This is a genomic window from Pseudoalteromonas sp. K222D (genome assembly GCF_017653575.1).
GTDB lineage: Bacteria > Pseudomonadota > Gammaproteobacteria > Enterobacterales > Alteromonadaceae > Pseudoalteromonas > Pseudoalteromonas nigrifaciens.
The window spans coordinates 113,543-164,868 of sequence record NZ_JAGGDL010000004.1 but is presented as its reverse complement, the minus strand read 5'-3'; the positions used below and the strand labels follow the sequence as shown (position 1 = coordinate 164,868).

Annotated in this window: 41 protein-coding genes (1 of these 41 cut by a window edge); 20 read left to right on the top strand and 21 right to left on the bottom strand. The window is 40.0% G+C overall.

Features of this window, described 5'->3' with window-relative positions; all coding sequences use genetic code 11:
- The first annotated feature begins 41 nt into the window (after positions 1-41).
- The gene (locus tag J5X91_RS04240; RefSeq protein WP_208834114.1) at positions 42-311 is read left to right on the top strand and encodes a type II toxin-antitoxin system RelE/ParE family toxin; all 270 of its coding nucleotides are present in this window, start codon (positions 42-44) and stop codon (positions 309-311) included.
- Between the two features lie 279 nt (positions 312-590).
- On the opposite strand, the gene rapA is transcribed toward J5X91_RS04240, so the two are convergent.
- On the bottom strand, positions 591-3,485 hold the full coding sequence (gene rapA / locus J5X91_RS04235) for an RNA polymerase-associated protein RapA (protein ID WP_011329272.1): 2,895 nt from the start codon (positions 3,483-3,485) through the stop codon (positions 591-593).
- Between the two features lie 444 nt (positions 3,486-3,929).
- Between rapA and J5X91_RS04230 the strand changes: the two genes are divergently transcribed.
- The 3 genes from J5X91_RS04230 (at position 3,930) to J5X91_RS04220 (ending at position 10,047) form a co-directional block, all read left to right on the top strand.
- Positions 3,930-5,327 carry a PhoH family protein gene (locus J5X91_RS04230; protein WP_086997728.1) on the top strand — a complete coding sequence of 466 codons (1,398 nt, stop codon included), beginning with the start codon at positions 3,930-3,932 and terminating at the stop codon, positions 5,325-5,327.
- Between the two features lie 66 nt (positions 5,328-5,393).
- Positions 5,394-9,164, top strand: a complete 3,771-nt coding sequence (locus tag J5X91_RS04225) for a PAS domain-containing hybrid sensor histidine kinase/response regulator (RefSeq protein WP_208834113.1) — start codon at positions 5,394-5,396, stop codon at positions 9,162-9,164.
- Complete coding sequence (locus J5X91_RS04220) at positions 9,148-10,047, top strand: diguanylate cyclase (RefSeq protein WP_011329268.1); 900 nt, start codon at positions 9,148-9,150, stop codon at positions 10,045-10,047. Before J5X91_RS04225 ends, J5X91_RS04220 begins: the two co-directional genes overlap by 17 nt.
- Before the next feature lie 124 nt (positions 10,048-10,171).
- Here the strand turns inward: J5X91_RS04220 and J5X91_RS04215 are convergent, their stop codons facing one another.
- Entirely contained in the window at positions 10,172-11,116 is a 945-nt protein-coding gene (locus tag J5X91_RS04215) for a D-2-hydroxyacid dehydrogenase (protein ID WP_011329267.1), read from the bottom strand.
- Positions 11,117-11,618: 502 nt separating this feature from the next.
- Between J5X91_RS04215 and J5X91_RS04210 the strand changes: the two genes are divergently transcribed.
- The 4 genes from J5X91_RS04210 to J5X91_RS04195 all read left to right on the top strand — a co-directional run bounded on the left by J5X91_RS04210 (position 11,619) and on the right by J5X91_RS04195 (position 18,426).
- Positions 11,619-12,752 carry a 1-acyl-sn-glycerol-3-phosphate acyltransferase gene (locus J5X91_RS04210; protein WP_011329266.1) on the top strand — a complete coding sequence of 378 codons (1,134 nt, stop codon included), beginning with the start codon at positions 11,619-11,621 and terminating at the stop codon, positions 12,750-12,752.
- Between the two features lie 317 nt (positions 12,753-13,069).
- Complete coding sequence (locus tag J5X91_RS04205) at positions 13,070-13,315, top strand: DUF1289 domain-containing protein (protein WP_011329265.1); 246 nt, start codon at positions 13,070-13,072, stop codon at positions 13,313-13,315.
- Positions 13,316-13,496: 181 nt separating this feature from the next.
- Positions 13,497-13,700 carry a DUF3283 family protein gene (locus J5X91_RS04200; protein WP_011329264.1) on the top strand — a complete coding sequence of 68 codons (204 nt, stop codon included), beginning with the start codon at positions 13,497-13,499 and terminating at the stop codon, positions 13,698-13,700.
- A gap of 220 nt (positions 13,701-13,920) precedes the next feature.
- Positions 13,921-18,426: an EAL domain-containing protein gene (locus tag J5X91_RS04195; protein ID WP_208834112.1), complete on the top strand. Its 4,506-nt coding sequence runs from the start codon at positions 13,921-13,923 to the stop codon at positions 18,424-18,426.
- Between the two features lie 57 nt (positions 18,427-18,483).
- On the opposite strand, the gene J5X91_RS04190 is transcribed toward J5X91_RS04195, so the two are convergent.
- Both J5X91_RS04190 and J5X91_RS04185 read right to left on the bottom strand, forming a co-directional pair.
- The gene (locus tag J5X91_RS04190) at positions 18,484-19,437 is read right to left on the bottom strand and encodes an ion transporter (protein ID WP_011329262.1); all 954 of its coding nucleotides are present in this window, start codon (positions 19,435-19,437) and stop codon (positions 18,484-18,486) included.
- A complete protein-coding gene (locus tag J5X91_RS04185) occupies positions 19,438-22,104 on the bottom strand; it encodes a bifunctional acetate--CoA ligase family protein/GNAT family N-acetyltransferase (RefSeq protein ID WP_182676531.1) in 2,667 nt (888 codons plus the stop codon).
- Between the two features lie 112 nt (positions 22,105-22,216).
- On the opposite strand from J5X91_RS04185, the gene J5X91_RS04180 reads away from it, so the two are divergent.
- Positions 22,217-22,933 carry an SIMPL domain-containing protein gene (locus J5X91_RS04180; RefSeq protein ID WP_011329260.1) on the top strand — a complete coding sequence of 239 codons (717 nt, stop codon included), beginning with the start codon at positions 22,217-22,219 and terminating at the stop codon, positions 22,931-22,933.
- Here J5X91_RS04180 and J5X91_RS04175 read toward each other — a convergent pair.
- The 8 genes from J5X91_RS04175 to J5X91_RS04140 all read right to left on the bottom strand — a co-directional run bounded on the left by J5X91_RS04175 (position 22,902) and on the right by J5X91_RS04140 (position 29,925).
- Positions 22,902-23,588, bottom strand: coding sequence for a hypothetical protein (locus J5X91_RS04175; RefSeq protein ID WP_182676529.1), 687 nt, complete (start codon positions 23,586-23,588; stop codon positions 22,902-22,904). The two genes, J5X91_RS04180 and J5X91_RS04175, sit on opposite strands and share 32 nt — an antisense overlap.
- A gap of 109 nt (positions 23,589-23,697) precedes the next feature.
- On the bottom strand, positions 23,698-25,530 hold the full coding sequence (locus J5X91_RS04170; protein WP_179806949.1) for a DUF885 domain-containing protein: 1,833 nt from the start codon (positions 25,528-25,530) through the stop codon (positions 23,698-23,700).
- A 54-nt stretch (positions 25,531-25,584) separates the two neighbouring features.
- On the bottom strand, positions 25,585-26,721 hold the full coding sequence (hemW, locus tag J5X91_RS04165; RefSeq protein ID WP_179806950.1) for a radical SAM family heme chaperone HemW: 1,137 nt from the start codon (positions 26,719-26,721) through the stop codon (positions 25,585-25,587).
- Positions 26,718-27,317 (bottom strand): XTP/dITP diphosphatase, encoded by a 600-nt coding sequence (locus J5X91_RS04160; protein WP_086993672.1) that lies wholly within the window; start codon positions 27,315-27,317, stop codon positions 26,718-26,720. Before J5X91_RS04160 ends, hemW begins: the two co-directional genes overlap by 4 nt.
- 7 nt (positions 27,318-27,324) lie before the next feature.
- Positions 27,325-27,768, bottom strand: a complete 444-nt coding sequence (locus J5X91_RS04155) for a DUF4426 domain-containing protein (protein WP_182676591.1) — start codon at positions 27,766-27,768, stop codon at positions 27,325-27,327.
- 58 nt (positions 27,769-27,826) lie between these two features.
- Positions 27,827-28,360: a YggT family protein gene (locus J5X91_RS04150; RefSeq protein ID WP_058374186.1), complete on the bottom strand. Its 534-nt coding sequence runs from the start codon at positions 28,358-28,360 to the stop codon at positions 27,827-27,829.
- A gap of 12 nt (positions 28,361-28,372) precedes the next feature.
- Positions 28,373-29,194 carry a pyrroline-5-carboxylate reductase gene (gene proC, locus J5X91_RS04145; RefSeq protein ID WP_011329253.1) on the bottom strand — a complete coding sequence of 274 codons (822 nt, stop codon included), beginning with the start codon at positions 29,192-29,194 and terminating at the stop codon, positions 28,373-28,375.
- A 17-nt stretch (positions 29,195-29,211) separates the two neighbouring features.
- On the bottom strand, positions 29,212-29,925 hold the full coding sequence (locus J5X91_RS04140) for a YggS family pyridoxal phosphate-dependent enzyme (RefSeq protein WP_208834111.1): 714 nt from the start codon (positions 29,923-29,925) through the stop codon (positions 29,212-29,214).
- A gap of 2 nt (positions 29,926-29,927) precedes the next feature.
- Here J5X91_RS04140 and J5X91_RS04135 point away from each other — a divergent pair, with 2 nt between their 5' ends.
- Positions 29,928-30,968: a type IV pilus twitching motility protein PilT gene (locus tag J5X91_RS04135; RefSeq protein ID WP_086993664.1), complete on the top strand. Its 1,041-nt coding sequence runs from the start codon at positions 29,928-29,930 to the stop codon at positions 30,966-30,968.
- A gap of 9 nt (positions 30,969-30,977) precedes the next feature.
- Positions 30,978-32,114 (top strand): PilT/PilU family type 4a pilus ATPase, encoded by a 1,137-nt coding sequence (locus J5X91_RS04130; RefSeq protein WP_011329250.1) that lies wholly within the window; start codon positions 30,978-30,980, stop codon positions 32,112-32,114.
- A 65-nt stretch (positions 32,115-32,179) separates the two neighbouring features.
- On the opposite strand, the gene ruvX is transcribed toward J5X91_RS04130, so the two are convergent.
- The 6 genes from ruvX to J5X91_RS04100 form a co-directional block, all read right to left on the bottom strand.
- Positions 32,180-32,629: a Holliday junction resolvase RuvX gene (gene ruvX, locus J5X91_RS04125; protein ID WP_011329249.1), complete on the bottom strand. Its 450-nt coding sequence runs from the start codon at positions 32,627-32,629 to the stop codon at positions 32,180-32,182.
- Between the two features lie 12 nt (positions 32,630-32,641).
- Positions 32,642-33,199, bottom strand: a complete 558-nt coding sequence (locus J5X91_RS04120; RefSeq protein ID WP_058374183.1) for a YqgE/AlgH family protein — start codon at positions 33,197-33,199, stop codon at positions 32,642-32,644.
- A gap of 140 nt (positions 33,200-33,339) precedes the next feature.
- A complete protein-coding gene (gene gshB / locus J5X91_RS04115; protein WP_011329247.1) occupies positions 33,340-34,290 on the bottom strand; it encodes a glutathione synthase in 951 nt (316 codons plus the stop codon).
- Between the two features lie 54 nt (positions 34,291-34,344).
- Positions 34,345-35,079, bottom strand: coding sequence for a 16S rRNA (uracil(1498)-N(3))-methyltransferase (rsmE, locus tag J5X91_RS04110; RefSeq protein WP_011329246.1), 735 nt, complete (start codon positions 35,077-35,079; stop codon positions 34,345-34,347).
- A 72-nt stretch (positions 35,080-35,151) separates the two neighbouring features.
- Complete coding sequence (locus J5X91_RS04105) at positions 35,152-35,631, bottom strand: hypothetical protein (protein ID WP_089368757.1); 480 nt, start codon at positions 35,629-35,631, stop codon at positions 35,152-35,154.
- A gap of 67 nt (positions 35,632-35,698) precedes the next feature.
- On the bottom strand, positions 35,699-36,592 hold the full coding sequence (locus J5X91_RS04100; RefSeq protein WP_011329244.1) for a hypothetical protein: 894 nt from the start codon (positions 36,590-36,592) through the stop codon (positions 35,699-35,701).
- Positions 36,593-36,671: 79 nt separating this feature from the next.
- Here J5X91_RS04100 and glnE point away from each other — a divergent pair, with 79 nt between their 5' ends.
- The gene (gene glnE, locus J5X91_RS04095) at positions 36,672-39,467 is read left to right on the top strand and encodes a bifunctional [glutamate--ammonia ligase]-adenylyl-L-tyrosine phosphorylase/[glutamate--ammonia-ligase] adenylyltransferase (RefSeq protein WP_208834110.1); all 2,796 of its coding nucleotides are present in this window, start codon (positions 36,672-36,674) and stop codon (positions 39,465-39,467) included.
- 67 nt (positions 39,468-39,534) lie between these two features.
- Here glnE and J5X91_RS04090 read toward each other — a convergent pair whose 3' ends face one another.
- The 3 genes from J5X91_RS04090 to tolC all read right to left on the bottom strand — a co-directional run bounded on the left by J5X91_RS04090 (position 39,535) and on the right by tolC (position 42,554).
- The gene (locus J5X91_RS04090) at positions 39,535-40,101 is read right to left on the bottom strand and encodes a toxin co-regulated pilus biosynthesis Q family protein (protein ID WP_208834109.1); all 567 of its coding nucleotides are present in this window, start codon (positions 40,099-40,101) and stop codon (positions 39,535-39,537) included.
- Between the two features lie 48 nt (positions 40,102-40,149).
- On the bottom strand, positions 40,150-41,073 hold the full coding sequence (gene lpxL / locus J5X91_RS04085) for an LpxL/LpxP family Kdo(2)-lipid IV(A) lauroyl/palmitoleoyl acyltransferase (protein WP_208834117.1): 924 nt from the start codon (positions 41,071-41,073) through the stop codon (positions 40,150-40,152).
- 125 nt (positions 41,074-41,198) lie between these two features.
- Positions 41,199-42,554: an outer membrane channel protein TolC gene (gene tolC, locus J5X91_RS04080; RefSeq protein ID WP_179806957.1), complete on the bottom strand. Its 1,356-nt coding sequence runs from the start codon at positions 42,552-42,554 to the stop codon at positions 41,199-41,201.
- 153 nt (positions 42,555-42,707) lie between these two features.
- On the opposite strand from tolC, the gene J5X91_RS04075 reads away from it, so the two are divergent.
- From J5X91_RS04075 to J5X91_RS04040, 8 genes are all read left to right on the top strand, one after another.
- Entirely contained in the window at positions 42,708-43,334 is a 627-nt protein-coding gene (locus tag J5X91_RS04075; RefSeq protein WP_011329239.1) for an NUDIX domain-containing protein, read from the top strand.
- 44 nt (positions 43,335-43,378) lie between these two features.
- On the top strand, positions 43,379-43,837 hold the full coding sequence (locus tag J5X91_RS04070; RefSeq protein WP_058374175.1) for a DUF1249 domain-containing protein: 459 nt from the start codon (positions 43,379-43,381) through the stop codon (positions 43,835-43,837).
- On the top strand, positions 43,824-44,645 hold the full coding sequence (locus J5X91_RS04065) for a metallophosphoesterase (protein ID WP_208834108.1): 822 nt from the start codon (positions 43,824-43,826) through the stop codon (positions 44,643-44,645). The genes J5X91_RS04070 and J5X91_RS04065 overlap by 14 nt, the downstream gene beginning before the upstream one ends.
- Positions 44,630-45,199, top strand: a complete 570-nt coding sequence (locus tag J5X91_RS04060; protein ID WP_011329236.1) for a YqiA/YcfP family alpha/beta fold hydrolase — start codon at positions 44,630-44,632, stop codon at positions 45,197-45,199. The genes J5X91_RS04065 and J5X91_RS04060 overlap by 16 nt, the downstream gene beginning before the upstream one ends.
- Positions 45,200-45,219: 20 nt before the next feature.
- Positions 45,220-47,109, top strand: coding sequence for a DNA topoisomerase IV subunit B (gene parE, locus J5X91_RS04055; RefSeq protein WP_011329235.1), 1,890 nt, complete (start codon positions 45,220-45,222; stop codon positions 47,107-47,109).
- Positions 47,110-47,143: 34 nt separating this feature from the next.
- Positions 47,144-48,238: a PQQ-dependent sugar dehydrogenase gene (locus J5X91_RS04050; RefSeq protein WP_011329234.1), complete on the top strand. Its 1,095-nt coding sequence runs from the start codon at positions 47,144-47,146 to the stop codon at positions 48,236-48,238.
- 10 nt (positions 48,239-48,248) lie between these two features.
- A complete protein-coding gene (gene parC, locus J5X91_RS04045) occupies positions 48,249-50,543 on the top strand; it encodes a DNA topoisomerase IV subunit A (protein ID WP_011329233.1) in 2,295 nt (764 codons plus the stop codon).
- A 175-nt stretch (positions 50,544-50,718) separates the two neighbouring features.
- Positions 50,719-51,326: the 5' portion of a 1-acylglycerol-3-phosphate O-acyltransferase gene (locus J5X91_RS04040; protein WP_011329232.1), read on the top strand. Its footprint extends 106 nt past the window's final position; only the first 608 of its 714 coding nucleotides appear in the window; it begins with the start codon at positions 50,719-50,721; its stop codon lies beyond the right edge, outside the window.

Below are 51,326 nucleotides of genomic sequence, written 5' to 3'. Positions count from 1 at the left end.
AAGAAGCAGCCTAGTCTCTAAGTCAAGGCTGTAGAAGCCCATTGATCGACACGGAGTGGCGTCGATGGGTAGTTCACCAGTATGGCTGTAAGGAGTATTCACAGCAGCAAGCAGATACTTATTTTTATGCTTTTTTTACTCTGTTTGAAAAGCTAGCTGCAAATCCTTATTCCTACCAATCAGTTGATCATATTCGTAAAGGTTATCGACGCGCCGTTTGTGGCTCAGATAGTATTTATTACAGAGTTTATGAAACTGATGTTGAAATAATGGCTGTTTTGGGTGGGCAAGATATAGAAGAGTGGTTGTGATTTACAAGTGATTTTAGAAAGAGTTGAATAGCACTTAACTAATCGTTTTATAGGGTTTTTATCAAGTTTTAAGGTGAGCTCAGTAATAAATTTTTTATTACAACAACGCATGCATTAAGTTGAAAATAAAAAGCCTGAGTTCGACACACTACCGAAATCAGGCTTTATTAGCTGCTTAGAAATGAATCCAACTTTATGGGGTCACTTCAAAATACCGCGCTTTCTTCATTCGCACATTAGCAATTTTTTACTAACGGCTGTCAGCTTATCGCCAAAGCGTTAGTGCGAAACCACAATCAAGCGTATCGCATCTAGTTTTAACTGGGTTTTTTCAATGTAGGTAGTCAAATCTGTGCGTTGCTTATCGTAGAAGGTAATTTCTTCTTGGCGAATATTAGGGTTAATTTGCTTAAGGGCAACTAATCGTTGCTGCTCTTCACTTAGTGATGTTTGCATTTTAGCCAGTGACGCAGCACGAATAACTTCAAGCTTTTCTTGTGCCATGTCTTTTGCGGTGCTGATCATTGGGTGAATAGCACTTTGCAATGCGCCGGCTAGTTTACTGGCTGTTTGGCGACCAACGGCAGAAAGCTGCTGATTAAAGCCGTCAAACGCGACGTTTTCACCTAAGTTATTACCTGCTTTATCGAGTAAAATACGAATTGGCGTAGGTGGTAAAAAGCGTCCTACTTGTAATACTTTTGGTGCCATAGCTTCGGCTACAAAAATAAGCTCAACAAAAAAGGTGCCTGGTGGTAGTTTTTTGTTTTTAAGTAAAGCAACCGATGCGCTACCAAAATCGTCGTCACAAATCATATCTAGGGTGCCTTGCACCATAGGATGATCCCAACTAATAAAGTGCACGTCTTCTTGCGAAAGCGCGGTATCGCGGTCAAATGTAACTGTCATGCCATCTTCTCTTAATGCCGGAAACGAGGCGTTTAACATATGCTCGGTTGGCTTTAAGATAATGGTATTTTCGCCTTTATCTTCTTGGCTTACGCCAAAGGTGTCAAATACGTTAATCATGTAACTAGGCAGTTCAAACTGATTGTCTAGTTTTTCAATATCAGCTACCAAAGAGTCGGCTGCGCCTTGGCCCGATGAATGCAGCTCAAGTAAACGGTCGCGTCCGCTTTCCATTTGTTTGCGCAGTACCGCATTTTTTTGTGCTACTTGCTCAAGTAATGGATCTAACTCGTCTTCGTCGCAGTTATGCGCTGCAATGTAATCAAGTAGGTCATCACGGAATTCTTTATACAACATTTGTCCCGTTGACGAGGTAGATTCGAATGCGTCTAGGCCTTCGTTGTACCAACGTAGTAATACTTCTTGGGCGGTGTTTTCAAAATATGGCACGTGAATGTTCACATCTTGAGTTTGTCCAATGCGGTCTAGTCGGCCAATACGTTGCTCTAGTAAATCTGGGTTTAGTGGTAAATCAAATAACACTAAATGATGTGAAAACTGAAAGTTACGCCCTTCAGAGCCAATTTCAGAACACAGCAGTATTTGCGCGTTGTCGTACTCGTCTGCAAAAAATGCAGCGGCGCGGTCACGCTCAATAATCGACATACCTTCGTGAAAAACTGAGGCTTTAATTGCTTCGCGTTCACGTAGTATTTGCTCAAGGCTGATAGCTGTTTCGGCTTTAGCACATATTAGCAGTACTTTTTCACGCTTAAGGGTTTTAAGAGTGTCGATTAGCCAATCTACGCGAGGATCAAATGCTCCCCAGCTGGCGCTTTCGCCTTCAAACTCTTGAAATATTTTTTCTGGGAATAGTGCGCGCTGTGCACTAAGTTCGGGATTTTGAATGCCGCTCATATTGCCCAGTACTGTCATTGCTGTTTTATATTGCTTTGGCAATGGCATAGGGTAGGCGTGTAATATACGGCTAGGGTAGCCGTCAATGCCGCTGCGGCTATTTCTAAATAAGATGCGGCCGGTGCCGTGGCGATCCAGTAACATGTTAAGTATTTCTTTACGCGCGGGTAAATCACCTTGCTGTGCTTTTGCCAGAATATCGGTAATGTCGGTTTCTTTTAATAGCTCAATTAAAGTCGCTTTAGCGCTCTCGTCTAGGCCTTGCTCTTGGAGTAATTGATTAGCAGCTTCGGCAACGTCTTTGTAATTTGCTTCTTCTTCTTTAAACACGTCGTAGTCGTAAAACCTGTCTGGATCGAGTAGCTGTAGGCGAGCAAAGTGGCTGCTATGACCAAGTTGATCTGGCGTGGCGGTAAGTAAAATAAGGCCTGGAATATCTTGGCTAAGCTCGGCCATACGTTGATACTCTGAGCTTGGCTTGCCATTATTAATACTTAAATGATGCGCTTCATCTATTACTAGTAAATCCCAGTCAGCTAAAGTTGCTTGTTCGAACCAACGTTTTTTCTTGGTTAAAAACTCTAGGCTGGTAAGTACCAGTTGTTCGGTATCAAATACATTTGGCGAGTCGGCAAACGCTTCGTCGCAACGATCTTCATCAAAAATAGAGAAACGTAAATTAAAGCGGCGCAGCATTTCTACTAACCATTGGTGCTGCAGATTTTCGGGTACTACAATAAGCACACGGCTGGCACGGCCACTAATAATTTGCTGATGTAAAATCATTCCCGCTTCAATTGTTTTACCAAGGCCTACTTCATCTGATAAAAGTACGCGTGGTGCAAAACGTTTACCCACTTCTTGGGCTATATAAAGCTGATGCGGAATAAGATTAGCACGCTGACCAATTAAGCCTTTTATAGGCGACTGTTCACGTTCAAATTTATGTAACCATGTTTGGTAGCGCAGCGTGTAACGATCAAAACGATCTACTTGGCCGGCAAATAAACGATCTTGAGGTTTGTTAAACTTAATAAAATGATCTAGAAAGGTTTCTTTTAGTTTGGCTGCTTCACCATTATCAACACGAGTACCGTGATAACAAAGTAGCTCGCCTTGCACTTCAATAGACTCAACTTCTAATTCCCACTCTTCAACGCTTTTGATCACATCGCCAGGATTAAATGACACACGGGTTACGGGTGCTTCTGCCCAAGAATAAACGCGGCTTTCGCCACTAGCAGGAAATAATATGCTGACCTGACGGCCCTCAATGGCAACAACTGTGCCTAATCCCAAATCTGACTCTGTATCACTGATCCAACGCTGACCTAAGGAAAAATTCATATATGTCTCGTCTATGAAGAAAAAGGCGGCTATGTTACCTGTTAGACAACACCACTGCAAGGCGCTATTAGCCTCACTTTTAATTAATTCGGTAAGTGTGAATTATTCCTAACAAAACGGCTAACATCTGGATCTTTTTTGGGTAAATAAGTACACAGTAAGATAATAAATAGCTCTGCAGCTATTACTTTGAGCGTTAGCAGCATTAAAAATATTTCCTTAGCAAAACCTACTTAATTAACTTTTAAAATGCACTATTTTAGTCAGTCAATTACTTTAGTTTTAAGGTTTAATTAAAACAAAATCGAGTTTGTAATAAAACGGACTTTTATGACAAATAGACTAAACTAAAATTATACCTAAGTAACTAACGAGCCATCACTACTCAAAAGCACTTAGTTAGTTTGGTATAGCATACTCATCATAAAAAGTAAGGAAAGTGCTATGGAAAATGCTTCGAACCTTAAAAGTAAAATGTATGTGCTAGATACCAATGTATTGCTTCACGAACCCCTCGCGTATTTATCGTTTCAAGAGCACCATGTAGTTATTCCGATGACAGTGTTAGAGGAGCTTGATCATATAAAAGATAGAAAACACGATGTAAGCCGTGATGCTCGCGTGGCTATTCGTGGTTTAGATGAAATATTAAAAAATGCCACACCAGAGCAAATGCTCCAAGGCGTAGCCCTTCCTAGTAATAAAAAAGCGAAAACAGCATCAAACGGCACCTTAATTATTGTAAACGATCATTTATTTGCCGACTCTATTTCTGGCCTGCCAGGCAATGAAAACGATCATCGCATTATTAACTGTGCAGTGCATTTACAAAAGCAGCACACAAATAGCAAAGTAATATTAGTCACTAAAGATATAAACATGCGCTTAAAAGCCAAAGGTGCAGGGCTTAATTATGTTGAGGATTACCGCACCGATCAGCTTATAGACGACATTAGCTTACTAACCAGCGGCTACAAAAAAATAGCCGGAGACTTTTGGCAGCATGTTGGCCAATGTAATACTGAGCAATATGGCCGTGAGACCTTGCATCATGTGGCTAAAAACTTAATCCCTGATGTATTTTATAATGAGTATTTAATTGATGAGGGGGATCAGTTTGCAGCGCGAGTTAAATCGTACGATGAGGAGCATATAACCTTAAAAGATATAGGTTATGAGCGATTAATGAACCAAGGTGCATGGGGTATTAAACCAAAAAATATTTACCAAGGTATGGCACTCGATGCTTTATTAGATACCAGCATAGAACTGGTTATTTTAACCGGCCCTGCGGGGTGTGGTAAAACTTTATTGGCGCTTGCTAGTGCACTAGAAATGGTGATCGAAAAAGGCATTTACGACAAAGTAATAGTAACGCGTAATACGCCAGAAATAGCCGAGTCAATTGGCTTTTTACCCGGCACTGAGGAAGAAAAAATGGCACCATGGCTAGCAGCCATTACCGACACCCTAGAGGTATTACATAAGGGCGACGAAAATCCAATTTCAAGCCGTAATTATATTATGGAAAAAGCCAATATTCAGTTTAAGTCGGTAAATTTTATGCGTGGTCGCAGTATTCAAAATGCAGTAGTTATTTTAGATGAAAGCCAAAACTTAACGGCGGCACAATTAAAAACCATTATTACCCGTTGCGGCGAAGGTACTAAGCTAATTTGTACCGGTAACTTGGCACAAATAGACAGTAACTACTTAACACCGGTTACTTCGGGCTTAACTTATATTGTGGAGCGCTTTAAAAACTTTGAAGGTAGCGCAACAATAAACCTCAATGGTGTGGTACGTAGTCGCCTAGCTTCATTCGCTGAAGAAAACTTATAACTTGCGCTTAACATTATGGCTCGCTAGTCTATTAGCTGATTATTGAGCCATAAAACAGGCAAACAGTTGAAGTTTTTACCCTTAAAAGATTATTACCGCTCTTTAGTTGTGGCTTTGGCCGTGCCTTTGTTTGTGGCTTTATTATTATGTTTGCACCTTTACAATATTAAGGTTGAACGTGCGATAGAAAAGCGCCATGGCGATTTTGCTAATGTATCGGCGCAAATTGAACATACTATGGCTGGGGTAAATAATTTATTTACCGCTATGTTTAATTTGTATCACCAACCTAAGCCGCATTCAGCAGATAGCACAATGCCATTGCACGTTAATCAGTATGATGACTATTACTATCGTTATTTAAGTAATTTAAATGGCGAAATAGTAGGTGCTGGCGAATTTTCTCAATCGCAAAGTGCCTTATTACGCTGGCAAAAAGTCGTCATGTTAGCCCCTTCATTTAACACCACGTTAGCGCTAATACAGTCATTAAGTGCAGTTGCTTATGTTGATGAGCAAGGTTTTGCTTACGTTGCCAGGCGAGATCGTAGCCAAAGTGCCTTTTTAACTGATATTTTAAAAGGCAAATTTAAACCACCACTTTTAACCGAGCAACTCAGCTCTAGCCAAATTATTAAAGTTGCTAATAAAGCCTACTTTGCCATTGGCCGACAACAAGATATTAACTCCCAAGATTACATAGTTCTTATTTATGACTTACAAGCTATTTCTAATTGGCTAAAAAAAGTATCGCCGCAGCAAGGCGAATATATATTTATGAATCAGTATCATGAGGTTATTGCCAGCTCACAAAAGTTGATAAACAAAGCTGTTAAGTTAAATCAATATTGGCCGGCAGTATTAATAGAGCACAATAATACTAAGGAAGTTAAAGGTAATCAGTTTTTAATGCAGCCAATTGGTAACTACCCTATACATGCTGCCTACCATGAGCCAATAGAGCAGTTATCTGCGCCGATTATTTACGAAACAGCGATAGAATTTATATTTTTAACCGTGTTTTTAAGCATTATGTTTAGCGTGTTTTTTTGGTTGAGCCAGCGTATTTTTATCAAGCCGATGACCTTTTTAATGCGTTATCTAGAGCATAACGACACTGTAACTGGCGAGCAGTTAAACTATAAAATTCCTTTAAATTGGCAGCCATGGTTTTTAAAGGTAAAAGCTATATTTGCTAAAAATACTCAGCTGGTCGAATCCCTACAGAACGTTAATAAAGATTTAGATAAAAAATTGCAGCTACAGTCTGAAAAACTAACCAGCAGCTACGAAGCCAAAGAGCGTCATTTAGCTTTACTTAATACTGTACTTAATAACGTTCCTGACTTTATTTATTTTAAAAGTATTGATGGCTTATTTTTAGGTTGTAATAAAGCTTTTGAAACATTTATTGGTAAAAAGCAAGCTGAGCTAGTTGGTAAATTAATAGAAAATGAGAGCAGCGATAGTAAAAAAATTAGTAAGCTAGAGCAACAAGTACTACACAATCGCACGCAAATTCAACAACGTATTGATAGCGCAGAACGCTCTTACTTATTAACCATAGCGCCATTTTATAATGAACAGCAACAACTGTTAGGCGTTATGGGGATTGGCCGCGACATAACCGAGCAACAGCAAACCCTACATGCATTAAAAGAATCAGAAACTAAATTTAGAAGTGCGATAGAGTTTGCGGCTAATGGAGTGGTGTTACTTTCGCTTGATCATACTATTTTACAAGCGAATAAAGCGGCTAGAGAGCTATCTTCTGAACAAAGTTTATTGGCGGGAGCGCCTTTAAATCGGGTGTTTAGTAACCCCCAATGGCAAGAAATTAAAGCCACGTTAGCGCAATTACTAAATAATAAAAAACGGGTATACCATTTAACTTTAGCGCACGGCGAACTGGCAGATTGGTTACAGCTGAGCGTGTCGTTAGTGTGGAATGAAAATGCCGAGCCGCTGTATTACGTTATTCATATTCAAGATATAAGTATATTAACCAAAGCAAAACATGATGCAGAGCGCGCCACATTGGCAAAAAGTCGATTTATTGCTAATTTAAGTCATGAGATCCGCACACCGCTAAATGCGGTATTTGGTTTACTTGATATGCTTATTGAGCAAGGACTTACGCCAAAACAATTAGAACAAACCGCGCAAGCTAAGCACGCAGCACACAGCTTGTTGTTAATGCTTAACAGAATGCTGGATTTTGCACGGGTAGAAAGTGTGGCAGCGCAGTTAAAACTCGCGCCATTTAGCGTTATTGAGTTGGTTGATATTTGTGAAAGTTTAACGGCACCTTTATGTGAAAACAAAGGGATTGAATTAATTATTGATATTGATCCCTTAATTGCCCCCAACCTTATATGCGACAGCATTCGCTTACAGCAAGTATTAGGTAACTTATTAACTAATGCTGTTAAATTTACTAAAGTCGGTAGTATTACCCTTAAAATGGATTTATTACCGAGCGATACCTCAGAGCAACAACATATTTGCTTTAAGGTAATAGATACCGGAGTTGGCATAGATAAAGCCGATCAAAGGCGCTTATTCGATGCCTTTACCCAAGGGGATGAGTCATCTACGCGAACTCATCATGGCGTGGGCTTAGGGCTGGCTATTGTAAAGTCGGCAGTGCTGTTAATGGGTGGCGAAATAGCGCTAAATAGTGAAAAAGGCGAAGGGTGTGAGTTTTACTTTAGTGTTTTATTAGATGTTGTACCTGCTTGTAAGCAGCTACCTGATAATACATTAGTTATTTTATCAGCGCATAGTCACGAATTAACTCAGGTTATAAATGCATTTCCTACGCTAACTTATACTAATTTAGAGCAATTATTAAAATCTCCTCGGGAGCATTTAAAAGCCAAGCAATTAATTATAGGTGCAGCAGATTTACCTGCTTTATTAGCGGTAGCTGTAATTAAAGATATTTTATTTGCAAAAGCAATTACGCTTATTGTTGTAAGTAATCAACCAAGGTTAAATTTGCCGATCAGCATGGGTTTAACTGTACAGCATATTAAAACGTCAGCGCTTGCACAGCGATTGTTTAATTTAAATTTAGAGTCAGCTTTAAAAATAACGAATACAACGAAATTAAACCCAAGTGTGTCGGGTCTTTTAGTGTTAGCGATTGACGATAATCAATTAAACTTAGAAATAATTAGCAGCGTGTTACGCCAAGCAAAAATTAATGTGGTTACAGCCACTAGTGCCATTGATGGTATGGCATTATTACCGAATTTAATGCCAGACTTAATTTTAATGGATGTGCAAATGCCTCATTTAGATGGTTGCCAAGCAACAACTTTAATTAGGCAGCAGTATAGTGCAGAGCAATTACCTATTTTTGCACTAACCGCTCATTGTGAGCCTGCAGATATTGAACGCTCTTTAGCGTGTGGCATGAATAAGCATTTAACTAAACCTGTGGTTGCAGAAGTGCTTATAGGTGCAATAACCGATTTAACACCTTATAAGCCGAGCTTTTTTGAGTACTCATTTGCTTTAACTCAGTTTAGTTTAAACGAAACACTGCTTAACACTATGATCGGTAAATTTGCTAGTGTGTGCAAAACTCAATTAGCGCAGCTCAAAATAAGTAATAATAAAGATGACTTAATTCGTATAGCGCATAGTATTAAAGGCGTAGCGGGTAATTTAGGCTTTAGTCGACTGTCGCAATGTGCACAGCAAACTGAAAAAGATCTTAAAACAACCGATAAAGCTGTTGAAATAACAACGAAAGAGCTTATTATGCAGTTAGAACAGGTGGTTGTTTTTATAAACGTTTTAGGGGCAATGGATGTCAAAAAAAGCTAAAGTATTAATTGTTGATGATGATGCTCTTAATCGAATTGTACTCGAAAAAACACTTAGCGATGAGCATGAGGTGTTTTTAGTTAAAAGTGGTGACGAAGCGCTTACTTTTATAAAAACAACACAAGTTGATTTAATTATACTCGATATTGTTATGCCAGGAATGAATGGCTACGAAGTACTGGTTAAATTAAAAGAAGATTCAGCAACGCAAATGATCCCGGTTATTTTTATATCGGCAAATAGCAGCCATGATGACGAGTCTAAAGGTTTAGAACTAGGTGCAATGGATTATATAACTAAGCCATTTTGTTCATCAATTGTGCGCGTAAGAGTACGTAATCAACTGCTTATTAAGCAAAAAAATGATTTGCTTGAAATGTTAGCTTCGATTGATGGCCTAACCGAAATACCCAATAGACGCAACCTAGACGAAAACCTATCTCGTGAATGGCGTAAAAGTAAGCGCAACAACACACCACTTTCAGTGCTACTTATGGATATAGATCACTTTAAGCGTTACAACGATACTTATGGGCACCGAGCTGGCGATGACTGCTTAAAAGCGGTGGCTCAAGCACTTGCGGCACAATGTGAGCGTGGCAGTGACTTTATTGCACGCTATGGCGGAGAAGAGTTTGCAGCCGTTTTACCCGGTGTAGATAAAGCTGAAGCGACAGGCTTTGCAAATAAGCTACGTAATGCTGTTAATGCATTAAATATAGCGCATAAAGCATCGCTTAATGCTGAGCATGTAACTATTAGTATTGGTGTAGCAAGTACTGAAAACGCAAGTATTGAAACTGAGCAGGCACTTTTAGAAGAAGCTGATTTAGGTTTATATGCAGCGAAAGAGGGTGGCCGTAATCAAGTTGTTGCCCGCTAATTAAACTTTTATTTGTAAAGTAAACGCCAACGCTATTGGCGTTTAATAGTTAATTTTCGGATGAACACGTTTTAAAAAGTGTAGCGCTTTTTAGAGCTACACAGCTGGGTACTACAGCAAGGTATTACACTAAGCGATTACGTGATTGCTGCTGCGTAAACGCCATAATATTTAAACTTACCTCATTTACCAAACGTACAATTGACTCTGTGCTTGCCCAAGCAATATGTGGCGTAAGCAGTAAGTTATTGCCTTTATAATTAGCCAGTGGGTTAGTTAGTTCAGCGGGCTCTTTAGTCAGCACATCAACCCCGGCACCTGCAATTAAGTTTTGCTCAAGAGCGGTTGCTAAGTCTGCTTCGTTAATAATGCCGCCACGTGCAGTATTAATGATAATGCTACTTGGCTTCATCATTTTAAGCTCATTGAGTGTAATTAGATCGCGAGTTTCATCGGTTAATGGGCAGTGCACACTAATTATATCGGCGGTTTTAATTGCTTGTTCAAAAGGGATACGACCTTCACGGCACTGTGTCCCTTTGCGCTCAGCAGTAATTACATTTGCGCCAAAAGCGCTAGCAACCGTTGCAACCGCGCTACCAAGTGTTCCACCACCAATAATAGCGAATGTTTTGTCTTGTAAATCGTTAAAGCTATAATCTAGACGGCAAAACATTTCACTTTTTTGCCATGCACCTTGCTGGCAGTCTGCTTGGTAGCGATGTGTATTACCTAATAAATTAGTGATTAAAGAAAAGGTATGTTGTACTACAGAGGGGGTTGAATAGCCGGCAACGTTAGTTACTGCAATACCAAGCTCTTTAGCTGCTACTAAATCTACATTATTAGTACCAGTGGCACTAACACAAATTAGCTTTAGTGATTTTAATTGGCTCATAGTTTCACGGTTTACAACTGCTTTGTTGGTAATTAAAACGTCAGCATTTTTACTATGAGCAACAACTTGCTCCGCACTTGTTAATTCATGAACGGTAAGCTCACCTAATTGAGCAATACAATCAAGTGATGTTTTAGCAAGAGTCGCATTATCGAGAATAGTAATTTTCATATTTTTTCCTAAAATTAAACCCCATTTAAGAGAGTTATTTGCAATGCTTGCATTGCTTGATTTGAGGTTGGAAATATTTGCAGTACTAATGAAAGCAAATACAGCGCAGCATACGTATGCAAGATTAATACACTAAAGTACTATAAAGCATACACTTTGTTAATTTTAAAGTCGTAAAAACGTAGGCCAACTTAAATGTGGTCTGCCCACTAGGTTAGTTGTTACATGCTACCCTTTACGGCTATTTTGTTGTACTGCCGTCGCCATGCAGCTTTAGTAAAGCTATTTGCTTTAACTAATATTCACTATAAATAACAACAGGGCAATGTAAGTAGCATCAAGTGTGCAAACTTATAAACTTGCCGACTAAACTATAACTCTATTTGAACTAGGTAAATCGAACTTTAGTATTGCTAGTTTCGTATTTTTGATTGAGTTATAATCAAAATTAGACACGACGGTGCGCTTTGGCGTGCCGTTTTTAACTTTGTAGATGCGCTAAATGATTGAATTAGAAGATAAGTACGCTGACATAAGACCTTACAATGATGATGAAGTTGCCACTTCGCTGAAGCGTTTAATTGACGATAATGCATTTATTGATGTAATTGCAAAGTACAATTTACCACGCATTTTATCGGCAATTCCATTTGTTGCACGACCATTAATTAGACAGCAACTACGTAAAAAATGGGGCCAAATTAATAGCGTTGAAGATGTACAAAATGAAGTTGCAAAGTATTTAAATAAGTTAGTAAAACGCACTACGTCAGAAGTCACTTTTTCAGGGTTGGATAAACTAGACCCTAATCAGGCCTATTTATTTATATCGAATCATCGTGACATTGTGCTCGATCCGGCTTTAGTAAATTGGGGATTGTTTCAACATAAAATGAAAACAGTGCGCATTGCAATAGGAGATAATTTATTGCAAAGACCCTATATCACTGAGCTTATGCGATTAAATAAAAGCTTTATAGTAAAGCGATCTGCAAAAGCGCCTAAAGAAATGCTTAAAGCATTAACGCAGTTATCTTCCTATATTTATGACTCACTAACAGCAGGAAACTCTATTTGGATAGCGCAAAAAGAAGGGCGAGCAAAAGACGGTGTAGATCAAACCGATCCGGCACTACTAAAAATGCTACAACTAAATGGGCGTAAGCAAAAAAAAGAATTTGGCGATTATATTAAAGAGCTAAAAATAGTGCCGGTATCAATATCGTATCAATACGAACCCTGCGCAATTGCTAAAGCAAAAGAGCTTTATCATAAACAACACCATGGTCAATATGTAAAATCTGTAGGTGAAGACATAGCCAGTATTGTTGAAGGTTTTAGCTCATCTAAAGGACATATTCATTTAGCTTTTGGACAGCCGATAGAGTCACATTGCGACAGCGCAGATGAGCTGGCTAAAACAATAGATAAACAAATAATAGATTCATTTTATTTGCACCCAGGTAACTTTATAGCAGGCGGCTGTACAGAAGCGGTCATTAATAAAGCCGACGCAGCAAAGTTTGCAAAACGTATGGATAAAGTGCCCGAAGAGCTTAAACCTTTGGTATTAGCTATGTATGCAAAGCCATATCATCGTAAAGCAGAAGTAAATATTAAAAGTTGTGAGCATTAAAAGCTAAAGGCAGTTTTTGGCGATTATATTTTAGCTTTTAGTAAGCGATAAAAGTCACTCAGTATTTATTTAAAGTATTTTTATTACTGAAAGCTAATAGCTAAAGCTGCTTTTTGTTACGGCACTTTAGCTAAAGCGAAGTAAATTTGTATTACAGCTTCAGCGCATGTTGGGCTGTGGTTTATGCCCCGGCTGATACCTACATTTTATCTGGTTAAGAGATTTACTAAACGTCCAGAGCTAATTACTCACAAAGCTGCTCTTTGAGTAAATAACGCTATACTTAACCTGTATCTTTATAAGTGTGGGGAGGGGCAATGCAACAAATTGAAATATTTGATATTCCAAGCCCTTGCAAGAGTATTTGTTTGGTTAATAATAGGGGATATTGTAAAGGTTGTTATCGTAGCCGCGATGAGCGTTTTTTATGGAATTCGTTAACCAACGCACAAAAGAAAAAAGTATTAAATTTGTGCCAGCAGCGCTACAAGCGTTTTATACAAAAAAAACTAGACGTTACTGCCGCTAGCGAATTAATTAATCAGCAAGGTTTTGACTTTTAGTTAGGGGGCGTGCCCTTTGTTGATTAAATTCGTAATTATCTGAGCCAATAAGCTATTAAATCCCCAAACATAATATAGCATTTAGCTGACTAAGCTTGTTGGCCTAGATGCTTTATTAAAGCAGCATTCATAACTATTTATAAGTATAATAAAACATCTTTAGTAAGTAATAGGAGTTACTGTGAGTTTTAATTTATGTAATTTACCTCGTGAACAAAAGTATCAAATTCAGTTAGATTATGAGGCTTCTTTTTGGGCGTATCAAATTAAGCGCGGGAAAAAAACACGTGAGCAAATATATAACACCCTCCATAGCCGCCCTATTGCAGAGCAAGCTTCTTTAAAGCAACAATTTGAAAGGTATTTAGCACTAATGTTAGGCTAATGTTGTGCTTACTTGAGCAGCTCGAGTTGATTTAAAACCTCTTTAGTTTATAGGATTTATACATTCATCTCTAAAAGTAGACCTGATTTATACCGCACTATTGGTTTTAACTCGGTGTTAACATATAATCATTCCTTAGTAGTGCTTTTGGTGTGTGCCAATATCGTATATCGTCGCTGTCAAATACCTATCAAAAGCAACATAATAAGTGGGATCAAGAATGGGTAAAGCTATTAACAGAACAATAAGTTGCTTGCTCGCACTTATGCTAATAATGAGCAGCCAAATAAACGCACAAGTGAAGCGTTTATCTCCTAGTGAGGGGCTATCTCAAAGCTATGTTAATACTATGCTTATTGATAATAACGGTTACTTATGGCTGGCAACAGAAGGTGGCCTTAACCGTTATGATGGCTACCAAGTAATGCCAATTAACGGGCCTAATGGTGAGCTTGAAGAAGCTATTATTGACCGCATATATCAAGACACCCAAGGGCATATTTGGATTGCCTCACTGCTGGCAGGGCTATTTCGCTATGATCCAGCTACCGATTCTTATAAACAGTTTTTAGAAAAGCCGCTAAGCGAAGAGCAGATAATTAATCAATCTGTTTTTAGCATGTTAGCAATAGATGATAAAACCCTCTGGATTGGCCGAGGCCGTGACTTTGCAAAGCTTGATATTGAAAGTGGTGAAATAACCACTATTTTTGAGCTTCCGAGTAAATACAAAAGCACCCTAGTTAGAAAGCTATTTTATTATAACGGCTATATATTTATTGGTACTAGTCATGGTGCTTATGTGTTTGATATTGCCAGTGAAAAAGTTCGGCCATTAGAGCATTTACGCGCAGAGGCTGAGCATATTTACCAAAATAATGTGAAGTCATTTGCTATTGCTAACAATAATCAGCTATTAGTGGGCGCTGTTAAAGGGTTGTACCAAGTTGATATTAGCAATTTATCGAGCATGTTTGAGCGCCCCGATGTGGCATTTAACAATAGTGTATTGCTTGATAATTTAAACATTTGGCAAATTACAAATGACCATGAAAAAATTGATTTAGCCACTGATAAAGGGTTGTTCAAGTTTAATTTAAAAACGGGGGAAATAATAAAAAACACCCGCATTAACCAAAGTAAATATACCCTAGCCGATACCAGTATTATTGATATGGTTAAAGATAATTCTGGTGGAACATGGGTGGCCACTAAAACAGATGGGGCGTTTTATTTAGCCAATAATAACTATCAGTTTACCAATGTTGAGAGCAGCATGCTTGGCGGTGACGGCTTATCGCATCATTCTATTTGGGGTATTACTGAGTATAAAGACAAGCTATGGCTAGCTACGCATAATGGTTTAACTGAAGTTGATTTAAAAACAAATATAGGCAAAACGTATTTACAAGATTTTAAAGTTGATTTGCTAACCACTGAATTTACTATTTATAAAATAATGCCTTATAAAAATAAATTATGGCTGCACTCCAACAGAGGTTTATTTATTTTTGACCCTGTTAGCCTGCAATTAACTGAGCCGAAAACACAAAATCCGAGCAACCAAAAGCTGATCGCCGGCTGGGTTCATGGTGTTACTTTAATGCCCGATGGTAACTTGTACTATGTGCACTCAGATCATGGCATGCTTATGTATAATATTAATACCCAGCAACTAACCCAGTTAGAGGGCGAGTTTACTCAGTTTGACCCTTTTTTAGCGCATGGGTTTTTACCACCATTATCGACACAACCAGATAAACCTTTATTTTTTAGTGGTGGGATTTTATATCAAGTTAATCCTCACAGTTTAACTCTAAAAATAATATATAAGGTTCCTAAACAACATGAAAATGTTGCCATAAATGTGCTGTCGTATGAAGTTGATCGTAATAATATTTTATGGCTCTCGTTATCCAACTTTGGCCTGATTGGCATTGATGCCTTAACGTATGAACTTGTTCATACTATTGATTTAGACAAAAACAAATTGGGTACCTTATTGTACGATATGGTGCTTGATGACGATGGCATGATTTGGATGAGTAGTCATAAAGGCATTTGGCGTTTAAACCCGACTACACTGCATTTTCAGCAATTTACTACGTCAGAAGGGCTGCTCTCTGCAGAATTTAACAGCGGCGCTATGGCACATTTAAAAGATGGGCGTATTGCTTATGGTAGCCTAAAAGGCTTTACCTATTTTCACCCAATGAACAATCAAAACACCAAAGCGTTAATTGATCACGTTAATATTACTCGGATCAATTTAATGTCGCGAAACTTGTCGCTTAATTTACAGCAACCACTTGAAGAAATAACATTAAATCATGACGATATAGGTTTAGAAATAGCTTTTTCGGCAATGTCGTTTAGTTTTCAAGAGCGGATTATTTATGAGTATCAGCTCGATAACGGGCAAAAAAGTTATACCCGTAACAACAGAGTGTTATTTCCAAAATTAAATCCGGGTAACTACCAATTAAAAGTGTGGGCTAAAGACCCATTAACCGGCGAATATACGTCGCCCGCTAGTTTAAAAATAAAAGTGAAATACCCACTATGGCGTGCCCCTTATTTTGTGGTGCTATATGCATTATTGTTAATTGCTTTAGTGGTTGCTTGGGTAATGCGCCGCAATAAAATACAGCGTATTTTATTGGCAGCTCACAAAGAAAGTAAAGAAAGCGAAGCGCGTTTAAAACTGGCACTAGAGGGCAGTGAATCCGGGGTTTGGGACTGGCAGTCAAGCAGCCTTAGTATTTATCAACCGCGGTTAATAAATGAATTAGGCTACAGCGTTGAATGCGTAAATTTAGATGACTATTTAGTAAAAATACACCCACAAGACAGACCTTTATTTAGATTGGAGTGGTTAGAGTTTTTATCTACAGATAAAGGATCTTTTAATTGTACCTACAGGCTTAGGCATGCAAAAGGGCATTGGCGCTGGTACAAAGATTTTGGCAAAGTAGTAGAGTGGCATAATAAATTACCGCAAAAAGTGGCCGGAACTTACACCAATATGACCCGTGAAATGGTGTTTGAAGAGCATGCTCGCTTATTCGCAGCAGCCTTTGAGCAAACTCGCGATTGGGTATTTATACTCGATAAAAACTTTAATATACGCGCCTCTAATAAATCCTTGCAAACTGCGTTTAACTTCCCAGCTGAGCCACGCTCTAGCCGAGTACTTAATTTAGGAATTTCGCGCAGCAGCCGCTTTGATTACTTGCGCATTATGCAAAAGCTCAATGTAGGGGAGCACTTTTCTTGCGAAGACACAGTAACATTGGTTAATAACGAGCAACGCCACGTGCTTGTTAAAATAAGTGCAGTTGCCGATAACGAACACAGACTAACCAGTTACGTTGTTATTTTAACCGATATTAATGCACAAAAATTAGCAGAAAATGAGCTGCATATACTCGCCAACTACGATCAGCTAACTAGCCTGCCAAATAGGGCATTATTTAATGACCGTGTAATACATGCCATTGAGCAAGCACAGCGCCATAACAGCAAGGTTGCTTTGCTGCATATTAATATTAAACGCTTTAAACACTTTAATGATTCGTTAGGGCGAGAAGTTGCCGATGAATTGATTAAAACAGTGGCTGAGCGATTAAAAAGTACCTTACGCCCCAGCGATAGCGTAGCTCGATTTGGTGGTGATGAATTTGTTGTGTTGGTTGAAGATATACAGCAAATAGAAGAGGTATTGCTCGTTTGCACTAAATTAATGGGCTGTGTTAATAAAAATATTGCCCTTAATGGTCAAATAATTAATATTAATTTAAGCATTGGTGTTGCCACATATCCAGGTGATGCGCAGCAATATAAAGATCTATTAAAAGCTGCCAATATTGCTTTATACCACGCTAAAGATAATTTAGAAGGGAGCTATAAGTTTTATAAGCAAGAGATGAATCAACGGGTGCAAAAAGCACTGCACCTAGAATCGCAGTTAACTAAAGCGTATCAAGAGCATGAATTTTGTAATTATTATCAACCTATTATAAGTGCTAATAGCCAAAAAACCGAAGGCTTTGAAGTATTGCTACGCTGGCCAAAAAATCAATTAGTGAACACTCAAGAGTTTTCGTTAGCGGCAGAGAGTATTGGTTTAATTACAAAAATAATGCTGCAAACATTGGGCCGTGCTTTAGAAGAGTTAGTGGCTTGGCGCAAAATTGCTCCCGAGTTATATTTGTCGATTAACTTATCGGCACTCGATTTTGAATTTGAACACTTGGTGCCTGAAATTAAAAAGGCATTAATTAAAGCAGCTATCCCTTCTAAGGCGATTGTATTTGAAATAACAGAATCAATATTAATGCGCGATTCAAAGCAGGCCTTATCGAGTATGGATATGTTAAAACAACTAGGTTGTAGGCTTTATATGGATGACTTTGGTACAGGTTACGCATCGTTAACTTATTTGAAGCGCTTTCCTATTGATGTATTAAAAATTGACCGTAGTTTTGTACAAGATATAGGGGTTGATTCTAATGATGAGGCAATTATCCAATCTACGCTTACTTTAGCCCACAGCTTAAATAAAGAATGTGTGGCAGAAGGCATTGAAAGTACCCATCAATTAGTATTTTTAAAAGCACTTGGTTGCGACTATTTTCAAGGTTATTTATTTAGTAAACCTGTGCCCACAAATGCTGTTATTCCTTTAATTACTCGCGATTGGAGCGACGTGTTTAAGCAAGATTAAAGGAAAGCCCTTAGTGTGCAGTTGCCAGCTAAAAGCTGACAACTACTTTTAACTTATTTATGGGCGCTTGCCACAGTTTCTACAAAACATGTGTTCGCTGCGCTCGTTAAGCTGAACTTTTATGGCTTTATTGGCCTCTAGTTTACTCAGCCCTAGTTTGTAACGCAGATCTTCAAGGTGACTGAGGTGCTCCTCGCTGAGAGTGCCGTTAGTGATCTGTTCATGTACTGCATTTTCGAATACTTGACGGCGTTTGCGTACTTGCTCTGAAAAGCTCGATGCAAGTAAACCGGTAGGCACTGCAACCATTCCCATACTCACTAGGGTTATTACCCCACCAAATAGTTTACCAATAGGTGTTATGGGTACTACGTCGCCGTAACCTACGGTAGTTAGCGTTGCCATAGCCCACCACATTGCCGCAGGGATAGAGCCAAATTTATCGGGCTGTATATCGTGTTCAAGCAAATAAATACCACAAGAGGCTAAAATAAGCACCACGGCCATAATAAAAAATGCCGCTAAAAGTGTACTGCCTTCATCAATAAATGCTTGTAACAGCAACTGCATAGCACGCGAATAACGGGTTAACTTAAATACTCGCAGTAACCTTAAAACTCGTAAAAAGCGCAAATCTAGCATAAAGAAAAACATCAATAAGCTAGGTAATATAGCAATTAAATCAATTAATGCTAAAGGCGAAAAAATATAGTGCAAGCGTCGTTTGGTATTTGAGCCCTCAATAGCTGCATATTTAACTCTGTCTACACAGGTCCAAAGCCGTATTATGTATTCAATAGAAAATATAGTTATGGAAACAATTTCTAATAAGAAAAATTCTTCATGGTACTGTTTAGCAATACTCGATACAGACTCAAGGACAATGGCAACTACGTTGACCATTATGAGACAAACCAGCATTACATCAAGTATGTGCCCCGCGCGCTGATACTCTCCAGAGGCTTCAAAAGTGTGCGCAATTTTTTGTCTAAGTTTTCGTATATAGTTCATTTATAGTTTAAGTACCATATTTATACTGCCTTCTTCAAAGTCGCGGCTTATTTTAAAGCCCAATTTACGCGCAAGCTCAATCATGCCGGTATTCTCTGGTAAAGTAATCCCTTCAATAGATTTAACTCCTTGGCGCTTACAGTGCTCAATTGCGGCTGTCATTAATATACGACCTAGGCCAAGGCCTTGGCAGTCTGAGCGCACTACAACGGCAAATTCGGCCTGTAAATTATCAGGATCCATAATAACGCGCGATACGCCAAGAGTACGAGGCTGCCCTTGATATGTTTGAGATACAATAAAGGCCATTTCACGGTCGTAATCTATTTGCGTCATTTTAGCGAGTTGGTCGTGATTAAACTGCCTTAACTCCCCAAAAAATCGTTTATAGCGATCCTCTTTAGTTAAAGACTGATCGAACTGCTGATGTGCTTGCTCATCTTCTGGTTTAATTGGGCGCAGCGTCGCTTGGGTATTATTTTTTAACGTTACGGCCTCTACCAATTCAATCGGGTAGGGGCGAATAGATAAACGTTTACGATGCGTTTGCACTCGATAGCGGTTAATGGTCATGGTGGCGTCCAGCACTAAAAATTGCCCATTACTGGCTAATATAGGGTTGAGCTCTAAGGAACTAATGTCGGGCTGATCAATTACTAACTGCGAGATGCGAGTAAGCAGTGCGCAGAGCCGATATTTATCTACTTTTTCAGGTAGAATACGATCCTTTAGTACGCCTTTATCGTGCGCCGCGGCAATTAAGTATTTTGCTAGGTTCATATTTAGCGGTGGCAAAGCTACTGCTGCTTGTGCGTATTCAAGGCCGGTGCCTGCTTCTCCTAGTAAAATAACGGGACCAAAATTAGGCTCTGTTTTTATTGCTATTCGCAGCTCGTTGGCTCCGGCACGCGGCGCCATTTTTTGTAGCGAAAAACCATCAATAATGGCATCGGGATAAGTGTTCTTTATTCTTAATAACATCGAAAAAGCAGTTTGCTCTACTTCTTGAGCGTCATTTAAGTTAAGCACTACGCCACCCACTTCAGATTTTGAAGGAATGCTTGGGCTAATTAATTTTAGCGCCACCGGAAACCCTAACTCAATGGCTTGCTCTTTTGCTTCTGTTGGCGTGTAAGCCACTTCGGTTTGAATACACTCAATACCGTAATGACTTAAAATTTGGCTCGCTTGATGGGTCGGTAAATAACTTTGTCCTTCTTCTAAAAATTCATTTACTAAGGCTTTAGCTGCCGACTTATTAATTTTTGTATCTACGGTATTCGACTCAGGGGTTTGGGTTAAATGCTTTTGATTGCGTCGATAACTAACTAAGTGCATAAAGGCCCCAACAGCGCCCTCGGGAGTACGATAAGTTGGGATCGCGTTATTAGCGCAAACACGCCTAGCAGCATAGGCGGCATCTTCACCGGTAAAGTTAGTAATAACATACGGGCGCGCCATTTTTGGGAGTGCTTGTAAGGTTTTAACAATAATATTTGCATAGTCTTCGCTAGGTGCTAGCGCAGATGGAGTGTGAATAATCAGTAAGTTTTTTACTTCAGGAGCTTTAAGTAGAATTTCTAACGCCTGCTTATAGCGGCTCGGGGCTGAGTCACCAAAAATATCCACCGGGTTTGAGGCCTTCTCTGAGCGAGGAATTACTTTATTGAGTGCATCACATGTCTCGTCACTCAATTGCGTTAATTTACCTGAACTTTGTATTAGCTCATCTACTGCCATTACGCCAGGGCCGCCACCATTGGTTAAAATAGTGAGCTGCTCTACTTTTAATAATTTTGGGTGCATGGCTAATGTTTGCGTTGCAGCAAATAGCTCGCGTAAATCGTTTACTCTTAACATACCCGCGCGCTGAAATAGAGCATCGTATACCGCATCCGAGCTATGCGCTATTCCCGATTGAGCTTCAGCGGCAATAGCGCCCGCATGGGTCCTGCCCGTTTTAATTACAATTACGGGTTTGCTAAAAGCAGCCGCTCGAGCGGCTGAAATAAAGCTGCGACTGTCCTCAATGTTATCTATGTAGAGCAAAATAGCCGTAGTTTTAGCATCGCGACCTAAAAAGTCGAGCAATTCAGTAAATTTAATATCCAGACAATCGCCCATTGACACAAAGTAAGAAAAGCCAATTTCTTTATTTTTTGCCCAATCTAAAATGGTTGAGCACACTGCCGCCGATTGTGAAACGAAAGCGAGTTTGCCAGGGCTCGCTACGGTATGTGAAAAGCTGGCATTTAGGCCAATATGAGGAATTAATAACCCTAAAGAATTTGGGCCCAACAGCGTAACTTGATGGCTAAGTGCGCACTCTTTTAAAGTTTGTTTTTGTGCGTTACTTAAGCCGTCAGCAATGATGATGGCATTATGACAGCCCAGTTTTCCAAGTTGCTCAATAATAAGGTCTAAGGTGTTTTTATTGGTACAAATAACCGCGAGATCAGGTACTTTTGGTAGGGCATCAATACTAGGGTATGCCAGTACACCATGCACCGCAGTGTGGTTTGGTGTTACTGGCATAATTGGCCCTTTAAAACCACTTTGCAATAAGTTACGCATAACTACGTAGCCAGCGCGGGTTGGCGTGTTAGATGCCCCAATAACGGCTACTGAGCTTGGGTTAAAAAACTGACTGATACGCTTGAGACTCATGGCTTTTCCTATGCTGATTAATCTTTGCTATCTGTAATTTCACAATGTACTCTGTTTATATTATATTTTCGAGCGTTTAGGGTTGTTTTAGGCGCTTAACAAGGGAGTTTTAATGAATAAAGTATCTAACTTTAATATTGTTATTGCGGCTATTTGTTTAAGTATAGGCCTAATTAGCTTAGGATTTATTTTAAAAGGTGCTGCGCTTGATATCAAAGGTATGGAACGTACCGTACAAGTAAAAGGATTGGCTGAGCAAGAAGTGCTGGCCGATACCGTGATCTGGCCACTACAATTTAGTGATGCCGACAATAACTTAGAAGCGTTAGTGAGTAGAGTTGAGGGTAAAAACGATGCAGTAATTGCATTTTTAAAGTTACACGGCTTTGATGATGAAGAAATTAGCACTGGCAGCCAATCAATTATAGATAAACAAGCTCGCGAATACGGCAGCGAAAATCAACAATTTAGATATATAGTGCGCTCTAATATTATTGTTTATTCAAATGCGCCCGACAAAGTAAAAAATGCCCTGAGCAAGGTAAGTCAGCTGGCTAAGCAAAATATTGCCATAGTGCAAGATAACTACGAAACCCGTGTGGAGTATATGTTCACTGGTTTAAACGACATTAAACCAGCAATGGTACAAGAGGCCACCGAAAAAGCCCGTGAAGTTGCGACTAAATTTGCCAAAGACTCAAATTCAAAATTAGGTAAAATAAAAACGGCTCGCCAAGGGCAATTTAGCATTAGTGATCGTGACTCTAATACGCCGCAAATCAAAAATATTCGCGTGGTTACGAGTGTGGAATATTATCTTTCTGACTAAGTAAATTAATCACTTGAGTTATTGAGCGCTGTAAATAGGCAGCGCTTAATAAAAGCGTGGTTTCGTTTACCGTATTGCTTTGTAATACATTTAATAATTGCTGTTTTGCTTGTGCATTTTGCTTTTGCTCCATTTCCATTAATGCGAGTAGCGCCGAAAACTCATGCTTTATTGGCGTAGTCGGTTTATTTGCATAAGCAATATAACAGGCAACTGGCGTTAACCCTTGCAGGTTAGGCTGTGCCAGCGCTTTGAATAAGTCATCGTTAGATTCAAATAACATTAACGAACGTACATAGTTAAACGGTAAATTATTTGCATCAGGGTGTTTAAATACAGTATGCAACACAGTGTTACCGGCCTCATTTTGCGCCAAAAAACCCTTGTTAACTTTAAGCGCAGGTGTAAAAAAGCTTAATGCGTCTAGGGTGCTTAGTTGGCTAATAAACGATGTTGGTAAAGGGTTACTGGTTAAAATACGGATTGCCACATTTTGCATAAAGTTATATTTAACACTCATTCGCTGCGCGCTTTGATACAAGTGCATTAATTGGCTTGCTTGCTGAGCAGGCGTTAACTGCTTAAAGTCGTTATCAAGCTCGTCGAGTTGATACTTAGCAAGGCGTGCGTTAAGTAATTGTATGCATAATTCCATGGCTTATCTCCTTAGTTTATTATTACCTACTCTAGCTTAAACAATTGGCTTATAAAACAAAAAAAGGCCGCATAAGCGACCTTCTATATTGTTACTGAGTTATAGCAAGTTAAGCTTGTTTACTTGCTATCCACTGATTAACAAAGTTTTCTAGTACGTTAAGTGGTACTGGGCCATTTTTAAGCACTACGTCGTGGAACTGGCGAATATCAAACTTATCACCTAGTTGCTGCTTTGCATTTTCACGCAGTTCTAAAATCTTCAGCATACCCACTTTATAAGCAGTTGCTTGCGATGGCATTACAATGTGACGCTCAACCATTTTAACCCCGTCAGAGGTCGCATTAGGCGTGTTATTTACGTAGTAATCAATACCTTGTTGGCGGTTCCACTGCATAGCGTGAATACCTGTATCAACCACTAAACGTGCTGCGCGCCATAATTCCATCGAAAGACGACCAAAGTCAGAATATGGGTCTTCGTATAAGCCCATTTCTTTTGGTACTAGCTCAGAGTATAAGCCCCAACCTTCAATATAAGCAGTGTAGCCACCAAATTTACGAAACTTAGGCACGCCTTCTAGCTCTTGCGAAATAGCAATTTGCATATGATGTCCCGGAATGCCTTCATGATAGGCTAGTGCTTCCATTTGGTAAGTAGGCATAGCTTCCATGTCGTAAAGGTTAGCGTAGTAAACACCTGGGCGAGAGCCATCTGGTGCCGGTTGTTGATAAAACGCTTTGCCAGCTGCTTTTTCACGAAATGCTTCAACGCGTTTTACAATCATATCGGCTTTTGGTTTTACAATAAATAACTCATCAAGACGCGACTTCATATTATTAATTAGGTCGGTTGCTTGGCTAATATATTGCTCTTTAGCGGCATCAGTATTTGGTAAATAAAACTGCTTGTCGGTTTTCATAAACTGCATGAAAGCAGCTAAATCGCCTTTAAAACCTACTTTATCTTTTATGGCGCGCATTTCGTCATGAATACGAGCCACTTCAGCAAGGCCAATAGCGTGTATTTCTTTTGCTGTTAGGTCTGTTGTAGTAGTGCGCTTTAACGCATTGTTATAAAACGCTTCGCCGTCAGGAAATTTCCATGCGCCGTCGCGGTTATCTGCGCGCTTTTCAAGTTGGGCTATGTAATTAATCAGTTTAGAGTAAGCCGGTTTAACAGCCGACTTTAAAGCATCTACTGCATCAGCGGTTAGGCTGTCTTTTTCGCTTTGACTGATCTCTAGTTTATTAACTTTACGTTTAAAGTCGCTAAGTAAAGTAGAGTCGTCGTCTTGCTCAAATGGAGCGCCTTTAATAATATTTTTGCTTGAGTCGATAACATGCGGGAATACAAACTTAGGGGCAATAATACCTTTTTCAGCACGTACTTCTAAATCAGTAATTAACTGATCAAATACTGCTGGCACACCGTTTAAGCGAGATATATACGCTTTAGCGTCTTTTACATCACTAATTGAGTGTTGATTAATTAAAAATGCAGCGATCATAGAATGAGTGCCGTACATTTGGTTTACCGGGTAACTGTGGTAACGCCATTTGAAGTCAGCAATTGAGTTTTCAAGATCTTGTTTTTTTAAGTCGTAACTTACTTTAGTTGCATCATCAAGCTGAGCACGATTAATGCTATTAAGCGTTACTAAGTCAGCTTTGGTTTGTGCAAAATCTTTTAATTTTTTAGCTTCGCTACCATCGTCCCACTTGTCGTAATCTTGCTTAATACCCATGTATGTTTGATACACAGGGCTGCTCATTACGTCGCGGTTAAAGGTATCTTCAAAAAAAGCATTCGCTTTGTCTATTTCATTTTGTACTGGTTGTGCTTGTACTGCTGGTGCTGTTGTTACTTGTTGTGTAGCTTGCTGGCAACCAGCAAGTAGTGCAACACTTACTGCAGCTGCAATAAAAGTAAATTTACGCATTATTTATCCTCTTGATGTTAGAAATTTATTATTATAATTTTGTAGAACCTAGCGTTAAACGAATAACTCTAGCAGATCATTTAAAAAGCGCTGACCTTTTAGTGTTACTTGCCAATGGCTATTAGTTTGTATTAATAAGCCCAATTTAATTGCCTGTTGTAGCGCGTGTTGTTGGCTTTGTAATGGTTGCTGTGTAAGCGCATTAAAGTCGTTAATAGGGCACGGCTCTACTAGACGAAAGCGGTTCATAAAAAACTCAAATGCTAAATCGTCTTGTTCAACCTGCCAGCTTTTAAACAAGTAAGGTTTGATCAGATCCATGTAACCACGCGGGTGCTTAACTTTTTCGGTGCGGGTTATTATGCCTGTATTTGCATCAGTTACCTTACCATGCGCGCCACAACCAATACCGATATAATCGCCAAAACGCCAATAATTTAAGTTGTGTTGGCATTGATAGCCAGGCTTTGCATAGCCTGATATTTCGTATTGCAGGTAACCTGCTTGCGCGAGTAACTCTTGGCCTTGCTCTTGAATGTCCCACAGCGTTTCGTCTTGTGGCAGGGTAGGCGGCTTAGAAGCAAATTGTGTATTGGGCTCAATAGTTAGCTGATACCAAGAAATATGCGGCGGGTTAAGGGCAATAATTTGCTTTAAATCACCCAGTGCATCATCGAGTGTTTGCCCAGGTAAGCCATGCATTAAATCAAGATTAAAGCTATTTAACCCCGCTTCTTTGGCTTGCTCTGCGGCGTAGTTTGCCTCGTCGCTGCCATGAATACGGCCAAGCGCTTTAAGCTTGTCGTTTTGCATGCTTTGCACACCAATAGAAATGCGGTTAATACCTGCTTTTACATAATCTTTAAAGCGGCCAGTTTCAACAGTGCCAGGGTTTGCTTCAAGAGTTATTTCGCAGTTATCTTCAAGCCCAATAAGGCTTTTAACTTCACTAAGTAGGCGTGTGTAAGCTGCGCCAGTTAATAAGCTAGGTGTGCCACCACCAATAAAAATACTATGAATTTTACGCCCTTGGACTAAATGCAGGTCGGCTTTTAAATCATCAATTAAATGCTGCACATATTCAGCTTCAGGAATTTCACCTTTTTGTCCGTGGCTATTAAAGTCGCAATATGGGCATTTTTGCACGCACCAAGGAACGTGCACATATAAGCTTAGTGGTGGTAGGTTCACAGGCCGCCTTTTAGCTTAAGTTGCTGTAGTAAATTTTGTAATGCTTGACCGCGATGGCTAATGGCATTTTTTTGCTCTTTTGTCAGCTCGGCACTGGTGCAATTAAGCGTAGGTACAAAAAATACCGGGTCGTAGCCAAAGCCGCCTTCGCCATTTTGGGTTAGGGTTATTTCACCTTCCCAACTGGCACTACAAATAAGCGGAGTTGGGTCATTAGCGTGACGCATTAATACCAGTACACACCAAAAGCGTGCTGTTCTAATTGGGTTATTATCCAGCTCAAGTAGTAGCTTATCTATGTTATCTTGATCAGTTGCACCTGCTCCGGCAAAGCGCGCAGAGTACACACCTGGCGCACCATTTAAACCATCAACTTCTAATCCAGAGTCATCAGCAATAGCAGGCATACCGGTAATTTTGGCTGCATGGCGGGCTTTAATAATGGCATTTTCTACAAAAGTGGTACCGGTTTCGGCCACTTCACCTACGTTAAAGTCGCTTTGCGGCACAACATTAATATTGAGCGGGCTGAGCATGTTTGCAAGTTCATTTACTTTGCCAGGGTTGCCTGTGGCAAGTACTAAAGTTTTTATCATAAGTTATTTAATCTACGTAAAATTTTTGCTGAAACTGTAATTTTTGAAATTGTGAGTCTTGCTGTATTTCAATCTCAAAACGTAAAACTTCTTCGTTAGTGTAGTTAACTTGAGCAAGGTAATAAATTGCATCGCCTTCAATTACTTCTTTAAAGTTAAGCGTTTGTTTATTGCCAAGTAAATTTTTAGCTGTGCCTTTTAATACGGCCTTTTGCGCTGTGTTATCGGCATCGTTAGCTAATATAGATATATTAACAATCCCTTTGTAGCCGCTACGCTCAAGACCATAAGCTTGGGCTATTTTAGGTTGCACAAAGGTTGAAGGAAAAGCAATGTAATGTACTTGCCACTGACCTAGCTCTTTGTACTGTGCGCCGGAAACTTGCTCACTGTGAGCATTAAAGGTAAAAGCTAAACAGGTAATAAAAAACAATTTAATTAACCGTTGCATAATTAACTCCTAAAACATAAAAAAGAGGTCTAGTGACCTCTTTAGCTAAAATAAGTGCTTAAACTAATAAATCCATAAGCAGCATTTGTAAAAACTGTATACCAATAATAAGCACTAAAACCGATAAATCTAAGCCACCTAGCGGCGGTAGAATTTTACGAATAGGTTTTAACATAGGTTCAGTTAGCTGGTGGAATACCGCTTCTATTGGGTTATAGCCTTGGCTAACCCAGCTTAAAATAGCGCGAATAATAAGTACCCAAAAAACTAAATTTAAACCTTCTTTTAGTACGGTGATTAATGCTTGAATAAGTACAGGTTGTATAGCCCATGACTTATAAATAAGCCACATAAGCACGCTTATTTTGGCTGCGGCAACAAAAAATGCCAGCAATAGCGAGGCTAAATCAAGGCCTCCAAACCCAGGAATAATTTTACGCAGTGGCTTTACCGCGAACGAGGTGGCTTTAACCACAAATTGGCTCATTGGGTTGTAAAAGTCGGCTTTTGCCCACTGTAGCCAAAAACGCAGTAATACCACCATTAAAAATAAGTCAAACAGGGTACTGATTAAAAATTGCATGGCATTCATAATTTAACCTTCTTAAAGTTCTTGTTCCATTTGCTGTGCACGCGTAATACACGCATCCATAGCATCGGCAACGGTTTGGGTTAAGCCTTTATCTTTTAAATGCTCAACGGCTGCATGCGTAGTACCACCTTTAGATGTTACGTTTGAGCGTAACTGCGAAATGGTTATATCGGGTTGGCTGAGTGCCATTTCGGCAGCGCCAAGTGCTGTTTGTTGTACTAAGCGACGTGCATCTGCATCGTTAAAGCCCAGTGCTTTGGCCTTCTCTTCTATGGCTTCCATAAATAAGAAAAAATAAGCAGGCGATGAGCCTGTAACCGCAATAATATCGTTAATTTGCGATTCTTGTTCAACCCACACTACAATGCCAGTGCATTCAAAAACTTGTTGTACAAATTCGTGCTCGCTTGGCGTTTCGCCCGCGCCATATAAACCTGATACACCACGCCCAAGCAGCGAAGGTGTATTAGGCATGCAACGTATCATTTTAACGTCTTGGCCAAGCATTTCGCGCAAACGCTTTACGGTTAAACCAGCTGCTACCGAAATAAACAGTTTATCGCTAAAGTCGACACCTGACTCCTGAAACGATTTACATAAATCGCCCATCATTTGTGGTTTAACAGAAAGTACAATTACGTCAGCATCGCGCAGGGCTTCGTTATTGTCACTGGTGGTTTTTACCTTGAAATCGGCTGCTACTTTGGCCAGCTTTTCTTGGTTACGGTTTGTGGCAATAATATTGTTTGCATTAAACCCATTTTTTACCATGCCACCAATAATGGCGTAGCTCATATTACCTGTGCCTATAAATGCGATTGTTTTATCTGACATATATCTGTTATCACCTTTTAAGTTCGTGTGCCAAAAATGTCTGTGCCGATCCTCACCATGGTTGAGCCTGCACTAATTGCAGCTTCAACATCATTGCTCATCCCCATCGACAAAGTATCTACTTGAGGATATTGGGTCTGTAGTTTATCAAAGCAAGTTTGTAATTGCTTAAAATATTGAGTTTGCGTTGTAATATCGTCACTTTTAGCCGGAATAGCCATCAGCCCGCGTAAAGTTAATTGCTCACACTGGTTAATAAAACTGGCCAGTTCGGCTACTTCATTAAGTTGGCAACCCGACTTAGCTTCCTCATTACTAATATTTACTTGAATAAGCACATTAAGCGCGGCTTTATCGGCTGGTCGTTGGCTGTTTAAGCGTTTCGCTATTTTAATTCGATCAACACTTTGCACCCAAGCAAAATTGGCCGCCACTTGTGCGCTTTTATTTGATTGAATAGGGCCAATGAAATGCCAAATGATATCGCTATATGTATGTAGTTGCGCTATTTTATCTACAGCCTCTTGAACATAAGACTCACCAAATTGGCGTTGGCCATGCTCGTAGGCAGCAATAATATCGGCACTTGGTTTGGTTTTGGATACTGCAAGTAAGGTTATTTCTTTACTATTTCGTTGGGCGTTTTTTGCCGCTACTGCAATTCTAGCGTAGGCGGATGTAAGTCGTTCTGCTATTGTAACCATATATTTATCAGTTAGTTGTGGAGTCATAAATGGATATTACCGAATTATTGGCGTTTAGTGTGCAACACAAAGCATCCGATTTACATTTATCATCAGGGGTTTCACCTATGATACGCGTAGATGGCGATGTGCGGCGTATTAATATACCAGCACTAGGAGACAAAGATGTAAACAACCTAGTTTACGATATTATGAACGATAACCAGCGCAAGGACTACGAACAAAATCTCGAAGTGGATTTTTCATTTGAAGTGCCTAATTTAGCACGTTTTCGTGTTAATGCCTTTAATACTCACCGTGGACCTGCTGCCGTATTTCGTACTATTCCCAGTGAAGTGCTCACATTAGATGATTTAGGCGCCCCCGATATTTTTAAAACCATTGCCGATACTCCCCGCGGCTTAGTATTAGTAACTGGGCCTACAGGGTCAGGTAAGTCGACAACACTAGCGGCTATGGTTGATTATATAAATCAAACAAAACATCACCATATTCTCACTATTGAAGATCCAATAGAGTTTGTCCACGATAATAAATTAAGTCTGATTAATCAGCGAGAAGTACATCGCGATACACATAGCTTTAAAAATGCGCTACGCAGTGCACTACGTGAAGATCCCGATGTAATATTAGTTGGTGAATTACGTGATCTAGAAACCATTCGCCTGGCAATGACAGCAGCCGAAACTGGTCACTTAGTATTTGGCACTTTGCACACCACCTCTGCACCTAAAACCATTGACCGTATTATAGATGTATTCCCAGGTGAAGAAAAAGCCATGATCCGCTCTATGCTCTCGGAATCATTACGTGCGGTAATTTCGCAAACCCTGCTTAAAAAAATTGGCGGTGGGCGAGTAGCTGCTCACGAAATTATGCTTGCAGTACCTGCTATTCGTAACTTAATTCGTGAAGATAAAGTGGCGCAAATGTACTCGTCTATTCAAACTGGCGCTTCGCATGGAATGCAAACGATGGATCAATGTTTAACAAACTTAGTTAATCATGGCATTGTTACCAATATTGCAGCGCAAGCTAAAGCGCAAGACAAAACTCAGTTCGGTGGTTAAGGAATACTAATGGCTTTATCTTTAAATAACTTTTTACAAATAATGATAGATAAAAAAGGCTCTGATTTATTTGTTTCAAGCCAACTGCCTATCAGCGCTAAAATTAATGGTGAATTAACCCCGCTTGATGATGAGCCGCTCAGCGATGAGCAATCACTTGAGTTGGTTGAATCGGCAATGAGTGAAAAACAAAAAGCCGAGTTTCATACAACGAAAGAATGCAACTTTGCGATTGCCACTGACGAAGGACGTTTTCGTGTTTCGGCATTTTGGCAGCGCGATAAAGCGGGCATGGTTATTCGTCGTATTGTTACTAAAATACCTGAAATTGGCGAACTTGGGCTGCCGTCTACACTTACCGATGTGATTATGTCGAAACGTGGTTTAGTGCTATTTGTGGGGGGAACCGGTACGGGTAAGTCAACCTCACTTGCTGCACTTATTGGCTATAGAAACCGTAATCAGCGCGGACATATATTAACCATTGAAGACCCGATTGAGTTTGTACACGAACACCGTAAAAGTATTATTACTCAACGCGAAGTAGGGCTAGATACCGAAAGTTTTGAGTCAGCGCTTAAAAGCTCGTTACGCCAAGCACCCGACGTAATATTAATAGGCGAAATACGCTCACAAGAAACCATGGAGTATGCATTAAGCTTTGCAGAAACAGGGCACTTATGTGTGGCTACCTTGCATGCAAACAACGCTAACCAAGCGATAGATCGGATCATGCATTTAGTGCCAAAAGAAAAGCACGATAAGCTTAAGTACGATCTAGCATTAAATTTACGCGCTATTATTGCCCAGCAGCTGATCCCCACATCTGACGGGCAAGGTCGAGTTGCTGCTATTGAAATATTACTTAATTCACCTATGGTTGCAGAGCTAATTAAAAATGGTGATATAGGCGGTATTAAAGAAACCATGGCTAAATCGAAAGAAATGGGCATGCAGACCTTTGACCAGGCCTTATTTGAATTGTATAAACAGCAACGAATCAATTATGCAGATGCGTTGCACCATGCCGATTCGGCGAACGATTTACGCTTAATGATAAAGCTGCGCAACAATGAGCAGCAAGGGGCGGGCTTTTTACAAGGGGTTACTATTGATGGCCTTGATGATAAAGGCAATATTAGTTAATTTAATTTAAGGCTTTAGGTATCAGCTTAAAAGCTCTGATACCTAAAGCCTAGCACCTAATATTTTTACTCACCGTAACTCGTTTCAAAAAAGCTCTCTAAAATAATCACCGCAGACATGTTATCTACTTTGCCTTTGCCTAAGTTTTTATAGCCGCCTTGTTCAAACAGGCGCGCTTTAGCATCGGCGGTGGTTAAGCGCTCATCTTGTGTTTCTACCGGTATGGCGTAGTGATTATGCAATCGATTAGCAAACTTTTTAGCTTTAAAGGTTACCTCTTGGGCGGTGCCATCCATATTTAGCGGTAAACCCACCACCATTAAATCGGGCTGCCATTCGTTTACTTGTACTGCTATGTCATCCCAATTAGGAATGCCATCTTGTGCTTTTACAGCTTTAAGGCTCGATGCGCTGCCAGTGAGCTCTTGACCTATAGCAATACCAATACTTTTGGTGCCAAAGTCAAAGCCCATTACAGTACGCTGGCCTTGCGGCTTGAAGTTTTTTTTTGTCATAAGTTTATCTTGTTAAGCATGACCAGCTTCAGGGCTGAGTTGGCTTATATCAAAGCCGAGCATAGAAACTGCTTTTTCCCAGCGTTTTTCAACGGGGGTGTCAAAAATAATTTTCGGATCAGCTTTAATTATCAGCCAGCTATTATCCAATAGCTCTTGTTCTAATTGACCTTGCTCCCAGCCAGAGTAGCCCAAAGTAATAATAAATTGTTCAGGTGCTTGTGCTGTGGTTAACGAAGCGAGTACATCTTTAGAGGTGGTGATCATGATATCACTGCTGAGCGTTTGGCTCGCAGAGTAACCATGCTTTGGAGAGTGCAGTACAAAACCACGGTCGGTTTTAACCGGCCCGCCAGCATATACGCTAACTTGCGCTGCTTGCTGAGTTTTGTCGTTATCAATTTCTATTTTATCGAGTAACTCACCTACGGTAATATTAATAGGTTGGTTGATTACCAAGCCCATAGCCCCGTCTTCATTGTGCTCACAAATATAGGTAACAGCACGTTTAAAAAAAGGGTCTTGCATCGACGGCATTGCGATTAAAAAATGATTTTCTAATGACTGCATAGATTTCACCCTTTTTAGTTAATGAATTTTTAGTATGGCACATACCCATGTTTTTAAAACAAAATAAGCACTTTCATACGATTTAAAAATAATGAATACCTTAAACCTTACAATATGAAAGCGCTTTTAATAACGCTAACTTATTTAGCGAGTCGTTTTTCAATTGCGTCAAATAAAATACCCGTAATTGAAATATCGTACGCCGCTTCAATTTCTTTAACACAGGTTGGTGCGGTTACGTTAATTTCGGTTAATTTGTCGCCAATAATATCTAAGCCGACAAAAATTAGGCCTTTTTCTTTAAGTGTTGGTGCCACAGCTTGTGCAATTTTTAAATCGGATTCACTTAAAGGACGTGCTTCGCCGCGTCCACCTACGGCTAAGTTACCGCGTGTTTCTCCGTTTTGTGGAATACGCGCCAAGCAATATGGAATTACTTCGCCATCAACAACCAATACGCGCTTATCGCCTTGAGTGATCTCTGGAACATAATTTTGTACCATGGCAAAGCGACTGCCGTGCTCGGTTAATGTTTCACAAATTACACCAATGTTAGCATCGTCTGCTTTAACTCTAAAAATCGACGCGCCACCCATGCCATCAAGCGGTTTTAAAATAATGTCTTTATGCTGCGCTAAAAACTCACGAATTTGCTTTTGGCTGCGCGTTACTAAAGTGTCGGGCGTGTATTCGCTAAACCAAGCTGTAAACAGCTTTTCGTTTGCGTCGCGCAGGCTTTGTGGCTTGTTAACTATGAGTGTACCTGCTTGTTCGGCACGCTCTAAAATATAAGTTGCGTATATGTATTCGGTATCAAAAGGGGGATCTTTACGCATTAAAATAACGTCTAAATCGCCAAGTGCAATAGTGGTTTTTTGCTCAAGCTGGTACCAATTGTTTGGATCGTCAAAAACCTGTGCTTTTGCAGCTGTAGCATATGCCTGACCTTGGCGTAGTGAAAGATCATCCATTTCCATATAGTAAATTTCATAGCCACGTGCTTGCGCTTGCATCATCATTGCAAAACCAGTGTCTTTTTTAATATTAAATCCGCTAATAGGATCTGAAATAATGCCTAACTTAATTGCCATGCGCTGTGCCTTAATATGAATATTAATATATATATGTGGGTACTTTTAGTTATTTCAATTAGCTAAGTCGCCAAACTGCAGCTGTAATGCACTTAAAACAGTTAATGCTGCTGTTTCGGTGCGTAATACGCGCGGGCCTAAGCGAATATCTACAAAGTTTTGTTGCTTTGTTTGCGCCATTTCCTCATCAGTAAAGCCGCCTTCAGGGCCAACTAAAAAGCGTACGCCATCTTTTGGGACGGTAATTGTTTTGATACTGTGCTCGGCACGTGGATGCAAGGTGAGCTTAATTGCTGCACTTTGCTGTGCAAGCCATTGCTTTAGATCTACCGGCGGATGAACAACAGGTACAAAATTACGCCCAGATTGCTCTGCGGCGGCTATGGCTATTTTTTGCCATTGTTGGTGTTTTTTATCAAGTCGATCGCCCATTAATTTAACGCCGCAACGCTGACTAAAAATAGGGGTGATTTCGGTAATGCCCAGTTCCACCGATTTTTGAATGGTAAAATCCATTTTATCGCCACGCGATACGCATTGGCCTAAGTGAATTTTTAAGGGCGACTCTACATCATGAGTATTTAGCTGTTGTGGCATAACCACGACATTTTTTTTAGTCACCTCAATAATTTCACTAAGGTATTCACCGCCTTCACCATTAAAAATAGACACGTGCTCGCCTACTTTCATTCGCAATACTCGGCCAATATGCCCTGCAGCGTCGTCATCTAATGTAACGGGAGTGTTTAAGGCAATACTCGATGCCTGATAAATATGAGGAACTCGCATGTGGTGTCACTTATTGGTTAGTGCATAAAAGTTATATGCCGCTATGGTAAGTAAGCTGTGAGCTAGGTGCAATTATTTATTTTTATTAAATTGCTCATCAGTCTCTATTAGGTTTAGTGACGCTTGTGCTATATCGGTATGGCACGATAAGTGATTTGAATGCCCTGGGTCTGTTACTGGGCTAAACGAAAAGCCATTTTCGTCTTGGCTAACTAAAAAGCGACTTTTGTGTAGTGAGTTATAAATAAAGCGCTGTTTATCATCGCCAAGTAAGTAATCAACACGGTTAAATAATACGCCTTTAATTTTATGATGATCATGCAAGTAGGTAGCGAGCTCTGATACACTAATTTCATTTTCAAAGTCGCAATAGCAGTAATCTTTTATAAGTTCATCAAACATCATTTTTACTAACTGCCGGGTGTGGCTACCAGCTGCTATTAACCCGCTGGGTGATTGGCTCTGAGCATGATTAAAAGAGTACTCAGCAAATGCTCTGCTAAACTCATTATCTATATCAACTAACAGATAATTGGTTACATCAAATAGCATAAGGCCCCATTACACTTAAGCAAAGTGTTCACAAGCTGATTAAATATTATATTTAATCAGCTTGGTGTTAAATTGAAAACATACTAATAAGCAAATAACCTACAGCACAAAAAACCGCAAATTCGATACAAGCAATACCAATATTATCTTGATGATCAATTTCCAGCGAAGTATCGATATTTGGTAACGAAATCTTTTTTATTACATAAGTTAAACTGTAAAGTAGCACCCACATTACACCGCAATGCATCACGAGTGTAAATAAATTTTCGACCATCTTACCATTTTGAAACGCTGCGCTGGACAAACCAGCATACGCGGCCAGCGATAAACCAATTGATTTACCCGCGTAACGAATACCAATAGAGGTATTTTCAAGGCCAAAGTTACTTTGTAGTGATGCGCCTTGGTTAGCTTTGGCAAAGTGGTATTCACGTATTTTACTATCAAAAGCAAACATACCTTGTAGTACAAAAAAACTTACAAAGGCAATGAGTAAACTGCTAAAACCTTGAGTGTGAGTCCAAGTGTAAAGCCCTAAAGTAATAATACAGTTTGCAATTAACATACCTGAGTCGACCAGTGCGGCGCAGACATTTTGTTTTAAAATAGCGGCTTCTTCATTAAAGCGATGCAAAATCCATTTGCGATGAATTAAGTGACCTACTTTAATAAATAAAAATAATAAAACGATTAAAAAGATCACTTTTAATGGGTTCGATTGCGCTGTGCTTATGCTTATTTCATCAAATAAAAATGCTACTGAGGCAATCACCACCGATATTTCTGAGGCAAAACTAATCCCCATTGCAAAGTTATCATGCTGCGCTAACTCATCTTTAAGCGCTTGTTTTGCTTTTAGTTGAGTGGTTATTCTTAAGCTCATTATGATCACGCAAATAACAATAAAACTAATAGCAATCGCAAGTAAACTAGTGTTAGATAATGACAAATATGACATGGTTTTCCTAAGTAGTATTTACCTTAATAGGTTTTTAATCATTCTAGTACGGTTATTGATGATATAAAAGAGAGTATTGATGAGTAACGTAAAGCAACTTCCCATTCAATTACAAAAACTTGGCGAAATACGCTTCGAACAGCTTTATCCACAACAAAAGCAAGAATTAGCGCTGGTACGGTTATTAGCCTTGAGTGACTTTGCATGGCGCTGTTTAACATCGCAACCTGAGCTAAAAAACTGGTTATTATGTAACACCGAAATTAAAAATAGGGTGATTGCCGCTCCTTTTATTGACTTAGACCTAAATAATATTGATGAGCGCGATTGCCATAAGTTACTGCGGCAATACCGAGAAAAGTACTGGCTTAAAGTGGCTTTTTTAGATTTATGTTGCGACAACCCAATTGCCGACAGTATCAAGTATGTAAGCCAATTAGCAGATAACCTAATAGAAAGTGCAAATCAGTGGGCTTATACACAGGTGGCAAAAACCAATGGTGAGCCTTTAAATGAACAAGGTCAGCCATTGCCTTTAATGGTGTTAGGAATGGGTAAGCTTGGCGGACAAGAGCTAAATTACTCATCAGATATAGATCTTATTTTTGCCTATCCTCGCAATATTAAAACCCAAGGCGGGCGTCGCTCGCTCGAAGCCCAAGTGTTTTATACCAAAGTGGCGCAAAAGTTAATAACCGCACTTAATCAAGTGACCGTTGACGGCCAAGTATTTAGAGTAGATATGCGACTGCGACCTTTTGGTGAAAGTGGCCCGTTAGTTATGAGCTTTAATGCAATTGAAGATTATTACCAAGAGCAAGGCCGTGATTGGGAACGTTATGCCATGTTAAAAAGGCGCTTAATTGGCACGCCTAACATTTATTTTAGCGAGTTTAACCAGCTATTAAAGCCGTTTGTATATAGACGCTATATTGACTTTTCGGTGATTGAGTCGCTGCGAAAAATGAAGTTGATGATTGCTCAAGAAGTACGTCGTAAGCGCCTAACCAACAATATAAAACTAGGCGCAGGCGGAATACGAGAAGTTGAATTTATTGTACAAGCACTACAAATGGTACGTGGTGGGCGAGAGGCTAATTTGCAAACTCAATCATTATTACACGCCCTTAAAGAGCTTAGCTTAAGCCAAGTAATTGATGAGCTTGAAGCAAAAGATCTGCAAAAAAACTACTTATACCTGCGTAAAGTAGAGCAGTACCTACAAATATTTGATGACCAACAAACGCAAACCCTCCCGGATGAGGAGCTAAATCAGCAACGTTTAAACTATTTACTCAATCAGCCCGACTTTAGCGCTACGTTAAGCTATTTAGAGCATGTAATGGGGCAAATTCATAATGAGTTTAATCATGTAATAGGGGAGGAAACCGAGCCGCTAGATACTTGCGAAGGCGCATTTATTAGTACTTGGGATCATGGTGATGTGAGTTTTTTAAATGATCCCAGGGAAGATTGGCAAACACCACTACACGACTTTAAACAACGTATATCTAAAGCAAAAGTGGGTAATCGAGGGCGTAATATTCTTGATAAATTAATGCCGGTTTTACTCAAACAAATGAACGACTTTAATGCCACTGCCGAAACATTTAATGTTATTTGCCAAATACTCAATAAAATAATTTCGCGTACCGCCTATTTAGAGCTGTTATACGAAAACCCAGGTGCCTTAAAGCAGTTAGTATTATTGTGTTGTTATAGTAAATGGATAGGTGAGCATATTTCGCTTTACCCTATTTTGCTTGATGAGCTAATAGACCCCGCAGTACTTTATAAGCCAACACCTTTAAGCGCCTATAAAGACGAAATTAGGCAATATTTTTTACGTATTGAGCCCGACGACTTAGAAATGCAAATGGAGGCGTTACGACAGTTTAAACAAACGCATCAGTTACGAATTGCCGCTGCCGATGCCACCGATGTTATGGATGTAATGAAGGTGAGCGATCATTTAACGGCACTGGCGGAGGCTATTGTCGATCAGGCCGTTAATATTGCATGGCACAATTGTGTAAAACGCTTTGGTATGCCACCTAGTACTAACGACGAAAGCAAAGGTTTTGCGGTTATTGCCTATGGTAAAACCGGTGGCTTTGAAGTGGGTTATGACTCTGATTTAGATTTAGTCTTTGTACATAACCACGATGGCAGCAGCCAAACTAATGGTGTAAAGCCAATAGATTCAAGGCAATTTTATTTAAAATTGGCGCAACGTTTAATGCATTTATTTAATACCCGAACCGCTTCGGGGATTTTATATGAGCTTGATACACGACTACGCCCTGAAGGCGCATCGGGGTTACTGGCAATTAACCTAGAGAGCTTTAATCATTACCAACAAACACAGGCATGGACGTGGGAGCATCAAGCGCTAGTGCGAGCTAGGCTGATTTTAGGGCAAGCTGAATTTGTTGAGCGTTTTGCGCAAATTCGTAAAAATATACTGTGTCAGCCGCGCGATAAAAAAGTGCTCAAAGACGATGTAATAAAAATGCGTGAAAAAATGCGTGAACATTTAGCAACAGGAAATGAGCAGCAATTTGATTTAAAGCAAGATGTTGGCGCAATGACAGATATTGAATTTATTACTCAGTACTTAGTGCTAAATTATGCGCAACAATTTGAAGAGCTATGTGTGTATTCCGATAACGTCAGAATTTTAACTGATGCTGCAAAGCTTGGCTGCATTACCAAGGCGCAAAAGCAGCAATTAATTCAGGCGTATATTAATTACCGTTCGCGCTATCACGTGTTGAGTTTAGATCAGCAAGGGCGCTGCACAGAGCGTGCACAATTTAGTGATGACATTAAAAATGTAACTGCAATCTGGCAAACTGTGTTTGAATTAAGTTAACTTGAACTTTGGTTAAGCGCGCGTCACTTTGATACTCAGATGAGTATCAAAGTGCTAATTATTAAGTTCAAGTTTTAAGTTGTAAGCAGTTAGTGCGAACAAATTCAGAAGGTAGTTCAGTAATTACGGCCGCGCGCTGTTTATGACATAAGTAAGTGTATACTTCGTTTTCAAAGTCGTCGTTAATTGCACGCCCTACTTGATACAAGGTAGAAGTGAAATTGCTATCGACTCTAAAATGATCTTTAACGACGTAATCTTTACTTAAATACCAATATAACTCTATGCCTTCATTACTGGCATATTGCGATAACGCCTTTTTTAGTGTTGACCCGCTTTCAAAGCGTCGAGGCTCAATTTTACCTGTCCAGGTTTTTGGAATCGGTTCAATAATACGCATGCGCTCAGCTAAAACACGCTCGAGAGTTTGTTCTGGCTTTTTAAGCTGCAATACAAACTTACCTTGCTCGTTGCTCACTTTATTACGAATTGAAGAGTAAAACCGACTTAATCCTTGCGCCGCTGCATTGTTTGATTCTTTAAAATCAAATACTGGACCATCACCTAATAAAAAGTAGACTGCGAGAATTATTAGCCCCGCAGCCAGTGATAAATGTTTAATCCAGAACCACATAGTTGGTACTCATTTTTATTTTTATTATCTATTGTTATACCATTACTTTTAATAAAAAGAAGTGCTATTTTCATCGGGGCGTGTTTTAAAGCGGCGGTGTAGCCACATATATTGCTCAGGAGCGGCATTAATTGCTTGCTCTATACGTTGGTTAACACGAGTGACGTCGGCTCTGTTGTCGCCACTGGGGAAGTTTTCAAGTTCAGGTAATACTTCTAAGTGGTATTTACCGTGTTCGTCGCGACGACTAACTAAACTAACTGTTTCACAGTGTTTACTGGCTGCAAACATTAGCGTTCCTGTGGTTGTTGCTGTGTCTGGTACGGCAAAAAATGGCACAAATTCACAATGCTTACGACCATAATCTTGATCAGGTAAGTAGTAACATATTTTTTTGTTTTTAAGTGCTTTTAATAAACCTTTTACGTCTTTTCGGCCAATTAAATATTCGTTAGAGCGCAAGCGGCCATTGGTAGTAAAGTATTCCATAAGCGGATTGTTGTGCGGGCGATAAAAACCTAAGCCTTGGTATTTTAATCCCATTACACGGCTCGCCATTTCAAGATGCAAAATATGCGGAACTAGCATTAACACGCCTTTGCCCGACGCTTGAATGCGCTCAAAGTGCTCAAGCCCTTTTATTGAACCGTAAGCTTTTTGTACTCGCCACTTTGGCCACCACCATGCCATACCGGTTTCGACCATGGCCATTCCGGTATTTTCCATGTTTTTTAATACTAATGCTTGTTGGTCTGCTTCGCTCATATCTGGGAAGCAGTGTCTTATATTTACCTCAGCAATATGGCGGCGTCGCTTCATATATTTATGCACTAATCGGCCAAGCTGCTTGCCCATTGCTAGTTGTAGCTTTTGTGGTAGCCACGAAATTAAATATAAAAAGAAAACACCCACCCAAGTTAACCAGTAACGAGGACCCAAAAAAGATATTTTAAAAGGAGATGAGGTAACCACAAAAAAATTCTCTAATAATAAAAACGCTAGTTTAACGCTAAGCGCTATAAAACACAAAAAGCCAGCAAAATGCTGGCCTTTAATTAAAACCGTCAACCTATTTCAGGACGGGACACTAAGTTGTGTTAAATTGCGTTTAAACCTTTATTAATCGCCATTAAGTCAGCATTTGTCAGTGTTCCTGTTGCTTGCTTTAAGCGCAGCGTAGATACCACGTAGCGATAGCGAACATTGGCAAGGTTGCGTTTTGCATTGTACAAGTTTTGTGTGCTAACAAGTACATCAACAATAGTACGAGTACCTACTTCAAAACCTGCTTCAGTTGCTTTAAGTGCACTTTCGGCAGATATAACCGCTTGCTCTAGCGCTCTAAAGGTCGCTATATCTGAAACCACTTGATTATAAGAAGTAATAACTGTGCGTGTAACTGCGCGATAGTTAGTTTCGTAATCTTGGCTTGCAGCGACGTAAAATGCACGTGCTTGATTAGTTGCAGCAACCGTGGCACCACCTGAGTAAAGAGGCACACTAAAGTTGATACCTATAGTGGTCGAATCGGCACGAGGTTGGTTATCAAAACTTGCACCGTTTATGTCGCGATTGGTTAAAGAATCACCGTAACGCGCATCAAGTGTTAATTTTGGGTAGTGGCCTGCTTTCGCTAGCTCAATTTGATCTTTAGCTATATCAACTGTGACTTTTGCTACTTGTAAATTTAAGTTCTTTTCTTCAGCCACTTTAACTAAGTCGCTAGAGGGTTTATTTGGCTTTACAGTTGAAAATGTTTCGGTATTTAAAACGTCAAGTTTTGCGTGGTACTTACCTGTTATTTCGCGCAGTAGTTCACGTGCTGTTTCTACGGCATTACCGGCAACAATTTCTTGTGCTACTGAGTTATCAAACTGAGCTTGGGCTTCGTGTACGTCGGTAATAGCAGTTAGGCCTACCGCGTAGCGTTGCTTTGTTTGCTCTAATTGGCGTTCAATAGCGCGCTTTTCAGCTTTAACAAATTCAAGGCTATCGATAGCACTTAATACATTAAAGTAACCATCGGCAACACGTACTATTAAATCTTGCTTAGCAAAATCGTACTGTGCACTGGCTTGTAAAGCTTGTTTATCAGCAATACCTAGGTTATTCCATGCGCCTAAATCAAACAGTGTTTGGCTTAAGCTAACACCACGAGTGAATTGGTCAGTATCGCTTTCTAGTTTAACTTGGTTGAAGGTACTTTCATCAACTTGAAAAGAGGTAGAGTCACTTTTTTCGTAGCCTAAGCTTAAACCTATTTGAGGTAATAATGCGCTCATCGCACGATCACTTTGATAAGATTGTGCATCCGCTTGGGCTTTTGCCTTTAACACGGTAGGATCGTTTGCTGTCGCAATTTCAAAAACTTGCAGTAAATCTTCAGCGTGAGCAGCTGTAGCGCCAATTGCGCATGATAAACTAACCAGCGCCGCAAGGATGTTCTTTTTCATGTGTGGTTCGGTCCTTAGACAAATTTTATACTATTGGGCATGTTAACCTGTTTTGGCTCATAACTAAAAAAAAAATGAGTAAAACAATGTTTGTAAGTGTAACAGAATATATTAATCCACTTTAGTTTATTAAAATAAGTAAGAGGTAGTTATATGACCAATAAAAAGTTGATCGAATTTACTCACCAAGATGTGAGATTAAAACCTATTACTAACCTTTACGATGGTTTTTTTAAAATTAACTTATATCAATTTGAACATGCATTATTTGCCGGTGGCGAGTCGCAACTCATTAGCCGTGAAATTTTAGAACGCGGCGATGCTATTGCCGTGCTGCCTTACGACCCTGTAACCGATACAGTGTTATTAATAGAGCAAATACGCATTGGTGCAATAAAAAGCAAACATTCGCCATGGCTGTTAGAATGTATTGCAGGTATGACCGATGGCAGTGAGGATTATGCAGCGGTAGTAAAAAAAGAAGCCTATGAAGAAGCCGGACTTAATTTAACCGAGCTCGAGTTTATGCTTTCGTATCTTTCAAGCCCCGGCGGCACTACTGAGCGGTTACATTTATATTTAGCCCGCGCCGATTTAAGCCAAGTAAACAGCGGAGTTTACGGTTTAGAAACGGAAGGGGAGGATATTAAAACCCATATATTAACACTAGATGATGCACTGGCACGGCTTAATAGTGGGGAAATAGACAATGCTGCAACGGTTATTTGTTTGCAATGGTTAGCGCTCAATCGTGATGGTATGATCAACAAGTGGGCATAAATTTTATACATAAATAGTAATTTATAAATTGTAATGGCGGTACTTTGACAGCACTTTTAGCAACCCAAAGATATATTCAAAACCTTCCAAAGTATTTAACACTTTGCGAGCATAATTACGTGCGGCTTTTAAAGTTATTACCAAGCGAGCAAACTAAACAGAGTATTCGCGAGGTAAAGTTGGGTAACAGTGAGTTTGCTGTAAAAATAGATGACATGGCTAAATACACTATGGATGTGTCAATTAAACAGCTATCAGGAATGGTAAAAGGCATTACCCCATTATACTTAACCGTTAGGCTTTATAATGATGCGAAAGTGGCCGAAATTATTCATCACGACTATCATCAGCGCATAAAACCTTCTTACGGTTATCCTAATCCTAAAATGCATCAAAAAGATGAAAAATATCAGCTTAACGCCTTTTTATATGATTGGCTGGTGGCGTGTGTTGAGCATGGCCAAGCCACGCTAAATTGGGATGTAAATAATGGCTTGGTTTGATGATACTTATACTTTTAATAAGCCATCTTTACGTATTGCTCATGTTACAGATTGCCATTTATTTGCCGATAGAAATGCTGAGTACTTTGGGGTAAATACAGCCACATATTTTCAACAAGCGCTTGAACATATGGCGTTACAACAACTAGATGCAGTGGTATTTGGCGGTGATTTAACACAAGATCATAGTATGGAATCTTACTTATTATTTAGTGAGCTTATAAACAACAGTACACTTACTTGCCCAGTATTTTGGCTACCAGGTAATCATGACGAAATTGCCTTGCTTGAGCAAATCAGTGGTGGACAAATAAAAGCGGCAAAACGCTTAGTGGCTAATAACCTAACTAATAATCTAACCAATAACGCAAGCACTGATATTGAGCTACTACTTATTAACTCCAAAGGACTCACTCCAGCCGGTTGGGTGACAAGTGAGCATTTAAATGAAATATCCGATTGTTTAGCGCAGCCAGTTAGCAAGCAGCTAGTATTTTGCCATCATAATCCGCTGCCAATAAACGGTTATTTAGATAAACACATGCTTGAAAATGGCCCGCAACTATTAAATACGCTGGTTAATAATGGCAATGTTGCTGCGCTTATTCATGGTCATGTGCATAATGATTATACGCAAGGTTTTAGAGAGCTTGATATTTACGCTACGCCTGCAAGCTCAGTGCAATTTACTAAGCACAGTAAAGCGTGGCAACAGCAAAATAATGGCCCAGCTTATAGAATGCTTTATATAAACTCATCGCAAGGGCAAGTGCATATAAATACGGACGTGATATGGTTAAACGCGTAATTTATATTCACGGTTTTAATAGTTCTGAAAAATCATATAAAGCTGTGCGCTTTGGTGAGCTTATGGCACACTATGATGTTGACTATTATGTACCGCGTTTAAACCACGAACCTCTGCAAGCTATTATCGAGTTAGAGCAGTTAATCACACCTAATACCGCGTTATTAGGTAGTTCATTAGGCGGTTTTTTTGCCACCTATTTATCGCAGCGTTATCATATTCCTGCGGTGGTTATTAACCCAGCGGTAGCACCGGGCAATTTATTACAGCCTTTACTTGGGGCAAATTATAATCCGTATCAAGATTATAATTATGAACTAAATAACCGTCATATAGATGCTTTAAAAGTATTAACATTGAGCGAGTTAAAGCACCCTGAGTTGTTGTACTTGTTGCAACAAACGGGTGATGAAGTGTTAAATTTTCAACACGCAGTAAATTATTATTCACACTGTAAGCAATTAATAGAATTTGGTGGTGATCACAGCTTTATTGGCTTTGAGCGCACTATTGCAAGCATTGTCGATTTTCTTAAATTAAATAAAACTAGTTAGCGCATATAAAGATAAAAATTATGAGTCAGCAAAATTATAACGCCGAAGCTATTGAAGTACTCAATGGGTTAGATCCGGTAAAACGCCGCCCCGGTATGTATACAGATACCTCGCGGCCAAATCATTTAGGCCAAGAAGTTATCGATAATAGTGTCGATGAAGCAATGGCCGGCCATGCCACTCGAATAGATGTGATCTTACACGAAGATAACTCGCTCGAAGTGAGTGACGATGGCCGTGGTATGCCTATTGATATTCACCCTGAGGAAGGTATTCCGGGGGTTGAGCTGATATTTACCAAACTGCATGCTGGTGGTAAGTTTTCTAACAAAAACTATCAGTTTTCTGGTGGTTTACACGGCGTAGGTATTTCGGTTGTAAATGCGTTATCAACCCGTGTAGAAGTAACCGTTAGACGAGATGCCCAGCAATATAGAATGGCATTTGAAAATGGCGAAAAAGTTGAAGACTTAAGCGTAATTGGCGTGGTTGGTAAGCGCAATACCGGTACCACAGTACGCTTTTGGCCAGACGTTAGTTACTTTGATTCGCCCAACTATTCAATCACTAAACTTAATCACTTATTAAAAGCCAAAGCCGTGTTATGCCCAGGCTTACGCATTAAGTTTGTTAATAAGCAAACTAAAGAAACCCAAGAATGGTTTTACGAAACGGGTTTAAAAGATTACTTAATTGAAGCCATTAAAGGCTACGAAACATTACCAGATGTGCCCTTTGTAGGTGAGTTTTCAAGCTCAATTGAAGGTGCTGACTGGGCATTGATTTGGCTACCTGAAGGGGGCGAGTCAATAGCCGAAAGTTACGTAAACTTAATACCTACCGCACAAGGCGGTACTCATGTAAACGGTTTGCGCCAAGGTTTACTTGAGGCAATGCGTGAGTTTTGTGAGTTTAGAAATTTATTGCCACGAGGTGTAAAACTCACCCCAGATGATATTTGGGAGCGTTGTAGCTATGTGCTTTCAGTTAAAATGCAAGATCCGCAGTTTGCCGGTCAAACTAAAGAAAAGTTATCGTCGCGCTCATGTGCGGCATTTGTATCGGGCGTAGTAAAAGACTCCTTTAGTTTATGGCTAAACGAGCATACCGATATTGCAGAGCAACTCTCTGAATTGTGTATTTCTAATGCGCAGCGACGTTTACGTGCTGCTAAAAAAGTGATCCGTAAACGCGTAACCGCAGGGCCTGCACTTCCGGGCAAATTAACCGATTGTAGTGCCGCAGATAACGATCGCACCGAGCTATTTTTAGTGGAAGGTGACTCGGCAGGTGGCTCGGCTAAGCAAGCGCGAGATCGTGAGTTTCAAGCAATAATGCCGCTGCGTGGTAAAATATTAAATACCTGGGAAGTTGATTCGGGGCAAATATTAGCATCGCAAGAGGTGCACGATATTTCGGTGGCATTAGGTATAGACCCAGATTCAGACGATTTAACAGCGCTGCGCTATAATAAAATATGTATATTAGCCGATGCTGACTCGGATGGGTTACACATAGCTACCCTATTGTGCGCCTTATTTGTGCGCCACTTTAAGCCACTAGTAAAAGCAGGGCATGTGTATGTTGCTATGCCACCACTTTTTAGAATCGATATTGGTAAAGATGTTTATTACGCACTAGATGAAGACGAAAAAACCGGTATTTTAGCGCGCATTGAAGCTGAGAAAAAACGCGGTAAAGTAAACGTACAGCGATTTAAAGGCTTGGGTGAAATGAACCCGTTGCAACTGCGTGAAACTACTATGGATCCAAATACCCGGCGTTTAGTGCAACTCACCTTGGATGAAGAAGAATTAACCATGGAAATGATGGATATGTTACTGGCTAAAAAGCGCTCTGCAGATAGGCGTCAATGGCTAGAGGATCACGGTAACAAGGCACAAGTTTAATTAGCGTCTGCGTTTAAATAAACAAGGAGAATATATGAATACGGTACTAAAAATAGTGCTATTACTAGGTTTAACTAGCAATACCGTAATGGCTAAAAATATATTAGATAAACTCACGGTAGCCCCGGGGTTTGAGCTTAGCTTATTTGCCAGTGATGTTGAAAATGCACGGCAAGTTGTAGTATCAAAAAAAGGCATAGTATATGTTGGCTCGCGCAAAGCAGGCAATGTATATGCACTTATTGATCATAACAGCGATGGCGTAGCAGATAAAAAAATGCTGGTTGCAGAGGGCTTAAATATGCCTTCAGGTTTAGCAATGAAAGATGGCGATTTATATGTTGGTGAAGTACACCGCATCATTCGTTTTAAAAATATTGATACGCAATTAAAAAACCCACAGTTTGAGGTGCTTTACGATGCGCTGCCATCAGAGCGCCATCATGGTTGGAAATTTTTACGCTTTGCCCCAACTGGCGAGCTAATAATTCCGGTTGGTGTACCTTGTAATATTTGCGCTGAAGACGAGCGTTTTGGCCGTATTTTTGCGTTAAACGTAGAAACCAAGCAAATTACTACACTGGCGCAAGGCGTACGTAACTCAGTAGGGTTTGACTTTCACCCTAGCACACAAGCGTTATGGTTTAGCGACAATGGTCGCGACATGATGGGGGATGACATCCCGCCAGATGAGTTAAATAGAGTCACTAAAGAGGGCGAGCATTTTGGTTTTCCGTATGTTCACGCAGGCGCGATTATTGACCCTGAATTTGGAAAAGGTAAAAAAATTGCCGACTATACCTCACCTGCACTAGCCTTACCGGCGCATGTAGCGCCTTTGGGTATTCATTTTTATAACGGTAAGCAATTTCCAGCAAGCTATAAGCAGCAGTTATTTGTTGCTGAACATGGCTCGTGGAACCGTTCTAAAAAGTCAGGTTATAAAGTGGCATTAGCGAGCATTGAGCAAGGCCGTGTAACTAAATATACGCCATTTATTACAGGCTTTATGCAAGACGAAACAACATATGGACGCCCTGTTGCATTTGCAGAATTAGGTGACGGCAGTCTATTGGTAAGCGATGATTACGCCAATGTGATCTACCGTGTAAGCTATAAGAAAAACTAGGTAAGCTTTAATGAGTGATACAGATACCTTGCTAATGCAAGGAATTGAGCAACAAACAATGGGTCGTTTTACCGAAGACGCCTACTTAAACTATTCTATGTACGTAATTATGGATAGGGCATTACCCCATGTGGGCGATGGCTTAAAACCAGTACAGCGACGTATTATTTATGCTATGAGCGAGCTGGGGTTATCGGCTAATGCCAAGTATAAAAAATCAGCCCGTACCGTAGGTGACGTACTAGGTAAATACCATCCCCATGGTGATAGTGCCTGTTATGAAGCCATGGTATTAATGGCGCAGCCGTTTTCTTATCGTTATCCATTGGTTGACGGGCAAGGAAACTGGGGCGCGGCCGACGATCCTAAATCGTTTGCGGCAATGCGTTATACCGAAGCACGTTTATCTAAGTTCTCTGAAATACTCCTCAAAGAGCTAGGCCAAGGGACGGTAGATTGGACGCCAAACTTTGACGGCACCATGGATGAGCCTGTGGTACTGCCATCGCGTTTACCGCATATATTACTCAATGGTATAACGGGTATTGCAGTTGGTATGGCAACCGATATTCCGCCTCATAATGTGCGTGAAGTAGCCAGTGCCTGTTGCTTATTACTTGATAAACCAAAAACTGAGCTTGAAGAATTACTCACCTTGGTACATGCGCCAGATTACCCTACAGACGCAGAAATAATTACCCCAAAAGCCGATATTCACAAAATATATAAAACTGGGCGTGGTTCAATCAAAATGCGTGCTGTTTATACGCAAGAACAGGGTGATATAGTTATTACCGCACTGCCACATCAGTGCTCTGGTGGTAAAGTACTGGAGCAAATTGCAGCGCAAATGAACGCTAAAAAGCTGCCAATGGTAGCCGATTTACGCGATGAGTCAGATCACGAAAATCCGACTCGTATCGTCATTATTCCGCGTTCAAATCGCATTAAAGCTGAGCCATTAATGGCGCACTTATTTGCCACCACAGATCTAGAAAAAAGCTATCGTGTAAACTTAAATATGCTTGGCCTAGATGGGCGTCCGCAAGTTAAAAATTTACTGACTATTTTAACCGAGTGGTTAGTGTTTAGACGCGAAACAGTACGTCGACGTCTACAATATCGTTTAGATAAAGTGTTAGCGCGTTTACATATTTTAGAAGGCTTATTAGCAGCCTTTTTAAATATTGACGAAGTGATTGAAATTATTCGCAGCGAAGATAAACCAAAGCCAGTATTAATGGAGCGCTTTGATTTAACAGACATACAAGCAGAAGCTATTTTAGAGCTAAAACTTCGTCATTTAGCTAAGTTAGAAGAATTTAAAATACGTGGTGAGCAAGATGAACTCGCTAAAGAGCGTGATAAATTGCAGCAAACGCTAGGCTCAGATCGTCGTATGTCAACGTTGCTTAAAAAAGAAATTCAAGAAGCGGCTGAAATATATGGCGACGACCGTCGCTCGCCAGTTGTTGAACGCCTAGAAGCAAAAGCGTTAAATGAAAAAGATTTAATCCCATCAGAGTCGGTCACTGTGGTGCTTTCAGACAAGGGCTGGGCACGCGTTGGCAAAGGACATGATTTAGATGTGCAAGGGTTAAGTTATCGAGCCGGTGATGCTTATAGAGCCTCAGCTCGGGGTAAGAGTAATCAGCCCGCCGTGTTTTTAGATTCAGCAGGACGAGCGTTTGCAACCGATGCGCATAGCCTGCCCTCAGCACGTAGCCAAGGTGAGCCCATGACAGGGCGTTTTAACCTTAGTGCAGGCGCTAACTTTGAGCACGTAGTAATGGGTGAAGATAACCAAGTATTACTTATGGCATCAGACGCAGGTTATGGCTTTATTACTGACTTTAAAGACTTAGTGAGTAAAAACAAAAACGGCAAAGCATTGGTGAGCGTACCTAAAGGCGGTTTATTACTGTCGCCAATTAGGGTTAACGAGGTCGCTAGTGATTATTGTATGGCCATTTCCAACGAAGGGCGGATGTTGTTATTTCCGCTGCGCGACTTACCAAAATTAGGTAAAGGTAAAGGTAATAAAATAATTTCTATTCCGGGGGCTAAAGTACAAGCCCGCGAAGAGTTTGTAAAAGTATTAGCAGTAGTGCCTGAGGGCAGTAGTGTAACGCTGCATGCAGGTAAGCGAAAACTAACGCTTAAACCAAGTGATTTAGAGCATTATTATGGCGAGCGAGGGCGTAGGGGTAATAAACTACCACGAGGCCTACAAAGAGTAGATGAAGCTGTTGTAGAGTTTAGCCCGCAAAACGACGAGCCAATTGAAAATGCTATTGATGAGTAGCGATTAATTCACATTCGCTCATATTAAACGGCTTGCTTATGCAGGCCATTTTTTTGTTATAAATTTAGTTTGTTATAAAATTGAGCGTACACTTGTGCGCTATTTTCTCGTGTAGATCATAAAATAACGTTATAATAGCCGCTGGCTTAACGCGATTATATTTGGAGACGCTCTGTTGCTTGCTGTTATACGTATTTTTATTATGCTGTTGTTTATATTATTAAGTTGTATTTTTGGGTTACTGTTATCAATAGTGAGGCCATTTCATCCTAATAATGTGCATATTATAGCGAGCTGGTTTGGCTCAGTAGCAAAAATGCTGGGCGTTAAAGTTGTACGAAAGTACCATCCGGATAGCGTAAATCTTGGTCCTGCGGTTTATGTGGCAAATCATCAAAATAGTTATGACTTATTTACTATTCCTGCAATGGTGCCTAAAAACTGCGTGAGCGTAGGTAAAAAAAGCTTAAAGTGGGTGCCATTTTTTGGTCAGTTGTATTGGCTTTCGGGGAATATTTTAATTGATCGTACAAACCGCTCAAAAGCTGCGGGAACTATTTCTAAAGCCGCTGAAAAAATAAAGAAAAATGGCTTATCAGTATGGATGTTTGCAGAAGGTACACGCAGTTACGGACGCGGTTTATTACCTTTAAAAACAGGCGCATTTCATACCGCTTTAAGTGCGCAAGTACCCATAGTGCCCGTATGTATGAGCACAACGCATAAAACCATTAAACTAAATCGTTGGGATAATGGTACAATTTATATTGAAATGTTAGCCCC

Coding starts and splice junctions, on each gene's coding strand:
- rapA (WP_011329272.1), bottom strand. CDS start 3,485: ATGAATTTTTCCTTAGGTCAGCGTTGGATCAGTGATACAGAGTCAGAT.
- J5X91_RS04230 (WP_086997728.1), top strand. CDS start 3,930: ATGGAAAATGCTTCGAACCTTAAAAGTAAAATGTATGTGCTAGATACC.
- J5X91_RS04220 (WP_011329268.1), top strand. CDS start 9,148: ATGTCAAAAAAAGCTAAAGTATTAATTGTTGATGATGATGCTCTTAAT.
- J5X91_RS04215 (WP_011329267.1), bottom strand. CDS start 11,116: ATGAAAATTACTATTCTCGATAATGCGACTCTTGCTAAAACATCACTT.
- J5X91_RS04210 (WP_011329266.1), top strand. CDS start 11,619: ATGATTGAATTAGAAGATAAGTACGCTGACATAAGACCTTACAATGAT.
- J5X91_RS04205 (WP_011329265.1), top strand. CDS start 13,070: ATGCAACAAATTGAAATATTTGATATTCCAAGCCCTTGCAAGAGTATT.
- J5X91_RS04195 (WP_208834112.1), top strand. CDS start 13,921: ATGGGTAAAGCTATTAACAGAACAATAAGTTGCTTGCTCGCACTTATG.
- J5X91_RS04190 (WP_011329262.1), bottom strand. CDS start 19,437: ATGAACTATATACGAAAACTTAGACAAAAAATTGCGCACACTTTTGAA.
- J5X91_RS04185 (WP_182676531.1), bottom strand. CDS start 22,104: ATGAGTCTCAAGCGTATCAGTCAGTTTTTTAACCCAAGCTCAGTAGCC.
- J5X91_RS04180 (WP_011329260.1), top strand. CDS start 22,217: ATGAATAAAGTATCTAACTTTAATATTGTTATTGCGGCTATTTGTTTA.
- J5X91_RS04175 (WP_182676529.1), bottom strand. CDS start 23,588: ATGGAATTATGCATACAATTACTTAACGCACGCCTTGCTAAGTATCAA.
- J5X91_RS04170 (WP_179806949.1), bottom strand. CDS start 25,530: ATGCGTAAATTTACTTTTATTGCAGCTGCAGTAAGTGTTGCACTACTT.
- J5X91_RS04160 (WP_086993672.1), bottom strand. CDS start 27,317: ATGATAAAAACTTTAGTACTTGCCACAGGCAACCCTGGCAAAGTAAAT.
- J5X91_RS04155 (WP_182676591.1), bottom strand. CDS start 27,768: ATGCAACGGTTAATTAAATTGTTTTTTATTACCTGTTTAGCTTTTACC.
- J5X91_RS04150 (WP_058374186.1), bottom strand. CDS start 28,360: ATGAATGCCATGCAATTTTTAATCAGTACCCTGTTTGACTTATTTTTA.
- proC (WP_011329253.1), bottom strand. CDS start 29,194: ATGTCAGATAAAACAATCGCATTTATAGGCACAGGTAATATGAGCTAC.
- J5X91_RS04140 (WP_208834111.1), bottom strand. CDS start 29,925: ATGACTCCACAACTAACTGATAAATATATGGTTACAATAGCAGAACGA.
- J5X91_RS04135 (WP_086993664.1), top strand. CDS start 29,928: ATGGATATTACCGAATTATTGGCGTTTAGTGTGCAACACAAAGCATCC.
- J5X91_RS04130 (WP_011329250.1), top strand. CDS start 30,978: ATGGCTTTATCTTTAAATAACTTTTTACAAATAATGATAGATAAAAAA.
- ruvX (WP_011329249.1), bottom strand. CDS start 32,629: ATGACAAAAAAAAACTTCAAGCCGCAAGGCCAGCGTACTGTAATGGGC.
- J5X91_RS04120 (WP_058374183.1), bottom strand. CDS start 33,199: ATGCAGTCATTAGAAAATCATTTTTTAATCGCAATGCCGTCGATGCAA.
- gshB (WP_011329247.1), bottom strand. CDS start 34,290: ATGGCAATTAAGTTAGGCATTATTTCAGATCCTATTAGCGGATTTAAT.
- rsmE (WP_011329246.1), bottom strand. CDS start 35,079: ATGCGAGTTCCTCATATTTATCAGGCATCGAGTATTGCCTTAAACACT.
- J5X91_RS04105 (WP_089368757.1), bottom strand. CDS start 35,631: ATGCTATTTGATGTAACCAATTATCTGTTAGTTGATATAGATAATGAG.
- J5X91_RS04100 (WP_011329244.1), bottom strand. CDS start 36,592: ATGTCATATTTGTCATTATCTAACACTAGTTTACTTGCGATTGCTATT.
- glnE (WP_208834110.1), top strand. CDS start 36,672: ATGAGTAACGTAAAGCAACTTCCCATTCAATTACAAAAACTTGGCGAA.
- J5X91_RS04090 (WP_208834109.1), bottom strand. CDS start 40,101: ATGTGGTTCTGGATTAAACATTTATCACTGGCTGCGGGGCTAATAATT.
- tolC (WP_179806957.1), bottom strand. CDS start 42,554: ATGAAAAAGAACATCCTTGCGGCGCTGGTTAGTTTATCATGCGCAATT.
- J5X91_RS04075 (WP_011329239.1), top strand. CDS start 42,708: ATGACCAATAAAAAGTTGATCGAATTTACTCACCAAGATGTGAGATTA.
- J5X91_RS04065 (WP_208834108.1), top strand. CDS start 43,824: ATGGCTTGGTTTGATGATACTTATACTTTTAATAAGCCATCTTTACGT.
- J5X91_RS04060 (WP_011329236.1), top strand. CDS start 44,630: ATGGTTAAACGCGTAATTTATATTCACGGTTTTAATAGTTCTGAAAAA.
- parE (WP_011329235.1), top strand. CDS start 45,220: ATGAGTCAGCAAAATTATAACGCCGAAGCTATTGAAGTACTCAATGGG.
- J5X91_RS04050 (WP_011329234.1), top strand. CDS start 47,144: ATGAATACGGTACTAAAAATAGTGCTATTACTAGGTTTAACTAGCAAT.
- parC (WP_011329233.1), top strand. CDS start 48,249: ATGAGTGATACAGATACCTTGCTAATGCAAGGAATTGAGCAACAAACA.